Here is a 57,671-nt window from a genome sequence, read left to right as displayed (position 1 = left end):
AGAGCGCGCCGCAGCTCCTCCGGGTCCGCCGAGGCGGAGGCCGCGTAGCCGACCAGCTCGGGCAGTCCGGCCGCGCCGGGCAGGTCCTCGCGGACCAGTACGGCCGCCGCAGACACCCCGTCCAGGGCGGCGAGCGCCGCCTCGACCTCGCCCGGCTCCACACGGAAGCCGCGAATCTTCACCTGGTCGTCGGTGCGCCCCAGGAACTCCAGCAGGCCGTCGGCCCGCCACCGCGCCAGGTCACCGGTGCGGTACATGCGGGTGCCGGGCGCGCCCAGCGGGTCGGCGGTGAACCGCTCCGAGGTGAGCGCGGCGCGGCCCAGGTAGCCGCGGGCGTTCTGCTCGCCGGCCAGGTACAGCTCGCCGGGCACGCCCGGGGGGACCGGGCGCAGCCGCGCGTCCAGGACGTAGGCCCGTGCGTTGTCCAGCGGCCGGCCGACCACCGGGGTGGGGCTGTCGCCCACCCGGGCGACCAGCGCGTCCACGGTGAACTCGGTGGGCCCGTAGTAGTTGACGGTCTCCACGCCGGAGATCCCGCGCAGCTCGGACCACAGGCCGGGCGGTACGGCCTCGCCGCCGAGCAGGAACAGCGCGGGGCGCCAGGTGCCGGCCAGCAGGCCGGCGTCCACGAGCTGCCGACCGTACGAGGGGGTCACGTCCAGGGCGTCGATGCGGTGCTCCCGCACGTAGCCGACGACGGCCTCGGCGTCCCGGCGGCCGAACTCGTCCAGGACGTGCAGCTCATGGCCGGCGACCAGCCACAGCAGCTGCTCCCAGGAGGAGTCGAAGGAGAAGGAGGCGGTGTGCACGGCCCGCACCCGGCGGCCCAGCCGGTCGGCGACCGGCCCGTACAGGTCGCGCTGGTGGTCGCGGAAGAGCCGGGTCAGGCCCGCGTGCCGCAGTACGACGCCCTTGGGTACGCCCGTGGAGCCCGAGGTGTAGATGACGTACGCGGCGTGCTCCGGGTGCACCGGGACCTGCGGCAGCGGTGCGGCGGCGGCCAGCCGGTCCCCGGTCGCCGGGTCGTCCAGCACCAGCGCGGGCACCCCGGGCACCCGGCCGGCGGCGGCGCGGGTGGTCACCACGCAGACGGGCGCGGCGTCGTCGAGCATGAAGGCCAGCCGGTCGGCCGGGTGGTCCAGGTCCAGCGGCAGGTACGCGGCCCCCGCCCGCAGGACCGCCAGCAGCGCGACCACGGTGTCCGCGGAGCGGGGCACGGCCAGGGCGACGACGGTGTCCGGGCCCGCGCCCGCCTCCACGAGCAGCGTCGCCAGGCGGGCGGCGCGCTCGTCCAGCGCGGCGAAGGTCAGCCGGTCCGCGCCCGCCACCACGGCGAGGGCGTCGGGGTGCGCGGCGGTGCCGGCCGCGAACACCTCCGGTACCGACTCGGGGGCGACGGGACGGCCGGTGGTGTTCCACCGCTCCAGCGCCGACTGCTCGGTGGAGTCCAGCAACTCCCATGCGGAGACGGGCCGTTCGGGGGTGGTGACGGCCTCGGCGAGGATGCGCAGCAGCCGTTCGGTGAACGCCTCCGCGGTGGCCGCGTCGAAGCGGGCGGTCGCGTAGAAGACCTCCAGCTCCAGGCCGGTGCCGTGCGCCGAGTCGGAGAAGGTCACGTCGAGGTCGAACTTGGCGGCGCCGGGGTCGATCCGGTCCACGCGCGCGGGCAGCCCGAAGAGGGTCCGCAGGTCCTGGCTGATCGTGCTGTGCGAGACCATCGTCTGGAACAGCGGGTGCCGGACGGGGGAGCGCTCGGGGGACACCGCCTCCACCACCGCGTCGAACGGCAGGTCGGAGTGGTCGAGGGCGGCCAGGTCGGTGGCCCGTACCCGGGCCAGCAGCTCGGTGAAGGTCGGGTCGCCGCCCAGGTCGGTGCGGAGCACCAGGGTGTTGACGAAGAAGCCGACCAGCTCGTCGAGGGCGCTGTCGGAGCGGCCCGCGACCGGGGTGCCCAGGACGATGTCGTCGCCCGCGCCGAGCCGGTGCAGCAGGGCCGCCACCGCGGCGTGCACCACCATGAACACACTGGTGCCGCTCTCCCGCGCCAGGTGCCGGATGCCCTCGGCCACCGCGTCCGGGACCGGCCGGTAGACCATGGCCCCGGCCGCCGCCTCGGCCGCCGTGGCGGGCCTGCCGCGGTCGGCGGGCAGCGCCAGTTCCTGCGGGGCGCCCGCGAGCGCCCGCCGCCAGTACGCGGCCTGGCCGGCGGCCAGCGACTCCGGGTCGGCGGGCGAGCCCAGCAGCTCGCGCTGCCACAGGGCGTAGTCGGCGTACTGGAGGGGCAGCGCGGCGGACTCCGGGGCGCGGCCCGCCGTCCGCGCGGCGTAGGCGGCGGTCAGGTCCGCCAGGAAGGGGCCCATCGACCACTCGTCGGAGGCGATGTGGTGCAGCAGCACCACGAGCACGTCACCGGCGCCCGCGGTGCGGACCAGGGTGACGCGGACGGGGGCGCCCGCCGACAGGTCGAAGCGGTGGCCGAGCGCCGCGTCCACGGCGGCGTCCACGGCGGAACCGCCGCCGGTCTCGGTCACGTGCAGCGGCACCCCGGCGGCACCGGCCGGCAGCACCCGCTGGGCGGGGACCCCGTCGTGCTCCTCGAACACGGTGCGCAGGGCCTCGTGCCGGGCGAGGGTGTCGGTGAGGGCCGCGGCCAGGGCGGTGGCGTCGAGCCGGTCCTCGAACCGTACGGAGAACGGGATGTTGTAGGTGGTGGAGGGCCCCTCCAGCTGGTGCAGGAACCACAGGCGCTGCTGCGCGTACGACAGCGGCAGCACCTCCGGGCGCCCGGCGGCGGCGGGGGAGCGGCGGGCCGGGGCGGAGCGTCCGGCGAGCCGGGCGGCGAGCGCGCGGGCCGTGCGTGCCTCGAACACGTCGCGGATGGCGCAGTCGGCGCCCAGCGCCGTGCGCAGCCGGGCGGCGGCCCGGGAGGCGAGCAGAGAGTGCCCGCCGAAGGCGAAGAAGTCGTCCTCCGGGTCGAGTTCCGCCACGTCCAGCACGTCCGCGAGGACGCCGGTGACGATCTCCTCGCGGGCCCCGCGCGGGGCGCGACCGCCGCCCGCACCGGCCGCGCCGGCGGCGGGCGCGGGCAGCGCCTTGCGGTCCACCTTGCCGTTGGCGGTCAGCGGGAAGGAGTCCAGGACCACCACGGCGGCCGGGACCATGTAGGCGGGCAGGGCCTCGGCGGCGGCGCGCCGCACGGCGGCCGGGTCGGGCGCGGTGCCGTCCGTACCCCGGGTGACATAGCCGACGAGCAGCTGCCGGCCCGGCTCGTCCTCGCGTACGAGGGCCACGGCGCGGCCCGTGCCGGCGGCCGCGGCGAGCGCCGCCTCCACCTCGCCCGGTTCGATCCGGTGCCCGCGCAGCTTCACCTGGTCGTCGGCGCGGCCCACGAACTCCAGCCGCCCGTCGGCGTCGCGGCGTACCAGGTCGCCCGTGCGGTACATGCGGGAGCCGGCCGGGCCGAAGGGGTCGGCGGTGAACCGCTCCGAGGTCAGGGCCGGACGGCCCAGGTAGCCGCGGGCCAGCTGGGCGCCGGCCAGGTACAGCTCGCCGGGGCGCCCGGCGGGGACCGGGCGCAGGGCCCCGTCCAGGACATGGGCGCGGGTGTTCCAGAACGGCAGGCCGATGCCCGGCACGCCGGTGTGGTCGGCGGGAAGGTCCGCGGAGGTGGCCCAGACGGTGGCCTCGGTGGGCCCGTACACATTGGTGACGGACCGGGCGGCGCGGGCCAGGCGCTCGGCGAGCGCGGCGGGCAGCGCCTCGCCGCCGACGAGGACGCGGGTACCGGCCAGGGTGGTGGGGCGGCCGTCCTCCAGCAGGGCGTGCCACAGCGAGGGGGTGGCCTGCACGACGGCGGGCCGGTGGGTGTCCACGAGGGCGGCCAGGGCGGCCGGTTCGCGGACGGTGTCCCGGTCGGCGAGCACGATCGTGGCCCCGCACAGCAGCGGGGTGTGGATCTCCAGGACGTGGATGTCGAAGGAGACGGTGGTGACGGCGACGAGCCGGTCCGCGGGGGCCAGGCCCAGCACCTCGGCCTGCATGTGCAGGAAGTTGGCGAGCGCGTCGTGCGGGACCACCACGCCCTTGGGGCGGCCGGTGGAGCCGGAGGTGTGGATCACGTACGCGGGGTGGGCGCCGGTCAGCGGCGCGAGGCGGTCGGCGTCGCCGACGGGGCCGTCCGGGAGCGCGGCCAGCGCGGCGAGGGTGTCGGGGGCGTCCAGGACGACACGCTCGGTGCCGGGCGCCTCCGGGGCGAGGGCGGCGCTGTCCAGGGTGGTCAGGACGCACACCGGGCGGGCGTCGTCCACCATGAACCGCAGCCGGTCCGCCGGGTATTCGAGGTCCAGCGGCAGATAGGCGCCGCCCGCCTTGAGGACGGCGAGCAGGGCCACGACGAGGTCGGCGCCACGCGGCAGGGCGAGCCCGACGAAGGACTCCGGGCCCACGCCCCGCCCGATCAGCAGCCGGGCCAGCCGGTCGGCGCGCGCGTGCAGCGTGGCGTGGTCGAGGACGGTGTCCCCGGCGATCAGCGCGGGCACCCCGGGGTGCAGGCGCGCGGCCTCCGCGAAGGCGGCGACGATGGGACCGGCGGGCACGGTACGGCCGGTGGCGTCGGCGGTGACGGCCTCCAGGGCGGCCGGGGTGAGCAGGTCGGGGCGGCCGACGGGCGCGTCGGCGCCGGCCTCGGCGCAGGCGGTCAGGAAGTGCGCGAACTCGGCGAGCAGCCCTTCGGCGGCGGCCCGGTCGTAGGCCAGCGGGTTCGCGTCCAGCTCCAGCCGGATCCGGCCCTCGGCCTCGTCGTGGTGCACGCCGAGGGTCAGGTCGTCCACGGGCCCGGCGGCCACGTTGTGCACGGAGGCGGGGGCGCCCGCGAAGTCCAGCCCGTAGTCGAACGCCTTGACGTTCAGCATCGGGCCGAAGGTGCCGGAGCCCTCCGCGCCCGGGGTCAGTTCGCGGCGGATGTCCTCGGCCCGGTGGTGCTGGTGGCGGCGCAGCTCGCGCACCCCGCCCGCGACCCCGGCGACGAGCTCCCCGAAGGGCATGTCCGGGCGTACGGGGACCCGCAGCGGCAGCACGTTGACCACCATCGCGGGCACGCGCAGCGCGGCGGAGCCCAGGCGGGCCATGGCCGGCAGCGAGAGGACCACGTCGCGGGAGCCGCCCGCCCGGTGCAGCCAGGCGGCGAAGGCGGCGGTCACGGCGTCCGCCCAGCTCGCGCGCACGGACCGGGCGGCGGCCAGCAGCAGGCCCGTCGGGGCGGGGCCCAGTACGGCGTGGGCGCGCAGGAAGGAGTGCGCGGCGGGGTGCGCGGCGCCGCTCAGCGGGGCCGGCTCCGGCAGCCCGGCCAGCCGCTCCCGCCAGTAGGCGCGGTCGGCGGTGTGCCGGTCCGAGCCCTGGTAGCCGGCCTCCTCGTCGAGGACGGCGGCCAGACCGGGGAAGGGCGAGGGGCCGGGGTCGCGGCCCTCGGCGAGCGCCGTGTACACCTCGGCGGTACGCCGCGACACCAGCGAGAAGCCGTAGGCGTCGAGGGCGATGTGGTGCACGCGCTGGTACCAGAGCGTCCGGTCCGGGGCCACGCGGTGCAGGCTGAAACAGTACAGCGCGTCGCGCGCCGGGTCGGCCGGGGTGGCCATGTCACGGTGCATCAGCGACAGGGCCGTGCCGTACGGGTCCTCCTGCGCGCGGTGGTCGAGTACGGGCACCACGACCGGGACGGCCGCCGGGTCGGCCGGGACCACCTGGTACGGCTCCCCGTCGGCGTCCTCCCCGAAGGCCGCGGTGAGGGCGTCGCACTCGGCGACGGTGTGCCGCAGGGCGGCGGTGAACAGCTCAGGGTCCACCGGGCCCTGGATCTCGACGTACTGGCCGACGTTGAAGACCGGGGATTCCGGGTCGAGCCGCTGGCCGTACCAGACGCCGGTCTGCGCCCCGGTGAGGGGGAGACGCTGGGGGGTGCGGTCGCTCATGGGTGGTGCTCCAGTGGTCGTCGGCGGGACCGGGACGGCGGTCGGCCGGAGGTGTACGGGGGCGGTGCCGGGGTGCGGCCGCGCGGGGTGCCCCGGGGCGGCGTCGCGGACCGGCGGTGCCGGTGGCCGTGCGGGGCCGCGGTACGGGCGGGGCGGGCCGGTGGTGGCCCGGCGCGGGCCGGTGGTGGTGCGGGGCTGGGCCGGTGGTGGTGCGGGAGCGGTCGGCGGGGCCGGGGCTCAGACGCCGGCCGCGGCGGGGGCGGCGGTGCCGGGCGGGGCCTCGTCGTCGCGCGGGGCGGGCTCCTCGTCGTCGAGGGCCGACCGGGAGGGGAGGGTGGCGTTGCGCAGCCCCGGCACGGCCACGGCCACCGCGACGGCGGCGACCGCGCAGACCGCGCCGTTGATGATCGCGGCGCCGGCGGGGCTGAACCAGCGGGCGATCGCCGCGACCTCGGCGTCGCCGACGATGTCGCCGCTGGTGCCCTGGGCGGTGATCACGCTGATGACCCGGCCGCGCATCGCGTCCGGGGTGTGGTGCTGGACGAGGGCGTACTCGAGGATCTCGTAGACGGTTCCGGCGGCGCCGCCGACGGCCAGCAGGGCGAAGGCGAGCACGGGGGAGCCGCTCAGCCCGAAGCCGAGGGTGGCCAGGCCGCCGGTGAACGCGGCGGTCAGCAGCAGCCGTCCGGGGCGGGCGGCGCGGCCCAGCCAGCCGCTGGTGGCGGAGACCAGGACGGCGCCGACGGCGGGAGCGGTGTAGAGCAGGCCGAGCATGACCTCGCCGCCGCCGAAGCGGCGGTCCACCATCTCGGGGAAGAGCACGACGGGCACGTTGAAGGTGGCGGTCACCCCGCCGAGCAGGACCAGGCCGCCGACGACGCGGTCCCGGAAGACGAACCGGAAGCCGGCCAGCGGGGAACGGGGCCCCTTGCCGCCGTCCTCGTCCTCCTCGTCCGCGCCACCGGGGGGCAGCGGCCGGACCCGGGTGATCAGCAGCGTGGTGACGGCGGTGGTGACGGCGGTGAAGGCGAAGACCGGGCCGGTGCCCCACAGCGCGAGCAGGACGCCGCCGAGGAACGGGGCGGTGACGGAGCCGATCTCACCGGTGAGGGACATCAGCGCCCCGGCGGCGGGCAGCTGGTCGTCGCGGACCAGGCCGGGGGCGGCGGCCATCAGCGCGGTGACGCTGACGCCGGAGGCCAGCCCGTCCCAGGCCACGCAGAGGTAGATGGCCCACAGGGAGGGGTCGGGCAGGAAGGCGTTGACGGCGAGTCCGGCGAAGGCCAGGGCCGCGGCGCCGCGCGCCCAGAGGATCAGCGTGCGGCGGTCGGTGCGGTCCGCCATCATCCCGCCCCAGAGGGAACCGACCAGCACGCTGATGCTCATGATCATGCTGACGACGGCCACCTGGAAGGTGGACCGGCTCATCTCCCAGACCTGCGCGGACAGCGCGACGGTGGCCATGCCCAGGCCGAACAGCGACACCACGCGGGCGATGAAGACCGCGCGGAAGTCGGGTGAGGCGCGCAGCGGTTCTATGTCGATGACGAGGTCGCGCAGGGACACGGGGGGCTCCGATGGAGGGACGGGGACGGGGCGGGGGCGGCGGTGGGGCGGGTCGGTGCGGCGCGGCGGCCGCCTCCGGTCAGGAGGCCGGCGCGAGGAGTTCGGCCCATTCGCGGAGCGTGGGCCGCTCCGCGAGGTCCACGAAAGCGATCTGGGCGCCCTCGGTCCGCCAGCGCGAGACGAGGGACATCAGCCGGATCGAGTCGAGGCCCTGGTCGAGCAGGTTCTCGTCGGGGTCGATCTCCTCGGGCTCGGCGCACAGGACGTCGGCGACGTCCTGGAGCAGCCGGTCGAGTCCGAACGGCCCCTCGGGGAGCGGGTGGTCGCCCGGTGCCGGGGTGCCGGCCTGGAGGGCGGTGGTGTCGGGGGACGTGGTGGTCATGGCGGGTGGCTTCCTCGTTCGGGGGAATGGGCGGCCGCCTCACCCTCGGATGACTTAGGTAAGGCTAACCTAATTTCTGTGATTCCAGTTGCAGCAGATCTCCCCGTGGCACCGGTCCGGCCGGCCCACCTCGGAGACGCACACGCTCTCTTCGCCCTCTCCCGGACCTTCGTGGCGTCCGGAGAGCTGCGCGCCCGCCCCCTCGGCCACTACCTCGCGAGCGTCGGGGAGTTCCTCCTCGCGGAAGGCACCGCCCCCGGCGGCGGACCGGCCGGGTGCGTCGCCGTACGGGACGAGGGCGCGGGGGCGGCCGTGCTCCACAACTTCTGTGTGGCGCACGGCAGCCAGGGCAGGGGGATCGGGTCGGCGCTGCTCCGGGCCGCGCTCGCACGGGCCCGGCGGTGCTCCGCCGCCCGGGTGTTCACGGCGACGACGGGGTCCGCCGTGCTGTTCGTACGGCACGGCTTCGCACCCGTCGCCCCCGAGCAGGCCCCGGCCGCCTGGGCGGCGGCCCTGGACCCGTCCAGGGGCTCACAGGTCTACGCGCTGACCCTCTGACAGGTTCCGGGGGCGGGGTACGGGACCCCCGCCCCCGGAGGCTCAGACGGCGGCGTCGGCCGCCACGAGGGAGGCCGGGCGCATGTCCGTCCAGTGCTCCTCGGTGTAGGCGGCGCAGCCCTCGCGGCTGTCCTCGCCGTGCACGACGCGCCAGCCGTCGGGCACCGCGGCGAAGGCGGGCCACAGGGAGTGCTGGTTCTCCTCGTTGACCAGCACGAAGTAGCGGGCGTCGTCGTCCTCGAAGGGGTTGGTGGCCATCGGGGTGTCTCCTTGGTGGGTCGGTGGATCGTCAGGGGGAGGGTGGGGCGGGCGGCCGGGCCGCACGGCGGATGCCGGTGCGGCCCGGCCCTCAGGAGCCGGCGGCGAACCGGGCCGCGAGGGCCGTGGCGGCCTCGGACAGCGCGGCCGCCTCGGCGGCGTCGAAGAGGGCGGGGGACCAGCGCCACCGGAGGGTCACGCGGTGGCCCCCGGAGGCGGCCGGGCGGACCTCGGCGGTCAGTTCCACCGGCCCGGTGAGCGGCGGCTCCTCGCCGTACGCGCCCGCCGCGGGCCACTCCTCCTCCGGGGCCGGGCCCCAGCCGGGAGCGGCCTGCGGGGCGCGGGGCGCGGTGCGCCGCCGGTACACGACACCGCGGCCGGGCGAACCGGCCGGCAGCGCCGAGGTCTGGGGGTTCAGGTGCCGCAACTGCTCCTGGCCGCGCCCCTCGTCCGGAACGGCCGCGAGCAGCAGCCGTACCGGCTCGGGACCGTCCGGGCCGAGCGGCAGCCGTACGCCGTGCACGGTGGACAGCGGCCCGGCCGTACGGGGGGCCGACTCCGGGCGGGGCAGCTCCAGCCCGACCGGCAGGCGGCTGCCGTCGTGCAGCCGGGGCCGGCCCGCCGCGGTCCCGGCCAGCGCGGCCAGCACGGCCACGTCGACCGGATGCGGTCCGGGCGCTCCGGCCGGGACCTCCAGCCGGGTCACCGCCCGGTGGCCGCCCTCGGCCGCCGGCCAGGAACGGGCCGCCGGGCCCTCCGACAGCTCGGTCCAGTACGGCAGTTCCCGCACCCGGGCGGGGGACTGCGCCCGGGTGGCCAGTCCGGCGGCCCAGGCGGTCAGCCCGCCGGGCGCGCCGAGCGCCGCGGGCCGGTCGGCGGCCCCGGTCCCGGTCCCGGCGAACCAGGCGTAGAGCACCGGCAGTTCGTCGAGGAGCAGCTGCCAGGAGGCGTCGTCCACGCACAGCGCGTGCGCGGTCAGCAGCAGCCGGCCCGGCTCGGCCGGACCGGCGTCGAGCCAGGAGGCCCGGAACACGGCGGCCGCGGCCGGGTCCAGGGCGGCTCCGGCGGCCCGCGCGGCCGCCGCGGTCAGCCGCTCCCGGGCGGCGGCGTCCAGGCCCGCGGCCGGGTAGCGGCGCAGGGTGGCCGGGTCGGTGACGGCGGGCGCCGCGTCGGCGGCCCGTACCTCCTGGCTCCAGACGCCGTGCGCCCGGTGCAGGGCCAGCCGCAGCGCCGGGTGCCGGCGGGCCAGGGTGCTCAGGGCCCGGCGCAGCGGGGCCGTGCGCAGGCCCGGCGGGACGGTCAGCAGGAGGTGCTCGTGGGCGCGTTCGGCGTGGCCCGGGGCCTCCCGGAGCCGGTGCGCGGCGGGCAGCAGCGTCAGCGGGCCCTCCTCGCGGTCCCCGGCCGGTACGGCCGGAGCCCGGGGCGGGGCCGCGGGGGCCTCGCCCCCGGCGGGACGGCCCGCGGCGGCGACCCGCCCGGCCGGGGTGCGCGGCTGCCGGGCCAGGCCGGTGAGCAGGGCCGCGAAACCGACGGCCTCGGACTCCAGTTCGGCCGGACCGTACAGGGCGGGGTTGGCGTCCAGGTCGAGGCGGAGCAGGCCCTCGGGGGAGCGGGAGGCGGAGACTGCGAGGTCGTCCACCGGGCCGGAGGCCAGGCTGACCACCCGGCCCGGTACCCCGGCGAAGTCCAGCTCGGTCTCGAACGGCCGCAGGTTGACCAGGGGTCCGGGCACCCGGGAGCCCGCGTGGCCGGGCCACACGGCCCGCGCCACATCGCTGCCGCGGACCCGCTGGTGGCGCCGCAGGAACGCGGTCTCGGCGGCCGCCCGGGCCAGCAGCTCCCCGAAGGTGTCCTCCGGGCCGGCTGCCACCCGTACGGGCAGGATGTTCACGGCGGCGGCCGGGACCCGCAGGGTGCCGGGCGCGGTGCGGGCCGCGGCGTACACCGCGAGCACCGCCTCGGGCGCCCCGGTCCGCGCGGTGGTGTGCGCGGCCGTCGCGGCGAGCACCGCCTCGCCCCAGGTGACCCCCGCCTCGCGGGCGGCGGCCTCCACGGCGTCGGTGTCGGCCCGGTCCAGGACCACCGTGGCGCGCAGCGCCGTGTCCGCGGGCGGGGCGCTGCGCCCGCGCAGCGGGGCGGGCGGCAGGACCCCGGCCAGGTGCCGGGTCCAGGCCGCCAGGTCGGTGCGCCGCTCGGCGGAGGCGGCGTAGGCGCTCTCGGCCTCCACCAGCGCGGTCACCGGGGCGAAGGGCGAGGGCCCGGCGGTCCGGCCGCGCACGGCGGCCGTGTACAGCTCGGCGATGCGGTGGCCCAGCAGCGCCAGCCCGTGCCCGTCCACGGCGAGCTGGTGGAAGAACTGCACCAGCAGGTGGTGCTCCGGTCCGACGGTGACCAGGACGCTCCCGGCCAGATCGGGTACGTCGTCCGGGGCGGGCGGGTCGGTGAGCAGGTCCAGCCGGGGCGGGCAGGCGAGCTGGCCGCGCACCAGGCCGAGGGCGGCGGCCACCGGGTCGGCGGCGCCGGAGGTGTCGAGCAGGGCGGGCCTGCGGGGGCGTCCGGGGGTGCGTACGGGCGACTGGCGCGGGCCGTCGTCGCCGTGGGTGAGCCGGAAGCGCAGCCAGGGGGCCTCGTCGAAGGCGCGGGCCACGGCGTCACGCAGGGCCTCGGTGTCGAGGGGGCCGACGAGTTCGACGTACTGGCCCACGTTGTGGCCGGCGTAGTCGGGGGCGGCGGTCTGCGCCGCCAGGAACTCGGCCTGGGCCGCGGTCAGCGGGACGGCGTCGGCCGCGGGGGCCGGGGTGGGGGAGGAGGTGGCGGACACGTGTCAGCTCCGGAGTCCCGTGGGGTGGGGGCCGGCCGCGGCGGTCGCGGCCGGGCGGTTGCGGCCGGTGCGGACCGCGCGTTCGGCGCCGCTCAGCAGCAGCGAGTCGCAGATCTCCCCGGACCGGACGGCCAGGGTGGACAGCAGCGAGGAGGTGAGGCCGTGGGTGTGCTCGGTCCCGGCGCCCTGGAGGTAGATCCCGGCGCGCAGCCGGGGGGTGGTGGCGACGCGGTGGTCGCGGCCGATCCGCAGCCGGCCCCGGCCGTCGGTCAGGCACTCCTCGACCAGGTCGCCGAGGAGGTCGCGCGGGTCGGGGGCGCGGTAGCCGGTGGCGTACACCACGGCGTCGCAGTGCAGGGCGGCGGTGGTGCCGTCGATCAGGGAGCGGACGGTGGCCACGGCCCCGCCGTCCTCGGTGCGGACGTCGGCGACCTCGCTGGTGTTGAGGATCCGCAGCCGCTCGGTGCCGGAGACCTTCTCCTGGTACACGGTCCGGTACAGCTGGGTGATCAGGTCCCCGTCCACCACGGAGTAGTTGGTGTTGCCGTGGTAGCCGAGCAGCCGGTCCTTGACCTCGTCCGGCGCGGTGTAGAAGGCGTCCACGGCCGCCGGGTCGAAGATCCGGTTCGCGAAGGGGCTGTCGTCGGCCGGGCTGTAGCCGTAGCGGGCGAAGACGGCGCAGACCTCGGCCTCGGGGAAGGTCCGGTGCAGGTGCTCGGCGGCCTCGGCGGCGGACTGGCCGGCGCCGACGACGACGAACCGGCGGTGGGTGAGCCCGGTCAGCGCGCGGGTGCGGTGCAGCAGTTCGCTGTTGTGCCACAGGTGCGGGCCGCGGCGTACGCCCTGCGGGAGCCGCGGGATCAGGCCGGTGCCGAGGGCCAGGTTGTGCGCGTACAGGGGTGCGCCGCCGGGGCCGGTGTCCGCGTCGGCGGTTCCGGCGGGGCGGTGGTGCACGGCCAGGACCTCCACGGGCCCGTCCGGGTCCTCGGCGGGCACCGGGGTGACCCCGGTGACCTCGGTGCCGTAGGACACCTGGCCGGTGAAGTCCTCGGCGCACCAGCGGAAGTAGTCGTGGAACTCGATCCGGGTGGGGAAGAAGGTCTTCTGGTTGATGAAGTCCGTCAGCCGGCCGTGCTCGCGCAGGTACTGCAGGAAGCTGTGCGGGCTGGCCGGGTTCCGCAGGGTCACCAGGTCCTTGAGGAAGGACACCTGCATGGTGGCGCCGTCGAGGAGCATGCCCGGGTGCCATCCGAAGGCCGCCTGGCGCTCGACGAACGCCGCCCGTACCGCCTCGCCGGAGGGCCGTCCGGTGTTGTGTTCGGCCACGGCTATCGCCAGGGCCAGGTTGGCCGGGCCGAAGCCGATGCCCACCAGGTCTCGGACAGCGGGGAACTGCTCCCCGGACCCGGTGTGCGTAAGTGGTGCGGACATGCCCATCCTTCCTCGGACTTACCCGGATACTTAGGTAAGGCTGACCTAACGTCACTGATCGTGGCGGGTGTGTCAAGCCACCCGGAGCCACTGGTGGAAGGCGTGGCGAACTCGCCAACCGCCTTTGATTACATGGCAATTCGGTGATACGGAAGATCCGTCCGAAGGCCGGGGTGGTGCGCCGGCCGGGCTCGTCCCGGTGCCGCCGAGCGGCGGGAATCAGCCGCCGGGGATCCCCGGAGACCGGGAAACACCGGGCTCCGGCCTTGTGCGGGGCGTGGGCGGGGTACCGGCCACCGTCCGTGCGGGACGGGCCGCGCGCGCTCCGGGGGAACGCCGCTTTCGGGACGTCCCGTTGGATGCGGTCGGCCTCCGGTTTGGACGGTCGGCGCCGGGTGCCGGACGCCGGGCGGCGCCCGGCCCCTCACCGCCCGTGGCGGCGCTCCGGGGGGAGGCGGCCGGGCGGTGCGGGCGCTCAGGTGTGGTGCGGTGGTACGGCGGGTGGCTCAGAGGTGTCCGGGCGCCAGGTCCGGCACCACCCTGGTGCCGGGCGGCGTCTCGCTGAACACGCCCAGCAGCGTGTGCGGCACCCGCCCGTCCAGGACGTGCGCCGTGGCCACCCCGCCGCGGACCGCCCGCAGGCAGCCCTCCATCTTCGGGGCCATGCCCCCGTCCAGCGAGGGCAGCAGGGCGTCCAGTTCCCCGGCGGTGAGCCGGTCCACCACGGTGGTGCCGCGCGGCCAGTCGGGCACCAGCCCGGCCACGTCGGTCAGCATCACCAGTTTGTCGGCCCCCAGCGCGGCGGCGAGGGCCGCCGCCGCGAGGTCGGCGTTGACGTTGTATATCTGGCCGTCGGTGCCCCGGGCCACCGGGGAGACCACCGGGATCCGGCCGCGGTCGAGCAGGGCCCGTACGGTGTCCGGGTCCACCTCGGTCACCTCGCCGACCAGGCCGATGTCCACCTCGCGCCCGTCCACCAGGGCCGGGCGGCGCACGGCCGTGAGGGTGCGTGCGTCCTCGCCGGTCATGCCGACCGCGAAGGGTCCGTGCTCGTTGACCAGCCCCACCAGCTCGCGCTGGACCTGGCCCGCCAGCACCATCCGTACCACCTCCATCACCTCGGGGGTGGTGACCCGCAGGCCGGAGGTGAACGTCACCTCCAGGTCCAGCCGCCGCAGGAGCGCGCTGATCTGCGGCCCGCCGCCGTGCACCACGACCGGGCGGAGGCCGGCGTAGCGCAGGGAGACCACGTCCGCCGCGAAGGCCCGTTTCAGCTCCTCGTCGATCATCGCGTTGCCGCCGAACTTCACCACCACCGTGCGGTCGCGGTAGCGCTCCAGCCAGGGCAGGGCCTCGATCACGGTGCGCGCCGCGGCGGTGCCCCGGGCACCGGGGCGCGCAAGTGGTGAGGGGTGACGTGTCGTCATCGGCCTGCCATTTCCTGGATGAGTGAGCGGGTGGTGCGGACCACGCCCCAGCGGGACGCGGTCCAGCGGAGGGCGAGCGCGTGGTCCTCGGGCCCGGCGTCGGCCACGGCGTCCGCCGCCACGAAGGGCTGGATGCCGTGCATCCGGGCGTCGGCCGCCGTCAGCAGCACCCCGCCCGCAGCGTGCAGACCGCACAGCAGCAGCTGGTCGCGGCCGGTGATCGCGAGGACGCGGCCGAGGTGGCTGCGCAGGAAGGCGTTCTCCCGGACGTACGTGATGACGTGGTCCCCGCGCTCGGGGACCAGCGGGCCGCCGGCCTCCGGCTCGGGGTCGCCGCCCGGCGCGTGGCCGAACACCACGGGCATCCGGCGGCTGCGCGCGGCCCGCCGCAAGGCGGCGGCGTTGGCGAGCAGTTCGGCGCCGGGTGCGGCGTCGGCCGGGAAGTCCCGCAGGAACTGCGGCTGCAGGCCGAGGATCAGCAGGGCGGCCCGGCCCGGTTCCACGGTCCAGGTCTGCGCCGAGGACGGGATCGCGGTCTCGGCGGGCATCGGGTACGGCGTGACGTCGGGCAGGTGCATGACCGGGGCTCCCCCTCGCGCGGGGCAGCCGGTCGTCGCCGCCCCTCCTTGTTAGGTAAGCCTAACCTAACTCACGCGGTCGGTGGGGGAGAGCATCGGATCGTCCAGGCGCACGAGCCGGTAACGGCGCTCCCCGGCGCCCGCGTCCGCGTCCGCCCGGCGCGCGGCACTCCCGGCGCGCGCCGCGCGCGCCTCCCGGCCCCGCGTCGTCCGCGACCGCACCCGCTGGGCGGCCTCCAGCAGCGCCTCCACCCCCGGGGTGGTCTGCCGCAGCCGGTTGAACCGGCGCACCGACAGCCCGGCCAGCCGCCCGGCCACCGGCCAGGAGGCACCGCGCCCGACGGCGTCCAGGACCACCCGCAGCATGGCGGGGGTGGCCCCGCCCTCCGCCGTCAGCCCGTGCCCGGCGGCCAGCGCGCGGGCCGCCCGCAGGGCCGTGGCGAAGGCGGGGTCCTGCTCCAGCCAGCCGCGCAGCATCCGCTCCGGGACCCCGGCCGCGACGGCGACCGCCGGATCCCCCAGGCCCTGGGCCGCCGCGCGCAGGGCCTCGGCCATCCGGGCCACGGTGTCGTCCCGCTGGCTCGGCGGCCGCCCCAGGGCGTCCCGCAGGGCGTGTTCCACCTCGTCGCGGGCGGCCAGCCAGGCGACGACCCGCGCCGCGCTCTCGGCCCGCTCGGCGGATCCTCTGGCCCCGGCCGGTGCGGTCCGGCCGGCCATGTGCTCGTACACGGTCAATCCCCGTTCGGTCAGGTACACCTGACACTCAAGAATCGGCCGTCGGCACCCCGTCTGTCCGCCGGATCACCGGTCCGGGGCCCACCCGGGCACGGGGGTTGGAGGGATCTGGCCTCTCCGTTGTCCGTGACCGCCGCGCGGGAACCGTCACCCGGCCCCGAGCACCACGGCCCCGCCCGCCGGATCGACCCCCGCCGCCCAGTCCTCCGGCAGCCGCACCGACCGGTACGGAGGCACCCGCCCGGGGAACCGCCGCCGCCAGAGCACCCGCCCGTCCTGGGAGACGGTCACCACGGGGGAGCGCAGCGTCCCGGCGGCCCGCAGCAGCAGCGGGCGCCGGGGAGCGGGGCCGGCGGGGCGGTGCCAGGTCAGCCGGTTCGGCGTCGCCCACACGAGCGGAGAACGGAGCACCAGCGGGGGGCCGGCGGCCGGCCAGGGGCCGCCCGCCAGGTGGGCGCGGACCGGATCCGCAGCGGCCGTGCCCTCCGCGGCCGCCGTACGGGCGCGTTCGATGCCGCGCAGGGCGTTGCCGACGGCGAACACCCCCGGCACGGCCGTACGGAAACAGGCGTCCACGGCCGGGCCGCGCGTGCCCGGGTCCAGGGGGATCCCGCCGCGCCGGGCCAGTTCGTGGTCGGGGATCCAGTCCCCGGTGAAGACCACCGCGTCGCAGTCCAGCAGATCCGTCCGGCCGTCCCCGTGGCGGACGGCCACGCCCGACAGGCGGCCCCGGCCGCGCAGTTCGACCACCGAGGTCCGGGTGAGGACGGGGATACCCGGCACGGCGAAGCCGTCCGGCCGCTCCGTGACCACCGCCGCCACCTCCGTACCGGCCCGCAGCAGGGTCCGTACCGCGTGCCGGGTCACCGGCTCGCCGCCCACGACCACCGCCCGGCGGCCCACGTCCTGCCCGTACAGGTGCACGGACTGCTGGAGCTCCCCGGTGGTGAGCACCCCCGCCGGGCGGCTGCCCGGTACCAGCCGGGCGCTGCGCGGGCGCTCCCGGGCGCCCGTGGCCAGCACCACCGCCCGCGCGGTGATCCGCTCCAGACCGGCCGGGCCCGTCACCTCCAGCGCGAGCGGCCCGGCCCAGCCGGTGGCGGTCACCCCGGTACGGAGCACCGCCCCGGCCGCCACCGCCGCGCAGACCGAACGCCGGGCGTACTCCGGCCCCTCCAGCGGGAGCGCGCGGGCGCCGAAGCCCCCGCGCGGGCAGTGGCGCGGCACACCGCCCGCCTCCTCCTCCCGCTCCAGGACCTCCACCCGCGCCGTCCCCGCCAGCCGCGCGGCCAGCGCCAGCCCGGCCGGTCCGGCCCCGACCACCAGCACGTCCACGGCCCGGTCCACGCGCCCGGCCCCGCTCACCGGCGGGCCTCCTCGAACAGCGCGCGTACGGCCGCCCCGCAGTGGAAGCCCTGGCAGCGGCCGCCCCGGGCCCGTGTGCGCCGCCGCAGGCCGTCCGGCGAGCCGGGCGGGATCGTCCCCGCCAGCGCGTCCCGGATCTCCCCGCGCGTCACGCGCTCGCAGTGGCAGACGATCCGCCCGTACTCCGGGTCGGCGGCGATCAGCTCCGCGTCCCGGTAGGGCCGGGGGAACGCCTCGCCCAGGTTCGGCATCCGCACCGGCTCCGGCTCGCGGGCCCCGGACGGCGGCAGCCCGCCGTCCGCGAGCAGGTCCACCACATGGGCGGCGATCGCCATCGAGGCGGTCAGCCCGGTCGAACGGATCCCGCCGACGGCCACGTACCGCTGCGCGGGATGTGCGCGGATCGCGTAGTCCTCGTGCTCGGTGGCCGCCCGCAGCCCGGCGTACACGGCGGTGACCTCCTCCTCCAGCAGCGCCGGCAGGATCCGCCCGCCCTTCTCCCGCAGCAGCGCGAGCCCTTCGGCGGTCGATCCGGTGGCCGTCCGGTCGTCCAGGTCCTCGGCGGTCGGGCCGAGCAGCACCTTCCCGTACACGGTCGGCGACACCAGCACCCCCTTGCCGAGCACACCCGGCACCGGCAGCAGGATGTGCCGGACCAGGGGCCGGGCCAGGTCGTCGAAGACGATGAGCTGGCCGCGCCGCGGCGTCACGGTGAAGTCCGCGTGCCCGAGCATCCGGTCGATCCGGTCGGCGTACAGACCGGCCGCGTTCACCAGATGGCGGGTGCGCAGGACACCCCGGCCGGTCGCCAGGACGTGCGGATCGCCCGGCCGCACCGACTCCACCCGGCAGTTCAGATGCAGGTCCACGCCGGAGCGCACCGCCTGCGTCGCGTACGCGAGCGTGGTCGTCCAGGGGCAGATGACGGACTCGCCGGGCACGTCGAGCGCCCCGAGCACCCCCGGCCCGAGCCCCGGCTCCCGGGCCCGTACCTCCTCGGCGGAGAGGATCCGCGCCGCGCGGTAGCCGTTGCGTACGGCCTTCTCCGCGAGGCGCGGCAGGGCCAGCAGCTGCTCCTCGTCCCAGGCCACCAGCAGCGCCCCGAGCGGTTCCACCGGGATCCCGCTGTCGGCGGCGTACGCGGCGAGCAGCCGCTGCCCCTCGCGGACGAGCCGGGACTCCAGGGAGCCGGGCACCGCGTCGAAACCGGTGTGCAGGATGGCGGTGTTGGCCTTGGAGGTGCCGTCCCCGACATCGTCGGAGGCGTCGACGAGGGCCACCCGCAGCGGCAGCCGGGCCAGCTCGCGGGCGATCGCGCAGCCCACCACCCCGGCGCCGACCACGGTCACGTCGTACACGCCGCCGGGCAGGGGACCGCGCGTGGTGACGGTCACGGGCGGCCGTCGAGGAGCGCGGAGACCGCCGTACGGAACCGCGCGCGGCGCTCGGCGGCCGTCGCGGCGTCGGCCCGGGGCAGGTAGACGGCCGAGGGCTTCCACTCCGGTACGGCCTCGGCCAGGGACAGGGCGGGGTCGGCCCCGAGCCGGGCCACCGCGCCGACGCCCAGCGCGGTCACGTCCGGCAGCGCCGACACCTCCACCGGGATCCGCAGCAGATCGGCCTGGGCCTGCATGAGCAGCGCGGAGCGGGTCAGTCCGCCGTCCACACGCAGGGTGGTGAGCGGGGCGCCCAGATCGGCGGCGACCGCGTCCGCGAGCTCGGCCACCTGGGCGGCGATCCCGTCGCACAGGGCGTGCACCAGATGCCCGGCCGTGGTGTCGAGGCCCAGACCGGTCACCGAGCCCCGCAGGTCGCCCCGCCACCAGGGCGCGGCGAGCCCGGCGAGCGCGGGGACGAAGGTGACGCCGCCGGAGTCCGGGACGGTGCCGCCGACGGTGTCGATGTCCTCGGCCCCGGAAATCACGCCCAGGTCGGTGAGCCACCGCACGGCGGAGGCGGCCGTGAACACCTGCCCGTCCAGGCAGTAGTCGGTGCGCCCGGCGAGCCGCCAGGCCACGCAGCCGACCAGCCCGTGCGCACTGCGCCGGGGCGCCGCACCGGCGTGCGCCAGCAGGAACGCGCCGGTGCCGTAGGTGCACTTGGCGGTACCGGGCGCGGTGACGCCCTGGGCGAGCAGCGCGGCCTGCTGGTCCACCAGCAGCCCGGTCAGGGGGAGTTCGGGCCCGAAGGCGGTGGTGGTCCCGACGCGGGTGTCGGCGTCGACGATCTCCGGCAGGCGCTCACCGGCCAGGCCGAACGCGTCGAGGGCGGGCGCCGACCAGCCGACGGTGTCGAGATCGAGCAGCTGGGTGCGCCCGGCGGTCGCCGCGTCGGTGACGAAGGCGCCCGTGAGGCGGTGCACCAGCCATACGTCGCTGGTGGTCACCACGCCGGCGCCCGTCAGGTGGCGGCGTATCCAGGCCATCTTGGGGGCGGCGAAATAGGGGTCCAGCGGCAGTCCGGTGGCCTCCCGCAGCGCCGGGGCGTGCTCCGCCAGCTCCGTGCACAGCCCTTCGGCGCGCCGGTCCTGCCAGACGATCGCGTCGGTCAGCGGCTCGCCGGTCGCCGGGTCCCAGGCGAGCACGGTCTCGCCCTGGTTGGCGAGGCCCACCGCCACCACCGGCTCCCCGGCCCGCGCGAGCGCGGCGCGTCCGGCGCCGATCACGGAGTCCAGCAGCTCGCGGGGGTCGACCTCCACCCGTCCGCCGGGCAGGTGGCGGGGGCGTACGGGCGCGGAAGCGGAGCCGATGACCCCGCGCACCGGACAGACGACGAGGGCCTTGGTCCCCGAGGTGCCTTGGTCGACGGCGAGCACCGGACCCGTCATCACCGCTCCGTCCCTGGTGTGTCGGCATGGTCGATCTTCGCCGGGAAGCCTTGCCCAGCGGATCCCGCGCGTCAAGATCGGTCCGCTGCAAGGGCGTTCGGCTGACGCAAGTTCATAGCCTGGATTTGGCTGATTATTTGCGTTCGGGCAACTCTCCGCGTGCGAATGCTCACACTCGCTCTATAGTGATCGCCGATCAACGGGAAGGATGCCGACCGTGGGTCAACGGTGGGGGTCGAACGAACAGTTCTTGTCATGGTGTGCGTGCGCCCCTGCCGCCGGTACGGCAGCAGGGCGGCAGCCGGCCGCCCGACGGAACCCGCCCCCCACGCGATCTGAGGACTGATGACCACGACCACCGCAGCACGCGGCCACCGCAGCGGCCGCGGCCGCCCGTCGACCGGGACGGGGTAATGGCGGGCGGCGACTTCCGGCCCGTCTACCACCCCGCCGGTCACGACAACGCGTTACGCGTCGCGGTCCAGGACCTGCGCACGGGACGCTGGGTGTCGATGGCGCAGCTCCTCGCGCGCACGGACGACTGGGGGCTGTGGACCCAGCGCACCCAGGTGCTCGCCGCGGTCGCCGCCGGATCCGACGTGGTCCAGGCATGGCGCGCCGAGGAGCCGCACAGCGTCGCGGCCGTGGTCATGCACATGCGGGTCACCGTCGAGCGGGCCGTCCGCGCCCACCGCGCCGGCCACCCCCGCACCGCCGAGCTGTGGCAGGAGGCGTGGCAGGCGTGCCGTACCACCGCGGGCATCAGCCCCGCGGACCCGGCGCCCTGGGTCTGCCTGCTCGCCCTCGCGCCCCTCGACGAGCGCCGCCAGATGGAGGAGCACCGGCAGGCGCCCCCCGGCCCCATGCTGCCCCGCGGCCCCTGGGGCATCCTCGCCGAGGTCGACAAGCGCGACCCGCACAACCGCGAGGCGTACCACCGCATGCTCCAGTTCGTGTACGCGGGCCCGCCCGGCCCGCCCTCCGAGGCGGCCAACTTCGTGCACTGGGCGGCCGGTTCGGCCCCGCCCGGCTCCGCCGTGCACGTCCTGCCGCTGTACGTGCAGGTCGAGCGCTACCGGCGCGAACGCGGCCAGGAGCGCGCCCTCGACCTGCACTGGGTGGCCGAGGACGCCGTCCGCGACGCCGACCACGCCCTGCACACGTGGTTCCGCTACGCCGACCCCGAGCGCTCCTCCCCGCTCGACCTGAACCACCTCGCCCACGCCCTCTGGGGAGCCCTCCAGTTCGGCGAGGCGGCGCGCGTCTTCGACGCCATCGGCCGGTACTGGACCACCCTCCCGTGGGCCCACCGCACCCGCGACCCGGCCGACCAGTCGCTGGCCGAGGAGGTGTTCCTCCAGGCCAGGTCCCGCAGCCTGGCCGACCGGAACTGACCGGTTCCCCGCACCGGTCGGCCGTACGCCCGCGACGGCGGACGGCCCCGCCCGCTCCACCACCCCCGTGCACCACCACCCCCGGAGGTACCACCATGTCCCGCACCGCGTGGGCAGCTCGCCAGGACCGCAACGCCCCGCCCCAGCAGGACGAGGAGCAACGGCTCAGAGAGCTGGGCTACCAGCCCGTCCTCGCCCGCCGGATGGGCGGCTTCGGCAACTTCGCCATCAGCTTCTCGGTCATCTCCGTCCTCTCCGGCTGCATGACCCTCTACGGCTTCGGCCTGGGCACCGGCGGGCCCTCCGTCATGCTGTGGGGCTGGGTCGGCGTCGGCCTGTTCGTGCTCTGCGTGGGCCTCGCCCTGGCCGAGGTGACCAGCGCCTACCCCACCTCCGGCGCGCTGTACTACATGGCCGACCGGCTCGGCGGGCGCCGCTGGGGCTGGTACACCGGCTGGCTGAACCTCCTCGGCCTGCTCGGCGCGATCGCCGGCATCGACTACGGCGCCGCCCTGTTCACCGGCGCCTTCCTGAACCTCCAGTTCGGCTTCGTGCCCACCCCCGGCTCGACCTTCCTGATCTTCCTGGCGATCCTGCTGCTGCACGCCACGCTCAACCTCTTCGGGGTCCGCCTCGTCAGCGTGCTCAACTCCATCAGCGTGTGGTGGCACCTGGCGGGTGTGGCCGTGATCGTCGGCGCCCTGGCCTTCATCCCCGACAGCCACCAGTCGCCGTCCTTCGTCTTCACCGAGTTCGTCAACGACACCGGCTGGGCCAACCCCTTCTACGTCGCCGCCGTCGGCCTGCTGCTCGCCCAGTACACCTTCTCCGGCTACGACGCCTCCGCGCACCTGTCGGAGGAGACCTCCAACGCCTCCGTCTCCGCCGCCCGGGGCATCGTCCGCGCCATCTGGGTCTCCTGGATCGCCGGCTTCGCCCTGCTCGCCGGCCTCACCTTCGCCATCCAGGACTACGCGGCCGTCCAGGGCAGCGCCACCGGCGTCCCGCCCGCCCAGATCTTCCTCGACGCGCTCGGCTCCGGCGGGGCCACCGCGCTGCTCCTCGTGGTGATCGTCGCCCAGCTCTTCTGCGGCAACGCCGAGGTGGCCGCCGCGAGCCGCATGGTGTTCGCGTTCAGCCGGGACAACGCCCTGCCCGGCTCGGACCTGTGGCGCAAGGTCAGCAGCCGCACCCAGACCCCGGTCCCGGCCGTGTGGCTCTCCGTCGCCGTCGCGGCGGTCCTCGCGCTGCCCTCCCTCTACTCGGCCACCGCGTACGGCGCCGTGACCGCCATCAACGTCATCGGCATCACCCCCGCCTACGCCATCCCGATCTACCTCCGGCTGCGCGCCGGCGACCGCTTCCAGCCCGGCCCGTGGAGCCTGGGCCGCTGGAGCAAGCCGATCGGCTGGATCGCGGTCGTCTGGGTGGCGCTGGTCACGGTGCTGTTCTGCCTGCCGCAGAAGTCCCCGGTCACCGTGGACTCGATGAACTACGCGGTGATCGCCCTGGCGGTGGTCCTCGTCCTCGCCTCGGTCTGGTGGTACGTCGCCCGCCGCTCCTACGGCACCCCGGCGGCCTACGGCAACGCCCGCGAGCAGGCGGAGATCGCCGAGGGCATCGTCTGACGCCCCCCTGCCTCCCGGCCGGGCACGTACCGCTCCGTGCCCGGCCGTCATCCTCACGTAATGGCTTTGACCGGCGCACATCCCGTTGAATGTGGGGGAACGGCACACAGATCATCGGGGAGTCGCGCAATGAAGTGGGTACGTGGGGGGCGGCGCGGGCCGCTGACGGCAGTGGTCGGCGCGGTACTGGTGGCCGCCCTGGCGGTGGGGCTGTACGTGTTCCAGCCGTGGAAGCTCTGGCAGGACGAGCGGGTCAGCGAGGCCCTGCCCCCGGCGGCCACCGCCCCGAAGGGCGCGGCCCCGGCCCCGGCCGAGGGACCGCGCACCCTGGCGGAGGGCTCGTTCATCAGCCACGAGCACGACACCCGGGGCAAGGCCAGACTGGTCCGGCTGGCCGACGGCTCCCGCGTCCTGCGCCTGGAGGGCCTGGACACCAGCAACGGCCCGGACCTGCGCGTATGGCTGAGCGACGCCCCCGTGAAGGAGGGCGTGGCCGGCTGGCGGGTCTTCGACGACGGCAAGCACGTCAGCCTGGGCAAGCTCAAGGGCAACAAGGGCGACCAGAACTACGAGATCCCGGCGGACGTGAACCTCGCGGACTACGGCAGCGTCGCCATCTGGTGCGACCGCTTCGACGTCTCCTTCGGCGCGGCCACCCTCACCGAGGCATAGCCCGCGCCGCTACGGCTCGCGTCGCTACGGCCCGCGTCGCTCCCCGCCCACCCGGGACGTCTCCGGGTGGGCGTTCTTGCGGTAGCGCTCGGTGATTCTGATCATGACGATGATCGCGGCGATCGGGAGCAGCCAGTTGAAGATCGTCGACAGCCGGCGGTCGTCCGGCTGGCCCGCGGCGATCAGGTGGCAGAGGGTCATGAACGCGAAGGCCGTGCCCCATCCGGCACTGAGGACCCGGTTGACGTGCTGGAAGCGCGGGGTGTTCCACAGCTCCCGGGGCACGGTGAGCCGGGCGTACTGCTCGGTGAACGGCCGGACCGGCAGGGTGGCGAAGACGATCAGGGCGAGGGACCCGGTCGCGATGGTCCTGCCGTAGTGGGCGATCACCTCCTGGCCGTCGGGCCCGACGAGGAACGCCGCCACCGCCAGGGCGAGGAACAGGACGATCGCCGAGACGTCCAGGATGCGCGGCGAGCGTGCCGCGAACGACGGCCAGGCGATGACCACGGCGGTCGCGGCGGCGCTCAGCGCCGCCCACTGCGGCGAGGGCGCGGCCCGGTCGACCACCGCGAACACCACCCAGGGGATCAGGCTCACGAAGGGGTTCCCGGTCGCTCCGGTACTCCGTCCCATGCGCTCAGCTCCCGCCTGCGCCTCAGCTCCCGCCTGCGCCCAGCTTCCGCCGCGGCGGCGCCGTTCCGTGCCGGTCACCGGGTGCCGCCGGCCCTCTGTTCAGCCTGCGCCGGACCCCTCGGATCCGCAACGGCGCCGCCCGCCCCGCCCGTGCGGACCCGACAGGGCTACCAGCGCAGCTCGCCGTCCTCGTCCTGGAGGGTTCCCGTCGGGCCGTCCGGGCCGAGGGTCGCGAGGCGTACGACCACCTTGGCGCTCTCCTCGGGGGAGCGGCCGATCCCGAAGTCCGCCGTCATGTCGGTGGCCGTCGTACCGGGCTCGACCGCGTTGAACCTGATGCCCGGGTAGAGCTTGGCGTACTGGACCGTCAGCATGGTGGCGGCCGCCTTCGACGCCGAGTACAGCGCGGTCGGCAGGCGGTACTCCAGCCGCTCCGGATTGTTGACGGCCCAGAAGGATCCGGCGCTGCTGGAGACGGTCACCACGGTGGCGTGCGAGGACTTGAGCAGCAGGGGGAGAGCCGCCTCGGTGACCCGTACGATCCCCACCGCGTTGGTGTCGAAGACCCGCAGGGCCGTGGGGCCGTCGATGGTCCCCTGGCCCAGGACGCCCGCGTTGTGCACCAGCACATCCAGCCTGCCCTCGGCCGCGTCGATCGCCGCCAGCGCGCCGCTCACGGACGCGTCGTCGGTCACGTCCAGCTGGACGAACCGGGCGCCGAGCGCGGCCGCGGCCTTCTCGCCGCGCTCGACGTCCCGCGCGCCCACGTAGACCGTGTGGCCCAGCTTCACCAGCTGCTCGGCCGTGGCGAACCCGATGCCCTTGTTGGCTCCGGTGATCAGGGTGACGGTCATGGGGTTTCCCTCCGAAGGCGTGGTACGTGGCCGACTGCGCCGGACAGTAACCCCTTAACTTTTTCTGAGGAGTTAGGTATTCCCCTCCTGCCCGCCGAGTCCTACGGCATGCCCGCCCACGCGGTCAGCGCCCGCGTGCGCTCGGTTCGCCGCGCGGCCGCGTCAGCGGTCCGGCTCGCCCAGGCGATATGGCCGTCGGGGCGCACCAGGACCTCCGCCACACCCGCCAGGTCGGGGTGGTGGTCCCGCCCTGTCACCGTCACCGCCGTCACGCGGCCGCCCCACCCCGCCTCGACGGCCGCCGGAAGCGCCTCGTCCCCGGCGAGGTCCAGCAGGACGAAACGGCCGTGGACGGTCAGCTCGTAGAACCGCTCGGCGGCGGATCCCGCCGCCGTCAGGCCGATGTCCGGCATACGCCGCCCCTCCGACGGGTCGGCGCCGGGACCGCGGGCGGGGTAGGCGGTGCCCAGGGCGGACACCCGCTCGGCCAGCTTCCGGTTCACCTCGGCCGCTCCCAGGAACTCGTCGAGCATCCCGCGCAGCGCGGCGGCGGGCCGCGCGTACTGCGGTACGAGGACCAGCTCGCCCAGCAGCGTCTGGACCTCGGTGTTCTCCACCACCGCCGCGCCGACCGGCCGCCGCTCGGCGTCGTAGCCGTCGAGGAGCCCGGACGGCGCCCAGCCGTTGATCTCGCCCGCCAGCCTCCAGCCCAGGGCGGCGGCGTCCTGCAGGCCGGTGTTGAGGCCCTGTCCGCCCGCCGGGAAGTGGATATGGGCGGCGTCGCCCGCCAGCAGGATCCGGCCTGCCCGGTAACGCTCCGCGAGGCGGCTCGCGTTGCCGAAGCGGGACAGCCAACGCGGCCGGTCCACACCGCAGTCGGAGCCGCAGATCTCCGTCAGGGAGGCGCGGAACTCCTCCAGGGTCACGGGCTCCCGCGAGGGGACCCGCATCCGCGCGGGGTCGAGGTAGACCACCCGGGTGACCCCGTCCTCCAGCGGGGCGACCATCACGCCGCGGGCCTGCGCGCGCCGGAACCCCGGATCGTCCAGGTCCACGGTCTCGAAGTCGCCGAGGATGCCCGTCAGCGTCTCGTCCGTACCGGGGAAGCCGATCCCCGCCGCCGCGCGGACCACACTGCGCCCCCCGTCGCAGCCCACCGCGTACGCCGCCCGGAGGGTCCGCCGCCCGCCGGGCGCCCGCACCTCCACCTCGACGCCTTCGGAGTCCTGGCGTACGGCCACGGTCTCGTGCCCCCGCAGGATCTCCACGCCCAGCTCGCCCGCCCGCTCCGCGAGCAGGGCCTCGGTGCGGGCCTGGGCGATGAACAGGGTGTACGCGTGGCGGCTGTCGAGCACGGTGAAATCGAGCCGCGTCCCCAGGCCCGCGAAATGCCAGTCCGGGGTGGTGGTGCCGGCCGCGAGGAAGCGGGACGCCAGCCCCCGCATGTCCATCAGCTCCATGCTGCGCGGGTGCAGCGTCAGCGCCCTCGAATCGCGCTGCGGTTCCCGGCGGCGCTCGACGACCAGCGGCCGGACGCCCGCCAGGGCCAGCTCGCAGGCGAGCATCAGCCCGGTCGGGCCCGCCCCGACGACGATCACATCGGCGGTCATGGGTACCTCCACATTAGTGAACAGCGTTCACGTGAACGCTGTTCACTATGATGGCGTCCATGAGCGATCCGTCAACCCCCCGCCCGGCCCGCGGCCGCCCCCCACGCCTCGACCAGGCGCGCACCGTCGAAACCGCCCTGACGCTGCTGGACGGGTCCGGACTCGACGCGCTGACCATGCGGCGGCTGGCGGACGCGCTGGGCGTACAGGCCGGGGCGCTCTACCGGTACTTCCGGACCAAGGAGGACCTGCTGACCGCGATGGCGGAGCGGATCATGGCCGGAATCGACGCCCCGACGGGCGCCGCGGACTGGCGCGACCGCCTCACCGGCCTGGCCGGGGCCCTGCGGCAGGCCCTGCTGGCCCACCGCGACGGGGCCCGCGTGTTCGCCGGGACGCACTCCACCGGCCCGGCCACCCTGGGCTTCGCGGAGACCTGCACGGGTGTCCTGCGGGAGGCCGGATTCAGCGACGCGGACGCGGCCCGGACCATGGTGGCGGTGGTCCACTTCACCGTCGGCCACACCCTGGAGGAGCAGGCCGTAGGGGAGGGGGAGGGCGGTCTCCCGGCCGACCCGGAGGTCCTGCGCGGGGCCGTCTCCTCCGGCGCGTACCCCCATCTGACGGCCGCGCTGCCCACGCTCACCGACCCGGACTACGCCCCGCACTTCGAATTCGGCCTGGCCCTCCTCATGTCGGGCATCGAGGCGCGGGCACGCTTCACGCGCCGAGGACCCTGCTGACCAGCTCGGGATTCCACTCGACGTACTCGACGCCCGCCCCGTCCGCGTGGCGGGCGTAGAGGAAACGCCCCGTCGGGCCGGCGGTCGCGGGAGTGGTCAGGGTGGCGCCGGCGGACTCCAGGGTCACCTGGAGGGCGTCGAGATCGTCGACCACCACCGTGGCCGAGGCGTGGGTGTACTTCGCGCGCTCCTCGGCGGGCCCCGCGATGACGAGGAAATGGCCGATGGCGGCGAGACCGACCGCCTCGAACGCCAGCCGCAGATGCGGCTGTTCCCCGGTGAGTCGTTCCAGGAGCGGCAGAGCCCCGTCGAGGTCGTCGGCCCACAGGCGGGCATAGGTCCTCAGGATGGTCATGGCCATGCTCCCGCAGATCGCTTCCGCTGACTCGAAAACCGTAGGCGGGCCCGCTCCGGCGCGGAAGAACGCACTTTTCGGTGACAGAGGCACCTGAGGGAAACCACGCCCTCCGCCCTCACCGCGGAGCAGGCGCTCCGGAGTGCTCGCCGTCGCGGGCGTCGAGCAGTGCGTCCCAGTGCTCGGTCGCCCATCGGCAGGTCGCGGCCAGCGGCTCCAGCGCGCTGCGGCCCAGCGGCGTCAGGGCGTACTCCACCCGCAGTTTCGGGTCGGTGTGCACCGTGCGGGACACGAATCCGTCCCGCTCCAGGCCGCGGAGCGACTGGGTGAGCGACTTCGGGGTGACGCGGTGCAGGGGCACGCGGAGTTCCGAATAGCGGCGCGGGCCGTCCTCCAGGCAGTGGAGGACCATGGCCGCCCATTTGTCGCCGAAGCGGAAGGGCAGCAGCGAGGACGGGCACAGCTCGTCGAACAAGTCGGCGGGCAGCGGCGGCCGTTGCGTCATCGGGAAATCTCCGTCTCCGGTGTCGGTATCCATCCGGTGACCGACCTTCTGGATATCTTCCGGAGCGCCGACGCGACGGCAGGTATTCCGGCGCCGGCACCCTCATTCCGACCGATACAGGCAAGGCAGGACATCATGCGTGCAGCCCGCTTCCATGCATACGGCACGGCGGAGAACCTGGTGATCGAGCAGGCTCCCGAGCCCCACCCCGGACCGGGTGAGATACGTGTCCGCGCCACGGCCGCGAGCGTCAACCCCATCGACTGGAAACTGCGCGCCGGCGCCCTGCACGGGCTGCTTCCCCTGGAGCTGCCCGCCATTCCCGGGCGCGACGCCGCCGGTGTGGTCGACGCGATCGGTGACGGGGTGCGGGGGGTGAGCATCGGTGACCGCGTCTTCGGGCTGACCGGGGTCACCGGCGCGACCGCGGAGCTGGTCGTCCTCTCGGCCTGGGCCCCCACCCCCGGCACCTGGGACGACGGACAGGCCGCCGGCGCCGGCCTCGCGTCCGTGACCGCGATGCGCGGCCTGGACGCGCTCGGCCCCCTCGCGGGGCGCACCCTTCTCGTCGAGGGCGCGGCCGGAGGCGTGGGCAGCGCGGCGGTCGAGATCGCCGTGGCACAGGGCGCCACCGTGATCGGGACGGCCAGTGAGCGCAACCACGGGTTCCTCACCGCTCTCGGCGCCGTTCCCACCACCTACGGCCCCGGCCTCGCGCGGCGCCTCTCCGCGCTCGCCCCGCACGGTGTCCACCTCGCGCTCGACACCGCGGCCTCCGGATCCCTCGACGACCTCGTCGCCATCACGGGCGACCCGGCGCGCGTCGCGACGGTGGCCGACCACGCGGGCGGGCAGCGGCTGGGCACGCACGTGGTCAACGCGGAGAACGACCCCGCCCTCCTGTCCGCGGCCGCGGAACTGGGCCGGCGGGGCCGCTACACGCCCCGTGTGGAACAGACCTACCCCCTGGAACGGATCGCCGACGCCCACGCGCACGCCGAGCGCGGACGCACCCGCGGAAAGATCGTGGTCCGCATCTGAGGCGGGGGCACGGCGCAGAGGCGCGGAGAGTCGGAGGGATGGAGGGGCAGAGGGTCAGACGGTGAAACGGACCCCCCTCAGCTGGAGCTTGAGATCCATCGGGCTGCCGCCGTACCGCCAGCTGCCGGGCTGGGTGCAGCCCAGGCCCATCCAGTTCTTGCCCTTCACCTGGGCGTTCTGGCAGGCGACGCCGTTCACGGCCATGATGGTGAATCCCTGCAGGGGCGAGTCCGCCTTGTTGGTGCTGCCCAGGTACATGTCCACGCCGTCGACGGCCGAGGCCCACTTGGACCCGGTCTTCCAGCCCTCGACCACGTGGGCGCCGTTGCCGCGGACGCCCTTGGTCCCGGCGGAGGCGATGTTGATGGCCTTGATGGGTATGTCCTTGCCGAAGGTGCCGGCCTCGGCGCCGTCGCACACCGGCGCCTGCCAGCCCCGGTCCGCCAGGTAGACGCGGTAGCAGATGTGCCGGCCGCCGCGTGCGGCCAGCTCCTGCACGGCCGTGGCCGCGGTGCGCGGCTGCGGCTTCTTCTCCGCCTGCTGCTCACTCGGGGGTGCGGGCTCGGGCTTCTTCTCGGCCGGGCTGCTCGTACTGGGTTCCGGCGCGGGCGCGGGCGCGGCGGGCTCGGGGTCGGCGGGCTTCGGGGCCTCTTCCTTCGGCGGCTCCGGCGCCGGGGGCGAACTGGGCTGCGCGGGAGCGTAGTCGTCGAGGGCAGCGCGGGCGTCGTTCGGGTTGAGGACCGTGTCGGCGCCTTCGGCCGCCGGCCCCTTGGCGGTGTCGGGGCTCTCGTCCTTCGCGCTTCCGGCCAGCAGCAGCGGTACGGCGATCAGGGCGGCGCCGAGGATCGCGGCCCCTGCCAGGATCGGCTTGCGGGGGCGTCCGCCGCCGACGCCGGTGGCGGCCGTGACCCCGGGCGGCGTGGTCCCGACGGCCGTTGCCACCGCGACGGCCCCGTCGGGCCCCTGGGTGCCGGCGGCGGCGGTGGCCGCGGGCGCGGTGCCGGTAGCGGCGGCCGCGGCTGCGGGCGCGGCGGGGGTGGCTTCGGTCGTGCCCGCGGACGCGGCGGGAGTGGCTTCGGTCGTGGCGGGGGGCGTGGCGGTGGCCGCGGCCGGGGGAGCGGTGGCGGTGGCCGGCTCCGTCGGGGCGGTGCCGGACTCCGCCGCGGGGGCTCCGGCCGGGCCCGGCGCGTTGCCCTCCGGCGCGGAGGGCGCCGGTGCGGCCCCGGCCTCCCCGGGGCGGGCGGCGGCCGCCTCTGTGTTCGCGCCGGGGGTGTGGTGCTGGGGGGACATGCGGTACTCCTCCTCGGTAGCGCAACCGCCGGTGGTCGGCCCGCACCCGCGCGGTGGGCGCGCGCGGTGGACGTGCCGGGCGAACGCCTCCCAGTTCGGCGGGCATTGGTCGGGTGCCGCGTCGAGACTAACCGGTCCGGCCCCGGTCCCGTCCTCCGACTTCCCCTGCCCGGCGCGGTGGCGGCCCCGGCCCATGTGGCATCCTGTTGGCTTCCCGATCCGATCAGCGTCCGCTCGCGCGTATGCCCTCCGGCATCCAATGAGCCGTACGGAACCAAGAGTTCAGGTGAAGATGGAGCCCGGAGTACGGCAAGAGGGCCTGAGCGGCGACGCGTTCGCCCCCGGCGCCACCGAGGCCGCCGCCGAAGTCCCCGAGACACCCGCGATACCCGAGACACCCGAGACACCCGAGATACCCGAGGCCGTGCGGGCCGCGGCCCGCCGGGCGCCGGGGCACTGGATCGGGGTGGTGGATCCGGAGTGGACGCAGGAACGCACGCCGCCCGAGTGGGCCGTGCTGGGGGAGTGGCAGTCGGACGAGAGCGGGAGCGTCGGGGAGTTCCGCCCCAATCCGGCCTACCGGCCCTCGGCACGCCTCCTCGGCTGGCCGGATCCCACCGATCCGGTGGACGAGGCGGCGCAGCGGGCCGCCACCGGCTACGGTTCGGTGCAGGAGGCGATCACCGCGCTGGCACAGGCGGAGGTCACCGTGGTGCGCGGGCCGGACGGCGAGCCGCTCACCGCCGCCGGGCGGGACGGGGCGCCGGTGATCCTCCTGTTCACCTCGCCCGCGCACGCGTTCCTGTCCGCGACGCTTCACCATGACACACTTCCGGCACAGGAACTGGCCCGGTCGGCGAGCGCCGCCGGAGCCCTGTTGCTGGTCAACGCCGGGGCCGCGGCCCCCCTGTTCGTCCCGGCGGACAGCCTCTTCCCCCCGGGAGCAAGGCATGATGACACCGTCGGTCCACCGGCACACGACCCCGCACAGGGGACACGTAGGGTGAAGTCGTAGCCACAGCAAGGGGGTTGTTTCGTGTCGCGCCAGGTACTGTCGGTCGGACCCGGAGAACAGGACCGCTACCGGACCATCGGAGAGGCACTGGCGGCCGCTCGTACCGGTGCGCTCATCAGCGTCCGGCCCGGAGCGTACGCGGAGAACCTGGTGATCCACACCAGGGTCACCCTCTCCGCCGCCGAGGGACGGGGCACGGTGGAGATACGGCCGCGCTCGGGCAGTGTGGTCACGCTGCGCGCCGATGCCGTGATGCTCGCCGAGCTGACCCTGCGCGGCGGTGACGCCGAACTGCCGGCCGTCGACGTACGGCGCGGTCAGGCCGCGCTCGACGGCTGCGAGGTCATCGGCGCGGCCTGGACCGCCATGCTGGCCGGGGGGACGGGTTCCCTCGCGCTGCGGGACTGCCGGGTGAGCAATCCGCAGGGAGCGGGCATCGTGGTGACCTCGACCACGCCCACCACCGTGGAGTCCTGCACCTTCGAGCACCTGGGCACCAGCGGCCTTGTCCTCGCCGAGCAGGGCGAGGCGAGCATCCGCGGCTGCACGGTGCGCGACGCCCGCGGCAACGGAGTGCTCGCCAACGGCGAGACGCGCGGCCGGGTCGAGGACTGCGACATCTCCTCCACCGACAAGCCCTCCATCGCCCTGGAGCAGAACTGCTCCGTCACGGTGGTCCGTACCGTGGTGCACGACACCAGCACCGGCGTGCACCTGAGCAGCACGGGCCGTACGACGCTGGAGGACGTGCGCGTCACCGGCGCCTCCGGGAACGGGATCGCGCTGGCCGGGGGTACCGACCCGGTACTGCGCCGCTGCCGCGTCTCGCGGGTCCGCGGCAACGGCATGCTGGTCACCGACCGGGCGCGCGGCACCTTCGAGGACTGCTGGGTGGACGGCGCGCAGGGCGCGGCGCTGCGGGTCGCCGGGGCCGCCTCACCCGCGCTGACCGGCCTGACGGTCCGCGACTGCGACGGAGCCGGGCTGCTGCTGGAGGAGAACGCGGCGCCGGAACTGGACCGCCTGGAGGTACTGGGCGGCTCGCCCGCCGTCGCGGTCCTCGACGGCGCCGGCCCGCTGCTGCGCCGTGCCCGGCTGGTGGAGCCCTCCGGCGACGGGATCACGGCCACCCGGGACGCCCGGGGCCGCGCCGAGGACTGCGAGATCGTACGTCCCAAGGGCGCGGGTGTGCGGGTGGCCTCCGGCAGCACCTTCTACCTGGCCGGCGGCGGGGTCTCCGACCCCGTCACCAGCGGGCTGGTCGTGGAGGACGGCGGCAACGTGACCGTCCGCGACTTCCGCGTCGAGACCTCCGGCGAGGAGGGCGTGGTGGTCGGCGCGGGCGGCGAGCTGACCGCCAACCGTACGGTGGTGCACGCCCCCAAGGGCCATGGCTTCCTGATCCGCGAGGGCGCGCTCGCTTCGCTCAGCGGCTGCGAGGTCACCGGCGGTGCCCAGGACGGCTTCCGCGTGGAGGCCACCGGGCCGGTCTCGCTCGTCAACTGCCAGGCACTGGAGAACGAGGGCGGCGGCCTGGTGCAGACGGCGCCCGGCGAACGGCTCGCCGTGGAGGGCCTGAACAGCACCGGCAACGGCAAGCGGGACGCCTGGGGTTCCGGCAGCGCCGAGAACACCGACCCGGCCGGCTCCGGCTCCGCGGACGCGCCCCCGACGGACCGGGCGGACGGCCCGCTCGGCGCCCTCAACGCGCTGATCGGCCTGGAGAACGTCAAGCAGCAGGTGGGCACCCTGGTCAACCTCACCCAGCTCGCCCAGCGCCGCGAGCAGCTGGGCATGCCCGCCCCGCCCATGAGCCGGCACCTGGTCTTCGCCGGTCCGCCCGGCACCGGCAAGACCACCGTCGCCCGCCTCTACGGAGCGATCCTGGCCGAGCTGGGCTCGCTGCGCAGCGGACACCTGGTGGAGGTCTCGCGCGCGGACCTCGTCGCGCAGGTCGTCGGCGGTACCGCGATCAAGACCACCGAGGCGTTCCAGCGGGCACTGGGCGGCCTGCTGTTCATCGACGAGGCGTACACCCTCACCGCGGACAGCGGCAACGGCGGCGCCGACTTCGGCCGCGAGGCGGTGGACACCCTGCTGAAACTGATGGAGGACCACCGCGAGGACGTGGTGGTCGTCGCGGCCGGCTACTCCCGCGAGATGGATTCCTTCCTCGGCTCCAACCCTGGTCTCGCCTCCCGCTTCTCCCGGACCGTCGAGTTCGAGAACTACTCGGTGCCCGAACTCGTGGCGATCATGGAGAGCATGTGCGCCCAGCACCAGTACGAACTGGGGGAGGGCACCGCGGCGGCCCTGGCCGCGCACTTCGGTGCGATGCCGCGCGACGCCGGCTTCGGCAACGGCCGTGCCGCGCGCGGGGTGTTCGAGGAGATGGTCGACCGGCAGGCCGTCCGCCTCGGCACGCAGGCGCAGGTCGGTGAACGCGATCTGCGCCTGCTGCTGCCGCAGGACGTCTCCGCGGCCTCCGCCGAGACCGTCGTGGCGGACGACGAGCCGCTGACCCGTCTCGGCGACATGATCGGCCTGTCCGAGGTGAAGCGCGAGGTCGCGGACCTGGTCAACCTCATCACCACCGCCCGCCACCGGGCCGCCGCCGGGCTGCCGGTGCCCTCGCTCAGCAACCACCTGGTCTTCACCGGCCCGCCCGGTACGGGCAAGACCACCGTCGCCCGTCTCTACGGGGAGATCCTGACCCAGCTCGGCGTCCTCCAGCGGGGCCAGCTGATCGAGGCGGCCCGCGCCGACCTCGTCGGGCGCTACATCGGGCACACCGCGCAGCTCACCCGCGAGGTCTTCGAACGGGCCCGTGGCGGTGTGCTGTTCATCGACGAGGCGTACACCCTCACCCCCCGGGGCGACGGCGCCGACTTCGGGCAGGAAGCGGTGGACACCCTCCTGAAACTCATGGAGGACCACCGCGACGAGGTGGTCGTCATCGTCGCCGGTTACACCGAGGAGATGGAGCGCTTCCTCGGCTCGAACCCGGGCCTGTCCTCCCGCTTCCCGCGCCGGATCGCCTTCGCCGACTACTCCTCCGAGGAACTGGTCACGATCGTGCGCGCCCAGGCCGCCGCCATGGGCTACGAATGCGGACCCGGTACCGGCCCGCTGCTCAAGGAGTACTTCGACGCGGTGCCCCGGGACCGCTCCTTCGGCAATGCCCGCCTGGCCCGCCAGGTGGTCGAGTCGATGGTCACCCGCCAGGCGGGACGGCTCAGCGCGGTGGCCGCGCCCACCCTCGACGACCTGCGCGTCCTGCTGCCCGCGGACGTCAGGGCCGCGGCCCCGAAGGAGACGTTCCGGTGAGGCCCGCCGCCCGCCGGACGGCCCGCCGGCTGTCCGGCGCCGGCCTGGCCGCCGCCCTGCTGCTGCCCGGGGCCGCCGCGGCCCAGGCGGCCCCCCGGCCGCAGCTGCCGGCGGCCGACGGAAAGGCCGACGGAAAGCCCGACGCGAAGAAGGGCCAGGAGCTGCCCGTCATGCCCTCCGCACTCGATCCGAGAGCCGCGGACGGGGCCTGCACCCCCGCCTCCGGAGTGAAGGCGAAGACGCAGGACTGGTCGCGCCAGCGCCTCGACCTGGACCGGACGCACCGGCACGGTGCCGGCGCGGGCATCACCGTCGCGCTGATCGACACCGGTGTCGCTCCCGGCGCCGCCGGGCTGGATGGTCGGGTCACCGCCCAGGGCACGGCCGGTGAGGACTGCGTGGGGCGCGGCACCTTCCTGGCCGGGCTGATCGCCGGGAACGGCGGGGACGAGCCGCGGCTGGCCGGGGTCGCCCCGGAGGCGAGGATCCTGGCCCTGCGCGGAACCGACGCGCGCGGGCAGGCGAGCCCGGAGCTGGTCGTGGCGGCGGTACGCGAGGCCACCGCGGCCCGCGCCCAGGTCATCGCCGTCACGGCGGCCTTCCCGCAGCGGGACGCGGCGCTGACCCGCGCCGTCGAAGAGGCCCGCCGCGCGGGTGCGGTGGTGGTGGCCGCGGCCACCCCCGACGTACCCAGGAACGCCACCGGCGAGATCCCCTCCCGCACCTACTGGCCCGCCGGTGAGCCGGGCGTCCTGCCGGTCGCCGACATGCTCCCCGGCGGGACCCGCCCGGAGGGCTCCGTGCCCACCGAGGGCATCGCCCTGATGGCTCCCGGCGCCGGGGTGGTCTCCGGCGGCCCGCGCGGCGACGGGCACTACCTGGGCGGCGGCGTCCCGGTGGCCACCGCCTATGTCGCGGGGGCCGCGGCGCTGGTCCGGGCGGCGCTCCCCGACGCCCCGCCCGACGCCGTCGTACGCCGTCTGACCGCCACCGCGTACCCGGCGGACGTGCCCCAGCTGGACCCGTACGCGGCGGTCACCAAGGCCCTCGACCCCGCCGCCGCTGCCCCCGGCCCCGAGCGCGCGGCGGCTCCCCTGACGGTCCGCGACACCTCCGCCGCCGACCGTGCCACCGGCCGCGCGACCGTCTTCGTACTGCTGGGCTCCGCCGGTGTCCTGGCCGTCCTGTGGGCCGGTTACGCCTTCGCCCGGGCCCGTGCCCGCCGCTGGCGTCCGGCGCGGGCGGGCGCCGCGGGCGAGGTCTGAGACCCGCCCGCGGCGCTCCCCGTCAGTCCCGCAGGCCCTGACCGTCCTCCACCAGAGCCGTCTGCATCAGCCGGGGCCGGCGGCGGGCGATGTACAGGGCCCGGCCGGGCGGCAGGTTGAGGGGCTTCGCGTCGCCGAACAGACGGCCTTCCGTGGGCGGGCAGGACAGGAGCACGGCGGGGTTGTTGGCCTCGTCCAGGCGGCGGATGAGGCCGTCGCTGAGCCCTCGGCCGGCGCCCATGGCGCTGCGGGCGACGATCAGGTGCAGACCCATCTCGAAGCCGAGGGTCAGACTCTCGAAAAGCGGCTCGAAGGGACTCTGGAAGGAGTTGCTGGAGACCATGTCGTAGTCGTCGACCAGGAGGAACAGGCGCGGGCCGGTCCACCAGTCGCACTGGCGCATGCGTCCGGGGGCGATGTCCGCCCCGGGGACGCGGGTCTTGAGCGCACGGGCCGCGCCGTCGATGGTCTCCTTCAGGTTGTCCAGGGAGATCACGTGCCCGATGCGGTACTCCTCGGGGATGGCGTCCACCAGCGTACGGCGGTAGTCCACCGCGATGATCTTCGCCTCGTCCGGGGTGTAGCGGGTGGTGATGCCCTGGGTGATGCGGCGCAGCAGGTTCGTCTTGCCGCTCTCGGTGTCACCGACCACGATCAGGTGCGGGGTGCGGCTGAAATCGTGCCAGACCGGCTCCAGGGCGTCCTGGTCGATACCGAGCGGCAGCCGCATGCCGCCGCCCTCGGTGGGCTGGGGCGCGGGCAGTTCGGAGAGCGGGAGCCGGTGCGGCAGCATGCGGACCTGCGGGGCCGCCGGGCCGGGCCAGTGCCGGGCGACCTCGGAGACCAGGTGGCTGACACCGTCGCCCAGGTCCTCGAGGGAGGCGCTGCCGTCCAGGCGCGGCAGGCCGGCGAGGAAGTGCATCTTGCTGTCGGAGGTGATGCCGCGACCGCCGCTGCGCGGCACCGAGCGGGCCTTGCGGGTGTCGATCTCGGAGTCCATCGGATCGCCCATCCGCAGTTCGAGCCGGGTGGCGGCCTGATCGCGGACCTGGGCGGACAGCTCCACCCAGCGGGTGGTGGTGATGAGCAGGTGGATGCCGTAGTTGAGGCCCCGGGCGGCGAGTTCGTTGAACTTCGGGATCAGGTCGTCGTAGTCCTGGCGGACCGTGGACCAGCCGTCGACCACCATGAACACGTCGCCGAACGGCTCGTCGGGGAACTCCCCGGCGGCCCGGCGGCGGCGGTAGGACTGCATGGAGTCCAGGGTGTGGTCGACGAAGAACTGCTCCCGGCGGGCGAGCAGTGACATCACTTCCGAGACGGTCCGGTGCACCCGCTCCGGGTTGAGGCGCGCGGCGACGCCGCCCACGTGCGGGAGCGCCCCGAGCTGGGACAGACCGCCACCGCCGAAGTCGAGGCAGTAGAACTGCACCTCGGCGGGGGTGTGGGTGAGGGCGAGGGCGGCGATCAGCGTACGGGCGAGGGTGGACTTGCCGCTCTGCGACCCGCCCGCGACGGCGACATGGCCGCCTGCCCCGGAGAGGTCCACGACCAGCGGGTCGCGCCGCTGCTCGAAGGGCTTGTCCACCAGGCCGACCGGCACCCGCAGCCGGCCGGTGCCGGACCAGCCGGCGGCGGTCAGGCCGCGCCGGGGGTCGGGGGCGATACCGGGCAGCAGCACGTCCAGCGGTGAGGGCTCGTCCAGCGGCGGCAGCCACACCTGGTGGGCGGCGGGCCCGGAGTCGCGCAGCCGGTCGAGGGCCACGTCGAGCAGGGCCTCCTCGTCACCGGTCTCCTCGGTTTCCGGCTGCGGCTCGGGCGCGGCCTCCAGAGTGCGGGGCACCACCCAGCCGCTGCTCCACGGCACCACCTGGCTGGCCACCCGGGCCTGCACCACCGCACCCGTACGGCGCCGGTAGGTGCCCGACGAGTAGGCGGCGCGAAAACGGGTCAGGGGCTCCACGCCGGATTTCAGGTAGCCGCTGCCGGGCTGGGCCGGCAGCTCGTACGCGTCCGGTACGCCGAGCACGCCCCGGCTCTCCATCGCGGAGAAGGTGCGCAGACCGATGCGGTACGAGAGGTGGCTCTCCAGCTGGTGCATGCGGCCCTCGTCCAGGCGCTGCGAGGCGAGCAGCAGGTGCACCCCCAGGGAGCGGCCGAGACGGCCGATCATCACGAACAGGTCCATGAACTCCCGGTGCGTGGACAGCAGCTCGCTGAACTCGTCCACCACCACGAACAGGCTCGGCAGCGGGGCGAGATCCGCCCCGGCGGCCCGCGCCCGCTCGTAGTCCAGGGCCGAGGTGTAGTTGCCGGCGGCGCGCAGCAGCTCCTGGCGGCGGATGAGTTCGCCGTGCAGGGCGTCCTGCATGCGCTCCACCAGCGCGACTTCCTCGGAGAGGTTGGTGATGACGGCGGAGGTGTGCGGCAGTTCCTCCAGGCCGAGGAAAGTGGCGCCGCCCTTGAAGTCGACCAGGACGAAGTTCAGCGTCTCGGAGGAGTTCGTCAGGGCGAGGCCCAGGACGAGGGTGCGCAGGAGCTCGCTCTTGCCGGAGCCGGTGGCGCCGATGAGCATGCCGTGCGGCCCCATGCCCCCCTGGGCGGATTCCTTGATGTCGAGCGCGACCGGCCGGCCGTCCACGCCGACCGCGATCGGCACCCGCAGCCGGGAGGGGCCGGTGTGCCGCCCGAAGAGGGTGGCGGGGTCGTGCCGGTGCAGATCGGGGATGCCGAGCAGGGTGGTCAGTTCCACGTCGGCGTCCAGCGGCTGGCCCCGGTCGGTACCCAGCGTCATCCGGCGGGCGGTGAGCTGCCTGGCCAGGGACTCCGCGCCGCGCGGGCCCAGCCGGTCGGGGGTGCCGAGCGGTACGGAGCGCTCCTTGCGGCTGGCGTCGGTACGCACCAGGCTCACCCGGCCGGGCGCGACGGTGAGCCGCAGCGTATTGCGGCCAGGTCGCCAGCGCAGCGCCCCGGAGATGTCGATGACCAGGGCGTTGCGGTAGCCGTGCCCTTCCCAGCGGTGGCCCTCGGGCACGGTGACGCCGTCCAGGACCACGACCGTGTAGGGCTCGTCGCGGCCGGGCCGGGCGTCGGGGTCGAATCCGGGGCGCTCGGCGAACTCGGCGCCGAGCAGGTCGTCGAGCTCGTTGAGATCGGCGGTGATCCGGCGGGCCTGGCCGGCGCCGTCCTCCTCGTAGGGGTCCAGTACGTGCGGCAGCCACTTGGCCCACTCCCAGTCGGGCCGCCGCTCGTCGCTGACGCACAGGGCGAGCCACAGTTCCTCGGGGGCGTGGAACACCGCGAGCTGTCCGAGCACGGCGCGCACCAGGTCGCGTACCGCGGCGGCGGGGTCACCGCCGGCCAGACCCTCGGTGCCGCCGGGCAGGCCCCCGGTGCCGCCGGGGGAGTTCTCGTCCTCGCCGGGTATGTCCTCGCGGACCAGGACCCGGGCCGAGGAGCGCAGGTAGAGGCCGAGAGGCTGCTCGGGGATCGTGGAGTAGGCGCGGATGAAGCGGCGCAGGGCGTGCGCGCAGAGCGGTTCGAGGTCTTCCACCGGGCGGGTGGACACCGGGTCCAGGGCCAGGGCGAGCTGCTGTTCGCCGACGGCGAGGCGGACCTCGCCGAAGTCCTCGTCGGCCGGGCGGCGTTCCCACAGCCGCGAGGTACGGGCCAGCGCGCGCAGCGAGGAGGGCTCGGGGTGGCGCCAGGCGAGCGCCCGCTGCTGCTCCGCGATGGCGGTCCGGACCCGCTTGCGGACCTGCGCCAAGTATCGCAGGTAGTCGCGGCGTTCACCGCGAAGGCGCTGCTTGCGTTCGCTGGAGCGGCGCATCAGCTGTCCGAGCAGCATGGCGGCGGCGGAGAGCGCCATGACGCCCATCGCCAGATACATGAAGACGCTGTTCCCGCCGCCGGGCCGCAGGAACATGAGCATCATGGACACCGACATCAGTGCCATCGGCAGATAGGTCCAGATCGCCGAGGTGTCCGGCACGGTCTCCGCGAGGACCGGTGGCTCCTGGAGGGTCAACTGCCCTTCGGGCATCTGCGGTCCGCGCCTGCGGGCCGGCCGGCGAAACAGCACCACGCTCAAGGAAAAACCTCCGGTCACTGTCGTCCGGCCCGTACACGACACCGGCGCACCCGGCGGGGCGGGGATCCGCACCCTGCCGACGCTCCGGTCCCGCGTGACGCGGGGGACACCGGGCGAACGGTCCGAGCAGGGGCGGCAGGAGCGGGGGACGGTCGACTTCAACGATGGTCAGCTGTATCCCGGATGCGGAGTCCGGTCCCCAGCACGACACGGTGGCCGCAGGCAGTAGTCTGCATTCACGGGACGCGACCTGTCCACGCGGGGTGGCTCTCACCTGGTGCGCGGCCGAGGAACTCCCCGTCCCGGGGGACAGGTTCCCGCCACGGGAAGCTTCGATACCTTTCGCTGATCCCGTTCAGGAGGAGCGTCCTCCTGTCGAAGCCACCACGGAAGAACAAGAGTTCAGTTGATGACTGATCATGCGGTGGCCGAATCGTGCCGCCTGACCGTACGTGCGCCGAGCGTTTCCGTCGATCTGGCGGTCCCGGCCGATGTGCCCGTCGCCGATCTGCTGCCCACCTTGCTGCGGTACGTCGGCGAGGAGGCCGAGGAGGCCGGACTGGACCATGCCGGCTGGGTGCTCCAGCGGCTCGGTGACGCGCCGCTCGACGAGGAGTCCACGCTGGCCGGGGCCGGGCTGGCCGACGGCGCCGTGCTCTACCTGCGGCCCCACACCGAGGCACTGCCCGCGGCGCGCCTCGACGACCTGGTGGACGGGATAGCCGACACCGCCCGCAGGCGGTTGCACACCTGGCATCCCGGGGCGGCCCGCGCCCTGCTGGTGGGCACCTCGGCCGCGGCCGTGGTGGCCGCGCTCGCGCTGGTCTTCCGGCCGGGGGTGTCCGGCTCCGGCTCCGTCCGGGCCGCCTGCGCGTCCGTGGCCGGACTGCTGCTGCTCGCGGGCGCCGGTTCGGCCAGCCGCGCCGTCGGGGACCGCCTCTCCGCGACCGCGCTCGGCCTGCTGGTCGCCCCGTGCCTGGCGCTGGCCGGCTGGGTGCTGCCCGGCGGCGACCTGAGCGGCCCGGACGCGGCGCAGGTCGTGGGTGCGCGGCTGCTCGCCGCCGGTACCGCGGGCGCGGGCGGGGCGGTCATCGCGCTCGCCGCCACCGCGGTCGCCGCCCCGGCGCTGCTGGCCACCGCCGTGGTCTGCGCGGCCACCGCGATCGCCGGGGCCCTGATGGGGTACGCGGGCCTGGGCGCGTCGGCGGCCTCGGCGCTGGTGGCCACGGCCGTCGCGCTCGCCGCCGCGGCGGTGGCACCGTTCGCCTTCACCCTGGCCGGGATGCGGATGCCCGCGCTGCCGTCCTCCGCCGCCCAGCTCCAGGAGGGCATCGACCCCTACGCGGGCGACGAGGTCGCGGAGCGCACCGAACTGGCCGGGCGCTGGGTCACCGCGCTGTTCGCCGCCACCGGCACCATCTGCACGGCCGCCCTGATCGTCCTCGCCGAGCACCGGGGCACGGCCGAGGTGCTGACCGCGCTGACGCTGAGCCTGCTGCTCCTCCTGCACGGCCGGGGCCTGGTGCACATCGGACAGCGGCTGACCCTGGCGGTGCCCGGCATCGCGGGGCTGCTGCTGCTCGCCCGCGCCTGGGCGGTGGACAGCGACGGCGACGGACGCCTGGTGGTCTTCGCGGTGCTGCTCGCCGCCGCGGCCGCGCTGGTGACCGCCTCGTGGACGCTGCCCGGCCGCCGCGTGCTCCCGTACTGGGGCCGCACGGCCGAGCTGGCACACACCGGCCTCGCCGTCGCGCTGCTCCCGCTGACCCTGTGGGTGGCCGGTCTCTTCGGCTACCTGCGCGGCCTGTTCGGCTGAGCACGCCCCCCACGCCAGGACCCTGCGGAACGAGTTGAGGAGAGGCTGTGCAGTCCAAACGCGACCAGGTACACGCCCACAGTTTCATGATGGGCAGGCTGAGTTCCGGCCTGCTGGCCGCCGACCCGGACGCCCCGGAGAGCCCGCTGGGCCGCACCACCCGGGGCGTGGTCTTCGGCGTCCTGGTGTCCGTCCTGATCGGTGCGGTCGCCCTCGTCTACGGGCTGCTGCGCCCCGGGGGCAACGACGGCTGGCGGCAGGGCCAGCACCTGGTGGTCAACCGCGACACCGGTGCCCGCTATCTGTGGACCGGTACCGACGGGGTCCTGCACCCGGTGCGCAACTACGCCTCGGCCCGCCTGATCGGCGGCTCCGACCTCGCGGCCGCGGACGTCTCCACCGCCTCGCTGCGGGACGTCCCCGTCGGCACCCCGGTCGGTATACCCGGCGCGCCGGACGCGGTGCCCGCCGCCGGCCGGCTGGACGACGGGGCCTGGCACATGTGCGTCACCGGCCCGGACGGCGCCCTGGCCAGCACCTCGGGTACCGGGCCGGCCACGGGGGTGAACCGGCCGGGGGCCACCACGGTGGTCGCCGGGGCACCGGTGGACGCCCGCGGTGTCGAAGGCGACCGCGGGGTGCTGGTGATCGGCCCGGACCGCACCACGTACCTGGTGTGGCGGGGCAGCAGGCTGCCGCTGGACGCCGCCTCCGCCGCCGCGGGCGCCCTCGGCTACGGGTCCGAGCGGCCGATGCCGGTGTCGGCGGCCTTCCTCGACGCGCTGGCCCCCGGCCCCGCGCTGAAGCCCCCCGCCGTCCCGGGGCGCGGAGAGCCCGGCCCGGCGCTCGGTGGCGAAGCCAGCCGTATCGGCCAGCTGTTCAAGGTCACCGTGCCCGGCGGCGGCAGCAGCTACCACCTGCTCCAGAAGGGCGGCTTGGTCCCGGTCACCGCGCTCGGCGCCGCCCTGGTGCTGGGGGACCCGGCCACGCAGAAGGACGCGTACCAGGGTCGTTCGCCCGAGGCGCGCGTACTCGGCGCGGACGCGCTGCGCACACATCAGGCCAAGGACGCGGGCCCGGCCGGATCCGCGGAGCTGCCGGACGCCCCGCCCCGGCCCCAGCCCGTACCCCGGGGCAGCGCGCTCTGCGCGCAGGTCGACGGCGACGACGGCGGCACCCGGATCACCTCGGTGCTGGTCCCGCTGGCCCGGCTGGCCCCCGTCGTGGTGTCGGAGGGCACCGCCGCGCCGCTGAGCCCGGCCTGCGTCACCACGGACGCCACGGTCGTACGGCCGGGACGCGGAACCCTGGTGCGGGCGCTGCACGCGAGCGGCGCCGCGCATGCCGGAACCACCTACCTGGTGGCGGACAACGGCGTGAAATACAGCCTTTCCGGCAAGGACGCGCTGGCGGCGCTCGGGTACGCGCCCAAGGACATCGGCTCGGTCCCCGCACCGCTGCTCGCGGCCCTGCCGACCGGCGCGGACCTGGATCCGGCCGCCGCCACCGGCGCGGCCAAGCCGAAGGTGACGGCTCCGGCGTGCGGTACCGAGGCGCCGAAGACAGAGGGCGGTAAGGACGGCGGTTGATGCCCCGCCGGACCCCGCCCGGAGGCGGCCGGTGCGCTGCTTTTCAGCCAAAGCACCGGCCAACTCATGTGCGTTACAAGGACGATGTGGAACTGATCTAAGCTCAGATCTTCCTCACATGCGTTGCACCGGACCCGGGGCCTCCATAGCCTCGGCGGCAGCGACGCACCAAGATCGGTGAAACGAAGGGAGCGCGACATGGCGGACACTGCCGCGAGGAAAGCGGATTATGCCAAGGGCTTGGGGGGCGTCTCCTCTCTGGAGTCGGCCCGCAGCGCGGTCGAGAAGGTCCAGAACAACGTCGCCGAGATCGCCGCGCGTTCGGGCGTCGGCGGTGACGAGGGCCAGGCCCTGCTGAAACTTTTCCGCAGCTGGAACGCCGAGGCGCAGAAGGTCGTCGTCCAGATCAGCAAGATGGTCGACGCGCTCCAGGAGAACGTCACCTCGGCCGACCGCCTCGCCAAGGAGAACCAGGACCTGACCGAGGTCCTCAACAGCAAGACCAGCCAGGGCGTCTTCGACGCGCTGCGCTGACCCACCCCGCGGCGTCGGCCCCTCCGTCCGGGGAGGGCCGGAACCAGTGAGCTTCCCGGGCCCCCGTGCCCGGCCACCCGAGAGGAGCTGTCATGGCCGACGGCATCATCGACGTGCAGTACGCCACGGTCCGGCACGCGATCGAAGAGCTGAAGGACCAGACCCAGCAGATCATCACGACCCTCAACAACCTGGAGGACGAGCTCAAGCCGCTCATCGCCTCCTGGGAGGGTGATGACCAGCAGATGTACCGCGGGGTCCAGGCGGAGTGGGACCAGGCCACCAAGAACATGGCGCTGCTCCTCGGAGACAGCGGCGAGCTGGTCCAGAGCATCCACGACAACCACTCGCGTGACGAGCGCAAGAGCGCCGACAACTGGGGCAACGTGCGCGCCCGTTAGCGCCCGCCCCCGCGGATGACGGCCGGGGCACCCGCCCCGGCCACCCCGTATCCTCGTCCGGCACCGAGCGGCAGGAGGACGTCCCATGGCCGATGAGAAGGCCGACGTCAGGCATTTCGACCTCAAGCAGATGGAGAACTTCCGGGACCACGAGGTGCAGCCGGTCTACACGGCGGCGAAGAAGCACCGCGAGGACGGCGACGGGTCCAGCATCCGGCCCCTCGGCGACCTCATGGACGGCCACACCACCCCGGAGAACCTGGCCCAGGACAAGCAGCTCCTGCGCATCGGCAAGATGGTCACCGAACCCCTGGTCTCGGGGCCGAAGCTGATCGCGGAGGTCCGTGCCGCCGCGGTGGCCATCGACAAGCTGCTCGGCGACCAGATGGATCTCTTCAAGGAGCTCAAGGAAGCTCTCACCGAGACCATCGACGAGGCCAACAAGACCAAGGAAAAGAACCTCGACGCGATCGACGCGCAGACACTGCTGCAGACCTTCGACGAGGTGGACACCTTCACCAGCGGGTCATCGGGCGAGAAGAAGACCTGAGCCGGCGCCGCCGCACCGGACACGTACGACAGACGACCAGAAAGGGCGCCCGGTGGCCGACCGGTACGATCCCAAATCCGGCGAGAACCTCAACAAGTTCGACAAGGCCGGCGACTCACCGGGCGACACCTGGGCCACCCTGGTCACCCACATCACCGGCTATCCCGTGCCGGACCGCAACACCGTCTTCGACAAGCTCAAGTCCGACCACGGCGGCAAGCTCTTCCGGATGGACATCAAGGAGCGCGGTCTCGGCCTGCTCGTGAAGGACTCCGGTTTCCTGCGGAACAAGGGCGAAGACTACGACATCTGGTTCTTCGACAGCGGCAAGAAGCAGTCGATCATGCAGGCCCGGATCGTCTTCGAGGGCCGGGTGAAATCCGGTGAGGAGGTCATCTTCGCCGGACCGGGGTCCGACAACGTCCATGACGCGCAGGTCCGCGAGGGCAACGAGTTCACGGACTACAACAAGGCCAAGATGAGCACCATCCCGCTGGCCCGGTACATGAACGGGCCGCGCGCGGCGCTCCTCGGCCTGCTGGGCGGCAGCAGCCAGCACGCCCGGTTCAGCAACCTGGGCGTGCCGGGCCCCGATGTCGTGGACCTCAAGTCCTTCGACACCACGGGAGCGTCCTTCGACTTCGCGGCCAAGTTCTTCAAGGACCACGCCGTGGTGCTCAAGGACTGGGAGGACCGTTTCGGCCGGGACGACGCGAGCTGGAAGGGCGAGGCCGCCGATGTCTTCCGCGGCCTCGTGAAGAAGATCCGCGAGAACTACGACAACTACGTCGAGACCTTCAACGAGACCGCGGGCTCCGGGAACCAGACCGGCACCGGCGCCACGGTGTACTCGCGTGCCCTGTCGCTGGGCCGCAAGTACCTGGAGGACTCCGCGACCCAGCTGCTGGACGCCTGGCTGAAATGGGCCAAGTCCCCCTACTACGACCCGCACCAGGTGCTGCGCTACGTCCTGGACGAACTGGCCCAGTGGGTGGACGCCAACAACGTCGCCAAGACCGACATCAAGGTCCACGGCTACGGCCGGGGCATCACGACCGTCCGCCACAGCCCGCAGACCGGCTACACCCAGGAGCACCCCGAGTACGGCGACCTCTCCGACATCGCGAACTGGGCGAAGGTCGGCGACAAGGCGGTCAAGATCTGGACCCAGGGCGTCGACGAGTACCTGGGGAAGCCCGCCGCGCAGGTGCAGTCGGCGCTGAACAACCACTTCCTGGAACTGGGCAAGGACTTCTCCGGCAACATACCCAAGCCGAAGTCGACCCGCACGGCTTCGGAGGAGTACGAGAAGAAGAAGCGCAAGGAGGAGGAGAAGAAGCTCAACCAGCAGAACGAGGAGAACCGCAAGTACCAGGACGACCTGCGCAACGAGCAGAACAAGCAGCGCGAAGAGGACCGCAAGTACCAGGAGAAGCTGCGCGAGGAGCAGAACAAGCAGCGCGAGGAAGACCGTAAGTACCAGGACGAGTTGCGCGAGGAACAGAAGCGCGAGCAGGACGAGGCCAAGCGTCTCCAGGGGGACCTGCGCAACGAGCAGAACAAGCAGCGCGACGAGGACCGTAAGTACCAGGACGAGTTGCGCGAGGAACAGAAGCGCGAGCAGGACGAGGCCAAGCGCGAGGCCGAGGAGCAGCGCAAGGCCATGGAGAAGGGCCTCGGCGACCTCAACGACCCGAAGGCGCTGGGGGACCGGAAGCTCCCCGACCTCGGTGGTGTCGACGGGCTCGACGGGATGCCGGACGTGAAGCTCCCGGTCACCGAGAGCCTCGGTCCGCTCGGTGATGTGAACAGCGCCGTCACCCGGAACCTCGGCGACCTGGGCGACGTGAACGGCCCGGGCGGGGACAACCAGGCCCCGGCCGTACCGAGCCTGGCCGGCCCCGGCGGGCTCAACACGGGTCCTGGCGCGGCGAACAAGGCAGCCAACGACGCCAACGAGGCGATCACCCGGAACCTCGGCAGCCTCGGCGATCTCAACCGCGGCGCCGACGGCCCGCTCACCACCCCGACCGGCGGCTCCACCCGGCTCACCGACGGCAAGCTCACCACCGACTTCCCGGACGGCAGCCACAGCACCCTCGACCCGAAGACCGGGGTGGTCACCACCACGCACCCGGACGGCAGCATCACCAAGCAGGACCTGGGCGACGGCGCCCGGCTGACCAACCCGGACGGGTCGGTCACCTCGCTCGGCAAGGACGGCAGGCCGGTCACCACCTTCCCGGACGGCACCGTCCAGACCGTGGACCCGGCCACCGGCCAGGTCACCATCACCAACCCCGACGGCACCAGCAGCACCCGGAACCTCGGCGACCTCGGCAGCCTCAACGGCCCCAGGGGAACGCATGACCTGGGGAATCTCGGCGACATCAACACGGACCTGCCCACCGAGTCGATCGGTGACCTGGGCGGCCTCAACACGGACCGGCTCGGCCTGCAGACCTCGTCCGGCGGGCACATCGCCCTCGGATCCGACGGCCTCACCACCACGTTCCCCGACGGCAGCAAGTCGGTCCTCGACCCGGCCACCGGGATACTGACCAGCACCGACGCGAACGGCTCCAGCGTGACCACCGATCTCACCCACGGAGCGCGGGTGAACAATCCGGACGGCTCCACCACCGTCCTGGACAACGGCAGGCTGAGCACCACCCACCCGGACGGCAGCTCTGAGATCATCGACCCGGAGACCGGCATCGCCACCGTCACCGACGCGCAGGGCCGGACGGAGACGGTGAACCTGAACGACCTCAACTCCCGGGCCGGCAACCCCCGTACCCACGGTCTCGACGTCCTCGACGAGCTGCGCGGTCTGAACGGGCCCGGCACCGACGGCACCACCAGCCGGAGCCTGCCCGCCTCGGAACTGCACCTCCCCGGCGCACAGTTGACCGCCGGTGCCTCCGGCGGTGGCCTCTCCGGCTCCGGCGGCCTCTCCGCCGGCGGTGGCCTCTCCGGGACGGACTCCGTCCTGACCGGTACCGGTACGGCCGCCCCGCTGTCCGGCGGCTCCGCGGGCAGCGCGGGCTCCGCGTTCCCGCCCGCCGCCCCGGGCGGGGGCCCCGGAGCGCCGGGTGCCCCCGGCAGCCCCGGTATGCCCATGGGCGGCGGTATGGGCGGGGCCGGAGGCGGCGACAAGGGCAACGGCGAGCGCGTGCGCGCCGTCCTCGTGGACGCGGCGGAGGAGAGCGAACGCCGCAACCGTCGCCGCCGCAGCCCGTGGAACCGGCAGGAGGACAGCGACACCTTCCTGGCCCCGGCCTCCCGGGTGGCGACCACCGGCGGCGAGTCCGCCGAGGAGGAGCCGGAGCCGGGCCGCAGGACCACCAGTTCCGCCGACTACCTGGAGGAGGACGCGGACGTGTGGGGCACCGAGGAGGGCGGCACCCCTGCCGTCATCGGCCGGTGAGCACCACCCGGCGCGGTGCGGCCGCACCGCGCGGCAGGAACCGACCCGGCCGCGGCCTCCGCGGCCCCACCAGGCAGAATCAGCACAGGAGTCGGCGGATCGCGGACCGGGACCGTACGCACGGACCCGCGGTCCGGACGTGGACACACAGCGAGGACGAAGGGGAGCGGGCGTGACGGAACCGCTGGAGAAGCGTCTGGAGAAGGCCATGGCCGAACTCCAGGCGGCGCAGGAGGGAATCGCCCGCACCGAGCGCGAGCTGCGGGCGGCCTCCTTCGCGGCGGTCTCCTCCGACCGCGCGGTCCGTGCCACCGCCGGCCCGCAGGGGGAGCTGACCGGGATCGAGTTCCTGGAGAACAAGTACCGCGACATGTCGCCCCAGGAGCTGGCCGCCAGCGTCCTGGAGGCGGCGAGCGCGGCACGCGTGAAGATGAACCGGCATGTGATGAAGGCGCTGGCCCCCTTCGCCGAACCCAGCAGCGACCTGCCGGAGCTCAAGGGCTTCGAACTGGACTGGGGCAAGATCTTCGGCCCCGAGGTACTGGGCCCGGACGACGAGGACACGGCGCGCGGCGGCCGGCCCGCCGCCGCCTGGCGGGACGCGATCGGCGAGGACGGGGAGGACTGACCGTGGGAGAGCGCTATTACGTCGACCCGCAGCGCATCGAGGCCCTGGCCGGGCAGCTGGAGGAGATCGCCTCCCTGACCAGGTCCATGACGGAGGAGTTCCTGGACGAGGTCAGCGCCACCGTGAACTGGCCCGGCAACGAGGGCGAGTTCGCGGAGAAGGCCAAGCCGCAGGAGCAGAAGGAGCGGCAGACCACCAAGGACACCATGCTGTCCCTGCGGGACGCGGTGGTGGGCATCACCGATGCCACGGTCAGCCAGGTCCGGATGATGAAGGACACGCGCGACCGCAACATCGAGGGAATCGAGCAGGGCAACAGCCGCATCGAGACCGATGGACTCGGCACCGGCCCGGGCAGGCATGGGCGCCGCTGACCTCCGCACCGCCGGCCGCTCCCACCCCCTTCCGGGAGCGGCCGCCCCGGCATGCCCGCACGGCCCGCAAGGCGGCCCGCGATGAGCATGATGGCCTCACCCGAGGTCAACGCGATGATCTTCATCCTCACCGGGGAGAAGCTCATCGACGCCGACGAGGACCTCGCCTTCGAGAGCCGCCTGCCCTACTCCGGCCTGGGCAGGAAGCTCGACAAGGTCGCGTCGCTGATCGACAAGTCGATCCACGACATCGCCGAGTCCATGCCGGACGACCTGGCCAAGTCCTATGCCAGAGCGATGGGCACGCTCGTGGACGACGGCGGCAAGAACTACCTGCGCACCTTCGCCGAGCAGCTGGAGAAGATCGCCGAGGGCCGGCGCAAGACGTCCATGGACATCATGGAGTCCAAGTGGCAGGTCATCGCCGAGGTCATCCGGCTCCTCATCGAGATCGCCATCTACCTGGCCATGTCCTTCTTCACCGGAGGCGCCTCGGCCAGCCAGATCATGATGGCCAAGCTGCGCAGCCGGTTCATGATCCTCACCCAGCTCAGCCACCTGCTCCAGCGGCTGCACCTGGCCCCCGCGCTGACCGAGGCGTTCGCCGAGGCGTTCACCACCTTCGCGGTGCGGCTGGCCATGATGAACTTCGCCCCGGACGGCCGCCGGCCCGACGGCTTCGACATCGACGACATCCTCAAGTCCGCGGCGTTCGGCGCCGCCGCGGGCTTCCTCACCAGCATCTTCGACGACTTCGCGAAGAGGCTCGTCCGGAGCTACGACAACAACTTCCTCAAGAACGGCCCGGACCTCCGCTTCAAGAACAACCCCGACCTGCGCAACACCCCGAAGCCCGAGTTCAAGACCGGCGGCCCGAACTCCAAGCCGGATCCCGGCCCCGGCGCGGGCGGTCCCCACCGGGACAACACCCCGAGGAACAGCCCCGGACCGAACGCGAACAACCCCTCCCTCGCGAACAACCCGTTCACCTTCCGCTTCAACCCGCTGGCCTTCAAGAACAACCCCAACCTGTGGCGGAACAACCAGATCCTGCGCCACAACGCCGACCGCCCCGGTGCCCTGGCCGGGCACTACGCGCTCAAGGGGACGGCCGACTTCCTCGCCGCCGGTCTCGGCGAGGCCCTGGCCGAAATCCTGATCAAGGGCGCCTTCGAGGGCGACTGGTCCACCAGCTGGTCCACCTTCCTCGGTGCGGGCCTCAGCAGCCAGGTCGAGGCCACCCTCTCCAGCGCCGCCGTGAACAGCGGAGCCGAACTGCGCAACCTCATCGAGAGGTTGCGCAGCCAGCCGCCCACCGTCTCGGGCGGTGACATCGGCTCCGGCCCCCGGGAGTCCGCCGACTCCACGCGCTCGCGCAGCAGCGACACCGACGGCTCCGACCACGCGGACGGCCCCTCGCGCACGGACGCCCCGGGCGGCGCCGGCTCCGTCCTCACCTCGTCCGCGCCCCCCGCCCAGCAGAGCACCGGCCAGAGCGGTGTCACCGGGATCCAGTCGCCCCCGCCCTCCTTGGCCGGGAGCACGCCGCCGTACACCACGCCGGCCCCGCCGCCCTACACCCCGGGCACGCTGCCCGTGACCGCCGCCGAGACCGAGCTGTGGCAGCAGGTCCACCAGGGTCCCGCCGAGGTCCGCGAGCAGGCCCTGCGCGACCTCGCCGCGCTGCGCGGGTCCCAGGCGCCCGGCAGCGCCGAGATCGGCGTACGCGACAGCCTGCACAGTGATCTGTCGCAGCGGCCCGAGATCCGCGTGGTGCCCGCCGGCAACAGCCCCGCCGCCGAGGTCGACACCGACGCGGTACGCCGCGCCCTGGAGGGCCTGGGCACCCCCGTCACGGTGGACACCGCCCTGACCACGCCGTCGGACGCCCTGGGGAACCCGCAGGGGAACGCCCTGGGGAATCCGCAGGGGAACGCCCTCGGGAACGCCCCGGGGAACGCGGGTGTGAACGCTCCCGGGAACGCGGTCCAGAACTCCCCCGGGGACGGCGTCAGGAACTCGGCCGAGAACGGCGTCGAGAACTCCCCCGGGGACGGCGTCCAGAACGCCCCGGAGAACGAAGTCCAGAACTCCTCCGAGAGCGGCGTCCGCAACGCGCCCGGGGACGGCGTCCAGAACGCCCCGGAGAACGACGTCACGAGCTCGGACGGGAACAGCGTCCGTACCTCTCCGGACGGCGCGACCCAGCACGGCGGCCCCACGGTCGCGGCGCCCGAGCAGGGAACGGGCGCCCCCGTCACCTCGCACGGCCCCGCCCAGCCGGCCGCGTCCGGCACGGGCACGAACAGCGGCACCGGTGTCCGGCCGGGCGGCGCTCCCCAGGCCACGGGCACGCCGACGCCCTCCGGCACGCAGCCCCAGGGCGCCCGTACCCCGGAAGGCACGGCGCCGGAGACCAGCTCCTCCCCGGAAGCCGCCTCGGTCGAGCAGGCAGGCGACCGGGCCGGATCCGAGAGCACGCCGCCCCCGGTCGAGGGCGCCCCCACTCCGGCTCCCGACACCACCGCGGCACCGCCGAAGGTGAGCACCACCGGCTCCTACGCCGACAGCGGTGACGTACGCGACGGCCGTGACGGCCGCAGCCCGGTCGACGTGAAGACCGCTCCCGCCCCCGTCGGCCCTCCCGCCCCCACCGGGGCGCAGCCGCTGACGATCGTGGTCTCGCAGACGCCGCCGCCGGGGGAGGGGGCTCCGGAGGCCGCCGAACTGCTGGACGGGGCAGGGGTCGACCGGGCCGTCGTCCTCGGGCCGGCCGTCACGCCGGACGGGTCCGCGCGCCCGGTGCGTGCCGCCGTCGAGCTGACCCGCGAGGGGCCGGGCGCCCCGGTCCGGGTCCGCCCGCTCGCCGGTCCGCCGCCCGCCGCGACGCCGGAGGAGACGGCGGAGACCCCCGACACGGCGTTCCCCGACACGGCGTTCCCCGGCGCGGACGTGCTCCTGCCGCTCGCCGACGCCCTCGGCCGCGCCCCGTCACCCGTACCCACCACCCAGAGCTCCGCGACGGCCGACAGCACCCCGGCCCCCGCCGCCCCTGCCACGCGCTCGAAGCTGGTCCTGGAGGTCGTACCGAACCCGCCCGGCAACGGAGCCGGTCCGGGCGGCCGGGCCACGGGCATGCCCGGCCTGTCCAAGCACGCCACGCTGTCCCGCCCCTGGACGGAGCCGGCCACCGCACTGCACCTGGAGTCGGGCGGCTCCCCGGCGACGACGCCCTCCGCGACACCCTCTCCGACACCCCCGCCCACCGGGCAGCTCGTCACGCGGCCCGCCGGCGAGCCGGTCGTCACCACCCTGGACGGCCACACCGTGCCCGTCGCCCAACTGCGGCGCTGGGTGCCGAAGGCGGCCGTACGGCCGGAACCGGGGCGCCCCGTCCAGACGCTGACCATCTCGCAGGGCCCGGCCGAGGACGGTACGACGCAGAGCGCGGCCCGGCGCGCCCTGCTGGACCAGGACACCTTCCGCGGCGTACGCACCACCACCACGCCCCCGGCCCCGGCGCCGGGAGCGGTCGCCGGCCCGCCCGTCCGCCGTACCGTCTTCACCGGTCCGCCGGCCGCGCTCCCCGGCGCGGACACCGAGCGGGGCGCCGACTACTTCACGGCGCACGGCACCTCCCGCACCGTCACGCTCGGCACCGACGACGAGGCGCACCCCACCGTGCGGGTCAGCGGTGTGCAGCTCGGCGAAGTGCTCAAGTCCTGGGCGGGGGAGGACGAGCAGGACCGGCCGCTGGTGCTGTTCTCCTGCGAGACCGGACGGCAGCCGCGGGTGGCGGGGCTGCCCGTGGCACAGCACGTGGCGAACCGGACCGGCCGGCCGGTGTACGCGCCGACCACCGAGGTGGGAACGGCCCTGGACGGGGATGGCGTCGTCCGCGCGGTGCTCACCGAAGGCCCGGACGGCCCGGGCGGCTGGCGGCTCTTCACCCCCGAGCCCAGTGGCGCGGAGCTGGAGGGGCTGGCCCGCGACGCCGGCCTGCACGCGGGGCCGGAACCGGCCGACGCCTTCGCCCTGGCCCGGACGCTCCAGCAGATCCGCACCCTGCGCGAGGTGCTGGGCCCGGACGCCGAACAGCGGCCCGGGAACCGGGAGCTGCTCGCCGGTCTCGCCTTCGTGGACGGCCTGCGCTGGCTCAGCCCGGACACCGCGGCGCGGTACGGCGACGGCCGGATGAGCCCGGACCTGCTCCGCCGTATGGTCATCGGCCGGGAGGCCGCGACGGGCGGCGCCACCATCGCTCCGGAGGCCGAGCCCACGGCCGAGCAGTACACCGCCTTCCTGCGGGCGGCGGCCGAGTCCCGCCTGTCCGCCCTGCCCGGCACCACGTCCGGCGCGACCTCCGCCACCCCGCTCGACTCCCTGCTGCCCGCGCCGCCGCCCGTACTCCCGCCGACCGCGCTGGTCTCGCCCGAGGACGTACACGGTCTCGGCTACGCCCCCGCGGCGCGGATCACCTGGTCGCTCTCCCAGACCCCGCTGCCCCTGTCCGAGCTGGGCCTGAGCGCCGAGGACAGCGCCGAACTCGCCCGCCGCAGGCCCGACCTGGTACCCGCGCCGAGCCGCCCGGAGAGCCTTGCCGAGGACCTGACCGTCCTCAGCCGGCCCGACTCCGGCGCGCGCGGCACCGTCCAGGCGGACGGCGTGGCCTTCCAGCGGCTGGACACCCCCGGCGACGGGAACAGCCTCTTCCGGGCGGTGCTCGACAGCGCCCGCAGCCAGGACATACCTCCCGCATGGGCCGCACGGAACATCGCCGGGCTGCGCCGCATGCTGCGCGACCGGATCGCCGGGTCCGAGCTCGCCGCCGCCGCGGCCGAGGCGGCCCCGGATCCGGTCCTCAGCGTGGTGGACGACCTGCGGATGACCGCCACGGCGGGTGTGGACGACCCCGCGGAGCAGACCCGGATCGCCCAGGACTGGGACCGGATCGCGCAGGCGGTCGTCACCGACGGGGATACCGGCTCCTGGCAGAAGATCCTCCGGGACAGCGGCTACGCGCCCCTGCTCGACATCGCGCCCACCCCCGCCGACGCACGCCGGCTGGGCACCGGGGAGCTGATCGCGGCGGCGGCCGAACTCCCCGCCCTGGCGGCGTCCCCCTTCGCCGGCCTGCTCCCGCAGGCGCTGGCGCACACGCTCGACCTGGACCTGCGCCTCGTCCGGTCCGATCCGCAGTCGCAGGGCGGGACCAGGGTGGACGCCCTGCACCCGGGCGCCCGCGGCGGCTCCCTGCACCTGGCCCACGACGGCACCGGCCACTACGACGCCCTGATCCCCGCCCCGGCCCCGCTCGCCCCCGTACCGGACCCGGTCACCACGCCGGCGCCGGAGGACTCCGACCCCTTCGGGGAGTGGCTGCGCGGCATGGGCGGGATCACCGACCTCGGCGATCCCGCCACCGAGGACGCCGAGCGGAGCGATTCCGTACCGCTGGAGACGCAGCTCGAGCGGTACCGCCCGGCACGCCTGCTGACCGGCCCGGACGCCCCGCCGCCGGACCCGGTCCCGTCGGCGGTCACCTTCGCGGACGGCGCCCGGCTGCCCACCGTACTCATCAGCCCGGACGCCGACCCCGGCGACGGCACCCCCGGCGGCCGCGCCGACGGGAGCGCACGCCGTCACCCGGCCGGACTGTTCACCGGCCCGGGCCGGATCACCCTGCGCTCGCCCGAGCAGGTGGCCCGGCAGATCCTGGACCAGCTGCCGAAGGGCCTGCGCGCCCAGTTCGACGAGGCGGAACTGCTGCGCCTGCTGACCGAGCAGCCCGGTGCCTTCACCGCCCCGCGCGGCGCGCGCTTCGTGGGCCGGGAGAAGTCCGGGGTCGGCCACGAGATGACCGTAGAGGCCATCCCGTACCACCGCTGGGAGCGCTTCTCGGACGTGGACGGCGGCACCGTACGCCTGGACACCATGCGGCGCGGCCAGGCCGGTACGGGCGGCGGCCGCAGCGTCGGCATCGGCCGCCGGATCGCCGCCGCCACGAGCCTGACCTCGCCGCTCAACTGGCTGGTGAAGATCGGCGTGTCGCTGGGCTGGACCCGCCGCACCGACTACACGCAGGGCGCCCAGGCGTACAACCAGTCCGAGTGGCGCGCCCACGAGGGCTCCCACCTGCACCTGGACGACGTCCACTACCGGGTCCGCGTGGACCGCGTCACCACGGCGCCCCGGACCACCGGCCCGGCCGGCACGACCACCCCGGCAGCCCCCGGCTGGCAGCGGACCCAGGTGCACACCGCGCGGTTCGCGATGCGCGACGGGCTGAGCTGGCGGCTGCCCGACGACCTCACCGTGCCCTACACGGGCCCCCGGCGGGCACCGAGGACGCTCACCTTCCCGGACGGGGTCGAGTCGCGGATCACCGACACCACCGGCCTGCACCTCGTGGACCCGCCGGAGGACGTCGCGCTCGCCCTCTCCGGTGTCCGGCCGGGAAGTTCGGCACACCGCACGCTGGTCTCGTACGTCCGGCCCGGCCGGCTGCTCGCCCTGTTCGGCCGGCTCTCCGGACCGGTCACCGGCCCCGAGCTGACCCGGGGCAGCGGACAGCATCCGCTCGGGCACCTCGTCGTCGAGCGCTCGGTGCCGCACCGGGCCACCCTGGTCACCGAGTCGGTCAAGGCGGAACTGCGCGACCTCACCCAGACCACCTACCAGAACGAGCGCGGCCACGTCCGCGACACCCGCCTGGGCATCCAGGTCACCTCCGGGCCGCACCACACCCTCGTCGGCCCGGAGACCGACGTGCGCGTCCAGGGCGGCCCGCTGGTCCGCGCGGACCTCACCACCGGCCGGGGCCACTACCTCGGCACCGACGCGGCCCGCAAGACCACCGGCCGCGTCCGCAACCACCCGGTCGCGCTCTACCGGGTGGAACGCACCCTGATGGTGCGCGGGGCCGGCGAAGCGCCCTCGGCGGCCCGCCCGGTCCGGGTGGTCAGCCTGGACTGGATCTCCACCCGCGACGCCCAGCGCCTCGCGGGCTGGGACAGCCGTACGCCCGGCCGGACGGGCCCCCACCCCGACGCCGAGCCGCCCGTGCCCTGGTACCTCAAGCGGCAGGACCCGGTCCACCTCAGCGGGCAGGTCCGCGCCGAGGGCTTCCGGCCCAGCCGTCCGCCGGCCCAGCTGCCCGCCGCGCCCGCGGGGCAGCAGCCCGCGGCCCATGCCGGGCAGCCCGCGCCCCAGGACCCCGTACGGGCCTTCGCGGACACCGTCCTGGAGACGCTGCACCGCGCGTACCCCTCGCTGTTCGTCCCGCCGCTGATGCTGCGTCACCCGCGGCTGGCCACCTTCTGGTACGGCGACGGCCGGATGCGGACCGCGCTGCACAACGACCGCCAGGTGCGCGAGGCGCTGAACCGGCCCAGCCTGGCGCAGAGCCTCGACGACCTGACCACCACCGGCATCCCGGTCACCCTCACCGAGGACGGCAAGGTGCGCCGCGGCCACCACACGCTCATCCTCACCGCGCGCCTCACCGACCGACGGTTCGAGACCACCATGAGCGAGCGCTCGCTGCGCAACGCGGTGATCGGCACCGAGGTCGCGGGCCAGGGACAGCAGGCGTCCAGCACGCTCTCCGCCGGTGTCGAGCTGGGCGTCTCGCCGCGCGACCACGACAAGGTGCCCGAGGCCGGGCTGCCGCGCCAGGCCGGCAGTGCGACGGTCGGGGTCCGGCACGCCCGTACCGACCAGAAGGCCACCCGCAACACGGTCGCGGTCGCCCACGACCACCTGATGTTCCAGAACGGCGCCGACCTCTACAGCTACCAGGTGGAACTGGGCGCCTCCTTCGAGGGCCACCGCCGCCCGCGCGGCTGGGCCCGGCTCGCCACGGTCGGACTGCTCGGCGCGGGCACGTTCGTCAGCAAGGTCGAGGAACGGCCCCTGTTCACCCGGGGCAACGAGACCGTCGGCCGGGTGGAGGTGGCCGTACCCGCCGCGCACGGCTCCGCGCGCCACGCCCCCGCCGACCCGCCGCCC

At 74.7% G+C, this 57,671-nt stretch carries 36 protein-coding genes and 1 pseudogene (1 of these 37 running past the window's edge); 18 read left to right on the top strand and 19 right to left on the bottom strand.

Annotated elements, in window-relative coordinates:
• From ABZ873_RS20300 to ABZ873_RS20290, 3 genes are all read right to left on the bottom strand, one after another.
• Positions 1–5,966: part of an amino acid adenylation domain-containing protein coding region (locus ABZ873_RS20300; protein ID WP_360873681.1), annotated on the bottom strand (this coding region is incomplete at its 3' end). Its footprint begins 6,564 nt before the window's first position; the window shows 5,966 of its 12,530 annotated nt.
• A gap of 237 nt (positions 5,967–6,203) precedes the next feature.
• Positions 6,204–7,532 carry an enterobactin transporter EntS gene (gene entS, locus ABZ873_RS20295; protein ID WP_360873678.1) on the bottom strand — a complete coding sequence of 443 codons (1,329 nt, stop codon included), beginning with the start codon at positions 7,530–7,532 and terminating at the stop codon, positions 6,204–6,206.
• Between the two features lie 79 nt (positions 7,533–7,611).
• On the bottom strand, positions 7,612–7,818 hold the full coding sequence (locus tag ABZ873_RS20290) for a phosphopantetheine-binding protein (RefSeq protein WP_360873686.1): 207 nt from the start codon (positions 7,816–7,818) through the stop codon (positions 7,612–7,614).
• 267 nt (positions 7,819–8,085) lie between these two features.
• Here ABZ873_RS20290 and ABZ873_RS20285 point away from each other — a divergent pair, with 267 nt between their 5' ends.
• The gene (locus tag ABZ873_RS20285; RefSeq protein WP_360873675.1) at positions 8,086–8,472 is read left to right on the top strand and encodes a GNAT family N-acetyltransferase; all 387 of its coding nucleotides are present in this window, start codon (positions 8,086–8,088) and stop codon (positions 8,470–8,472) included.
• Positions 8,473–8,514: 42 nt separating this feature from the next.
• On the opposite strand, the gene ABZ873_RS20280 is transcribed toward ABZ873_RS20285, so the two are convergent.
• From ABZ873_RS20280 to ABZ873_RS20240, 9 genes are all read right to left on the bottom strand, one after another.
• On the bottom strand, positions 8,515–8,730 hold the full coding sequence (locus ABZ873_RS20280; RefSeq protein WP_360873672.1) for an MbtH family protein: 216 nt from the start codon (positions 8,728–8,730) through the stop codon (positions 8,515–8,517).
• A 91-nt stretch (positions 8,731–8,821) separates the two neighbouring features.
• Positions 8,822–11,551 carry a condensation domain-containing protein gene (locus tag ABZ873_RS20275; RefSeq protein WP_360873669.1) on the bottom strand — a complete coding sequence of 910 codons (2,730 nt, stop codon included), beginning with the start codon at positions 11,549–11,551 and terminating at the stop codon, positions 8,822–8,824.
• A 3-nt stretch (positions 11,552–11,554) separates the two neighbouring features.
• Complete coding sequence (locus tag ABZ873_RS20270; protein WP_360873666.1) at positions 11,555–12,982, bottom strand: SidA/IucD/PvdA family monooxygenase; 1,428 nt, start codon at positions 12,980–12,982, stop codon at positions 11,555–11,557.
• A gap of 506 nt (positions 12,983–13,488) precedes the next feature.
• Complete coding sequence (gene argB, locus ABZ873_RS20265) at positions 13,489–14,409, bottom strand: acetylglutamate kinase (protein ID WP_360873664.1); 921 nt, start codon at positions 14,407–14,409, stop codon at positions 13,489–13,491.
• On the bottom strand, positions 14,406–14,987 hold the full coding sequence (locus ABZ873_RS20260) for an isochorismatase family protein (protein WP_360873661.1): 582 nt from the start codon (positions 14,985–14,987) through the stop codon (positions 14,406–14,408). The genes argB and ABZ873_RS20260 overlap by 4 nt, the downstream gene beginning before the upstream one ends.
• Positions 14,988–15,053: 66 nt before the next feature.
• Entirely contained in the window at positions 15,054–15,716 is a 663-nt protein-coding gene (locus ABZ873_RS20255) for a hypothetical protein (protein ID WP_360873658.1), read from the bottom strand.
• Between the two features lie 153 nt (positions 15,717–15,869).
• Positions 15,870–17,087: an FAD-dependent oxidoreductase gene (locus tag ABZ873_RS20250; RefSeq protein ID WP_360873655.1), complete on the bottom strand. Its 1,218-nt coding sequence runs from the start codon at positions 17,085–17,087 to the stop codon at positions 15,870–15,872.
• Complete coding sequence (locus ABZ873_RS20245) at positions 17,084–18,481, bottom strand: FAD-dependent oxidoreductase (protein ID WP_360873652.1); 1,398 nt, start codon at positions 18,479–18,481, stop codon at positions 17,084–17,086. The genes ABZ873_RS20250 and ABZ873_RS20245 overlap by 4 nt, the downstream gene beginning before the upstream one ends.
• Positions 18,478–19,914, bottom strand: a complete 1,437-nt coding sequence (locus ABZ873_RS20240; RefSeq protein ID WP_360873649.1) for an FGGY family carbohydrate kinase — start codon at positions 19,912–19,914, stop codon at positions 18,478–18,480. The genes ABZ873_RS20245 and ABZ873_RS20240 overlap by 4 nt, the downstream gene beginning before the upstream one ends.
• 413 nt (positions 19,915–20,327) lie before the next feature.
• Here ABZ873_RS20240 and ABZ873_RS20235 point away from each other — a divergent pair, with 413 nt between their 5' ends.
• From ABZ873_RS20235 to ABZ873_RS20225, 3 genes are all read left to right on the top strand, one after another.
• On the top strand, positions 20,328–21,308 hold the full coding sequence (locus ABZ873_RS20235; RefSeq protein WP_360873646.1) for a hypothetical protein: 981 nt from the start codon (positions 20,328–20,330) through the stop codon (positions 21,306–21,308).
• Between the two features lie 95 nt (positions 21,309–21,403).
• Entirely contained in the window at positions 21,404–22,936 is a 1,533-nt protein-coding gene (locus ABZ873_RS20230; RefSeq protein WP_360873643.1) for an amino acid permease, read from the top strand.
• Positions 22,937–23,065: 129 nt separating this feature from the next.
• A complete protein-coding gene (locus ABZ873_RS20225) occupies positions 23,066–23,608 on the top strand; it encodes a DM13 domain-containing protein (protein WP_360873641.1) in 543 nt (180 codons plus the stop codon).
• 24 nt (positions 23,609–23,632) lie between these two features.
• On the opposite strand, the gene ABZ873_RS20220 is transcribed toward ABZ873_RS20225, so the two are convergent.
• The 3 genes from ABZ873_RS20220 to ABZ873_RS20210 all read right to left on the bottom strand — a co-directional run bounded on the left by ABZ873_RS20220 (position 23,633) and on the right by ABZ873_RS20210 (position 26,708).
• Positions 23,633–24,244 carry a hypothetical protein gene (locus ABZ873_RS20220; protein WP_360873638.1) on the bottom strand — a complete coding sequence of 204 codons (612 nt, stop codon included), beginning with the start codon at positions 24,242–24,244 and terminating at the stop codon, positions 23,633–23,635.
• A gap of 167 nt (positions 24,245–24,411) precedes the next feature.
• Entirely contained in the window at positions 24,412–25,098 is a 687-nt protein-coding gene (locus ABZ873_RS20215) for an SDR family NAD(P)-dependent oxidoreductase (RefSeq protein WP_360873635.1), read from the bottom strand.
• 101 nt (positions 25,099–25,199) lie between these two features.
• Complete coding sequence (locus ABZ873_RS20210) at positions 25,200–26,708, bottom strand: monooxygenase (RefSeq protein WP_360873632.1); 1,509 nt, start codon at positions 26,706–26,708, stop codon at positions 25,200–25,202.
• 59 nt (positions 26,709–26,767) lie between these two features.
• Between ABZ873_RS20210 and ABZ873_RS20205 the strand changes: the two genes are divergently transcribed.
• Positions 26,768–27,451, top strand: a complete 684-nt coding sequence (locus tag ABZ873_RS20205; RefSeq protein ID WP_360873629.1) for a TetR/AcrR family transcriptional regulator — start codon at positions 26,768–26,770, stop codon at positions 27,449–27,451.
• Here the strand turns inward: ABZ873_RS20205 and ABZ873_RS20200 are convergent.
• Positions 27,429–27,806, bottom strand: coding sequence for a VOC family protein (locus ABZ873_RS20200; protein WP_360873626.1), 378 nt, complete (start codon positions 27,804–27,806; stop codon positions 27,429–27,431). The two genes, ABZ873_RS20205 and ABZ873_RS20200, sit on opposite strands and share 23 nt — an antisense overlap.
• 118 nt (positions 27,807–27,924) lie before the next feature.
• Positions 27,925–28,311: a helix-turn-helix domain-containing protein gene (locus ABZ873_RS20195; RefSeq protein WP_360873623.1), complete on the bottom strand. Its 387-nt coding sequence runs from the start codon at positions 28,309–28,311 to the stop codon at positions 27,925–27,927.
• Positions 28,312–28,446: 135 nt separating this feature from the next.
• Here ABZ873_RS20195 and ABZ873_RS20190 point away from each other — a divergent pair, with 135 nt between their 5' ends.
• Positions 28,447–29,352 (top strand): NADP-dependent oxidoreductase, encoded by a 906-nt coding sequence (locus ABZ873_RS20190; protein ID WP_360873620.1) that lies wholly within the window; start codon positions 28,447–28,449, stop codon positions 29,350–29,352.
• A 54-nt stretch (positions 29,353–29,406) separates the two neighbouring features.
• Here the strand turns inward: ABZ873_RS20190 and ABZ873_RS20185 are convergent, their stop codons facing one another.
• Complete coding sequence (locus ABZ873_RS20185; RefSeq protein WP_360873617.1) at positions 29,407–30,642, bottom strand: hypothetical protein; 1,236 nt, start codon at positions 30,640–30,642, stop codon at positions 29,407–29,409.
• 292 nt (positions 30,643–30,934) lie between these two features.
• On the opposite strand from ABZ873_RS20185, the gene ABZ873_RS20180 reads away from it, so the two are divergent.
• Genes ABZ873_RS20180 through ABZ873_RS20170 form a run of 3 tightly spaced genes read left to right on the top strand, consistent with a single transcriptional unit; the run spans position 30,935 to position 36,249 of the window.
• Complete coding sequence (locus tag ABZ873_RS20180) at positions 30,935–31,657, top strand: type VII secretion system-associated protein (RefSeq protein WP_360873683.1); 723 nt, start codon at positions 30,935–30,937, stop codon at positions 31,655–31,657.
• A 21-nt stretch (positions 31,658–31,678) separates the two neighbouring features.
• Positions 31,679–34,984, top strand: a complete 3,306-nt coding sequence (locus ABZ873_RS20175) for a right-handed parallel beta-helix repeat-containing protein (protein WP_360873614.1) — start codon at positions 31,679–31,681, stop codon at positions 34,982–34,984.
• Positions 34,981–36,249, top strand: a complete 1,269-nt coding sequence (locus tag ABZ873_RS20170; RefSeq protein WP_360873611.1) for a S8 family serine peptidase — start codon at positions 34,981–34,983, stop codon at positions 36,247–36,249. The genes ABZ873_RS20175 and ABZ873_RS20170 overlap by 4 nt, the downstream gene beginning before the upstream one ends.
• 22 nt (positions 36,250–36,271) lie before the next feature.
• Here ABZ873_RS20170 and eccCa read toward each other — a convergent pair whose 3' ends face one another.
• Positions 36,272–40,291, bottom strand: coding sequence for a type VII secretion protein EccCa (gene eccCa / locus ABZ873_RS20165; protein WP_360873608.1), 4,020 nt, complete (start codon positions 40,289–40,291; stop codon positions 36,272–36,274).
• Positions 40,292–40,748: 457 nt separating this feature from the next.
• Here eccCa and eccD point away from each other — a divergent pair, with 457 nt between their 5' ends.
• The 9 genes and pseudogenes from eccD to ABZ873_RS20120 form a co-directional block, all read left to right on the top strand.
• Positions 40,749–42,155, top strand: a complete 1,407-nt coding sequence (gene eccD, locus ABZ873_RS20160; protein ID WP_360873604.1) for a type VII secretion integral membrane protein EccD — start codon at positions 40,749–40,751, stop codon at positions 42,153–42,155.
• Positions 42,156–42,202: 47 nt separating this feature from the next.
• Positions 42,203–43,744, top strand: a complete 1,542-nt coding sequence (gene eccB, locus ABZ873_RS20155) for a type VII secretion protein EccB (protein WP_360873601.1) — start codon at positions 42,203–42,205, stop codon at positions 43,742–43,744.
• Positions 43,745–43,942: 198 nt separating this feature from the next.
• Positions 43,943–44,278 (top strand): hypothetical protein, encoded by a 336-nt coding sequence (locus ABZ873_RS20150; protein WP_360873598.1) that lies wholly within the window; start codon positions 43,943–43,945, stop codon positions 44,276–44,278.
• A 92-nt stretch (positions 44,279–44,370) separates the two neighbouring features.
• Positions 44,371–44,679: a WXG100 family type VII secretion target gene (locus ABZ873_RS20145; protein ID WP_360873595.1), complete on the top strand. Its 309-nt coding sequence runs from the start codon at positions 44,371–44,373 to the stop codon at positions 44,677–44,679.
• Between the two features lie 85 nt (positions 44,680–44,764).
• Positions 44,765–45,229: a type VII secretion system-associated protein gene (locus tag ABZ873_RS20140; RefSeq protein ID WP_360873592.1), complete on the top strand. Its 465-nt coding sequence runs from the start codon at positions 44,765–44,767 to the stop codon at positions 45,227–45,229.
• 52 nt (positions 45,230–45,281) lie between these two features.
• A complete protein-coding gene (locus ABZ873_RS20135; protein ID WP_360873589.1) occupies positions 45,282–48,659 on the top strand; it encodes an AAWKG family protein in 3,378 nt (1,125 codons plus the stop codon).
• A gap of 172 nt (positions 48,660–48,831) precedes the next feature.
• Entirely contained in the window at positions 48,832–49,287 is a 456-nt protein-coding gene (locus ABZ873_RS20130) for a YbaB/EbfC family nucleoid-associated protein (RefSeq protein WP_360873587.1), read from the top strand.
• Between the two features lie 2 nt (positions 49,288–49,289).
• Positions 49,290–49,661, top strand: coding sequence for a hypothetical protein (locus tag ABZ873_RS20125; protein ID WP_360873584.1), 372 nt, complete (start codon positions 49,290–49,292; stop codon positions 49,659–49,661).
• A gap of 81 nt (positions 49,662–49,742) precedes the next feature.
• Positions 49,743–57,671 (top strand): annotated as a pseudogene (locus tag ABZ873_RS20120) (hypothetical protein); the annotation flags it as partial.

The organism is Streptomyces sp. NPDC047014, assembly GCF_040644195.1.
Taxonomy (GTDB): Bacteria; Actinomycetota; Actinomycetes; order Streptomycetales; family Streptomycetaceae; genus Streptomyces.
This window is presented reverse-complemented; position numbering and strand designations above follow the sequence as displayed.

Excerpts from the sequence above, each read along its gene's own strand:
- ABZ873_RS20280 (WP_360873672.1), bottom strand. The coding sequence starts at position 8,730 with ATGGCCACCAACCCCTTCGAGGACGACGACGCCCGCTACTTCGTGCTG.
- ABZ873_RS20270 (WP_360873666.1), bottom strand. The coding sequence starts at position 12,982 with ATGTCCGCACCACTTACGCACACCGGGTCCGGGGAGCAGTTCCCCGCT.
- argB (WP_360873664.1), bottom strand. The coding sequence starts at position 14,409 with ATGACGACACGTCACCCCTCACCACTTGCGCGCCCCGGTGCCCGGGGC.
- ABZ873_RS20260 (WP_360873661.1), bottom strand. The coding sequence starts at position 14,987 with ATGCACCTGCCCGACGTCACGCCGTACCCGATGCCCGCCGAGACCGCG.
- ABZ873_RS20240 (WP_360873649.1), bottom strand. The coding sequence starts at position 19,914 with ATGACGGGTCCGGTGCTCGCCGTCGACCAAGGCACCTCGGGGACCAAG.
- ABZ873_RS20235 (WP_360873646.1), top strand. The coding sequence starts at position 20,328 with ATGGCGGGCGGCGACTTCCGGCCCGTCTACCACCCCGCCGGTCACGAC.
- ABZ873_RS20230 (WP_360873643.1), top strand. The coding sequence starts at position 21,404 with ATGTCCCGCACCGCGTGGGCAGCTCGCCAGGACCGCAACGCCCCGCCC.
- ABZ873_RS20225 (WP_360873641.1), top strand. The coding sequence starts at position 23,066 with ATGAAGTGGGTACGTGGGGGGCGGCGCGGGCCGCTGACGGCAGTGGTC.
- ABZ873_RS20220 (WP_360873638.1), bottom strand. The coding sequence starts at position 24,244 with ATGGGACGGAGTACCGGAGCGACCGGGAACCCCTTCGTGAGCCTGATC.
- ABZ873_RS20215 (WP_360873635.1), bottom strand. The coding sequence starts at position 25,098 with ATGACCGTCACCCTGATCACCGGAGCCAACAAGGGCATCGGGTTCGCC.
- ABZ873_RS20210 (WP_360873632.1), bottom strand. The coding sequence starts at position 26,708 with ATGACCGCCGATGTGATCGTCGTCGGGGCGGGCCCGACCGGGCTGATG.
- ABZ873_RS20205 (WP_360873629.1), top strand. The coding sequence starts at position 26,768 with ATGAGCGATCCGTCAACCCCCCGCCCGGCCCGCGGCCGCCCCCCACGC.
- ABZ873_RS20200 (WP_360873626.1), bottom strand. The coding sequence starts at position 27,806 with ATGACCATCCTGAGGACCTATGCCCGCCTGTGGGCCGACGACCTCGAC.
- ABZ873_RS20195 (WP_360873623.1), bottom strand. The coding sequence starts at position 28,311 with ATGACGCAACGGCCGCCGCTGCCCGCCGACTTGTTCGACGAGCTGTGC.
- ABZ873_RS20190 (WP_360873620.1), top strand. The coding sequence starts at position 28,447 with ATGCGTGCAGCCCGCTTCCATGCATACGGCACGGCGGAGAACCTGGTG.
- ABZ873_RS20185 (WP_360873617.1), bottom strand. The coding sequence starts at position 30,642 with ATGTCCCCCCAGCACCACACCCCCGGCGCGAACACAGAGGCGGCCGCC.
- ABZ873_RS20180 (WP_360873683.1), top strand. The coding sequence starts at position 30,935 with ATGGAGCCCGGAGTACGGCAAGAGGGCCTGAGCGGCGACGCGTTCGCC.
- eccCa (WP_360873608.1), bottom strand. The coding sequence starts at position 40,291 with ATGCCCGAAGGGCAGTTGACCCTCCAGGAGCCACCGGTCCTCGCGGAG.
- eccD (WP_360873604.1), top strand. The coding sequence starts at position 40,749 with ATGACTGATCATGCGGTGGCCGAATCGTGCCGCCTGACCGTACGTGCG.
- ABZ873_RS20150 (WP_360873598.1), top strand. The coding sequence starts at position 43,943 with ATGGCGGACACTGCCGCGAGGAAAGCGGATTATGCCAAGGGCTTGGGG.
- ABZ873_RS20145 (WP_360873595.1), top strand. The coding sequence starts at position 44,371 with ATGGCCGACGGCATCATCGACGTGCAGTACGCCACGGTCCGGCACGCG.
- ABZ873_RS20140 (WP_360873592.1), top strand. The coding sequence starts at position 44,765 with ATGGCCGATGAGAAGGCCGACGTCAGGCATTTCGACCTCAAGCAGATG.